Below are 57,299 nucleotides of genomic sequence, written 5' to 3' on the forward strand. Positions count from 1 at the left end.
GCCGCCGCCCAGGACAGCGGGTACGGCGTCATCACCAAGCGCATGAACCTGGCCCGGATAGCCGCTAAAAACGCGGGTGTGCCCGTGACCTGGGATTATTACCTGGGAGCCATCAAGAAGCTGCAAGACATGGAAGACGGCAACATGCCGGATGACGTGTAACCCTCTAAATACTATGAATCAAGATACCACGACACCACCGCAGAACCACCCGTGGGTGACTGCCTCAACGCCGAACAACCTGCGCGATCCGCAACTGCTACAGGACTTGTCGGAAATCGGCATGACCTGCCTGCTGGGCTGGCATGCCCTGATGGACACGCCCCACAGTTATGCCGCGGAGTCTGTGTGGTACGGCAAAGCAAAAACATGGGCGGAGGAATTGGAACGCCTGTATCTCACCTATACGCAAGGAGACGACTGGATGACCCAATTCCCGGCCCCCCAGCAACACATCATCAGCCAGGCGGATGCGGACATGTCCCGCGCCTATGGGATGCTCTTCTGGAACAATCCCATGCCGGATGGCAGCGACCCGAAAACAGCCATAACGCAACGGCTCTTGTCCGCCCATAACATCATCCGCCACCTTGTCAAAGGCGAAGGCGGCCTGCCTTATGGCAGGCTGCCCAGGGTGGGGGAACCTGAATTCCTGGCTTATGACCCGGACGCGGAAAGATGGGTTGCCGGACGCGGCATTGAAGACCTGGAAGACGACAGATACCAAGACTAACAATCAACACCACCATCATGTACAGCACCAACACCAACCATCAACAGGACAGGGGGCAGCAAGCCCCCAATGTCAAGCCGGCCCCCAAAGGCGGCCACTTTGTCCTCCACATCGAAGACGTTGCCACGGACAACGACAAACTTGGACTGGCTGTTTACTGGAACACCGTGCGGGCAACCGCCTACGAAACGCCAGCCTTCCGCGTCTTTGCGACACTCAAAGAAGTGATTAACCGAAACGCTGACGCCATCGGTGAAATCATGGCCGATGCCATCAATCGCAACCGGGAGGACAAACAATGATGCAGAACACATTTTATTGGGAGGCCGCCCGGTACATATCCGTGGCGATCATACCCGGTGCGGGGGCAAGGTATTTCACTTACGCCAACGAATCTGACGCACGCCGCCATGAAACCAGCATGAGGGAGTGGCACGGCTCCCAGGGAAGTTTCACATATTACACCATCCGAGACGCCGGGAACATCCTGCGGGCGGCGGAACATTGGACCATGTGCCGGGATTGTAAACGATGCCGACCCTCCCGGCCCCATCTCCGCCAACCGGGGAAGCAGCATGAATGCGACCTCCTGGGAACGGATGGGCACTGGTACGTGGACCCGGAGAAGGACGGCTGCACCTGGGGAACCAGAAGGGAGGAAGAACACAAACCGGAAACCAACATCCATGAATAACATCGAACAGGAAACAATCTGCTTTCAGATTAACTTGGAACTAGGACGGTTCCCGGGGAATCATGACTACCACGTGACCTATGACCCGCGCTGCCGGGAAATCGGGGTGCAACTGGGAGAACTGGGCGTCCAGTGGGTGCCCGTGGACGCCGAGAAATTTTACTCCTGGCTTCACAATACCCCCGGACTGAAATGGACGGACGTGGTGGCCATGCTGGTCCGCAAGCTCCGCCAGACGAAACAACTCAACAAACAACATAACAATGGGAAAGATACGCACAACCACTAAAGCAACCGACCAGCAGGTTATTAAGGACAAGGCTGAATTTTGTCAGACCCTGGACGACATCGCCCGCAAGGGCGTCGAGCTGGATACCTTGCAGGCCGCCAAGGAGGCCGCCATGCAGCAAGTGCTCACGGATCACGACCCCAAAATCAGCGAGCTGACCAGGGAGATTGACCGGCTCACCAAACTGGCCGAGCAATGGGCATCCCCCCGCAGGGACGAGCTGTTTTCCAAGGGCCGCAAATCCGGCACCACTGCTCTGACCACCTATGGTTATCGTCTGGGGCAGCCCTCCCTCAAGCCCGCCAAGGGCTGGACGTGGGACAAGATTGTCGCCCTGCTCAAGACTACGCGCCGCAAGGCGTACCTGGTCACCAAGGTGACTCCTGACAAGGATGCAATCCGCCAGCATGTCAAGCCTCACAAGCTCGCCAAGCTGGGTTTGGAGATCAAACAGGTGGAGACTTTTTACGTAGAGAGGAGTACCAGGGATGACTAAGATTGAGGTTAAAGACTATGGATTCCAGACCCTGCTGGCTATCTGGACGGGCACTGATAGAGGAGGAGCAACAGCCACTCTTGTCTATCTGACGCCCAAGCAGCGGCAACAACTGATCAAGGCTCTACAAAATCCCGAACAACAATCTGATAATGAGCAATAAGCCACTCACTAAACGCCAAAAGGCCGTTTTGGCCCAGCTGGCCGTCCGAGCTTACAAACAGCTGCAAGCATACGGCTGCCCGGTGCCGTCCCTGGAAGAATGGCGGCACGACGAGACCTGGAAAGCCACCGGACACACGGATTCTTTCACCCGCGCAACACAAAAGGATTATACGCTGATTTACAATCGTTTTGCCGCTTATCTGGGGAAAGCAGCTATCAGGGACAACACCTACACGGAAATGGACAAGGAATTGCACCTGCTCCGGGACAGCATGCAACGGTTTGAAACCGGGCCGGACTATCTGGCGGAAGTGGTGAGGGACCAGCTGCATCTGCCCTGCACGGGAAAGAATGTCTATGACCAGCTACAGAGACATGCCAAGCCTGAACACATCCGCCATCTGAATTATACGGTGATCAACCGGGGCCGGGCCGCCGCCCGAAAGCTGGCGGAAGAAACAGGATTGGAAACCTATGAACCGCACGCAATCCCGGGGACGATTCCCCCGGGAGGGCTGGCGGATCATGTGGGAGCCGTCCCGGTATCCAGGCCCATCCAGGCCACCGCCCGAAGGGTTGTCACCCCGGAACCCGAACCGAAGACGGCCAGGGGATGAAGTGACACGGTATCATTTGAAGACGAATTCCCCCTGTAACTTTTCGCATCCCTGCGGATGCGCGGATTGAAACCAAACCGAAGCGGAACAACTGGTCAGACGGTCCAAAAGGCTTGCAGTATCAGACTTTCCCGGCAAAGCCCCATGCTGAAAATCCAGCATGGGGCTTTTTGCGTCCCTGCTCCTGAAAAACCGTTAAGCGTGTGGTAATATGGACACATGGACGAAAATTTGCGCCGCTGGGCTAATGGGCCGGAATGTAGCGTTGCCGAAGCTGCCCGCATATTAAAGGTAAGCCGGGAAACAGTGCGGCGCATGATATTGAGGGGGGACTTGTACGCCTGGCCTGCCGTGCCCGGAGGCGTAAAAAAGCTATTGTGGGAGGGGCAAGTGCGGGATATGGCGGCGGCAGCGCGGGCAGAAGCCATCCAGCGCGGGAAGATGATGCAATCCACCTTCAACTTTTTTTAGCACATTTGCCACAAACGCCACATTTGCCACAAATGCCACATAAAGAATGCGGAGCCTGGGCTAGAGTGCCCGCATGACTAACAAGCAAGATTTTGGCGGAACAAAAAACGGAGATGAACTGAATCGTGGTAATCATGGGAATGAAGCCCTCGCGTCGGGAGACGCCGGGGCAACTACGCCCCAGCAAACGAAAAAGACGACCACGCCCTGGTACTTGTCCCGGACGTTTTGGATCAACCTTGCCGCCCTCCTGTCCCTGCTCCTGCCGTCCGTCCGCGAGTGGCTGGAAAACAACCCTGTGGACTTTGTGACCGCCCTGGGCGGCGTGAATGTCCTGCTGCGGTTTGTAACTTACGGGAAGCATCAAATTTCATCCGACAGCGATGATAGCGATACCGCCTCCGGCGATGGAGGCGGAAATGAATTGGAGTTCCGGCCCCTGGTGCCAGGCGAGAACGACCTGGCAAATTCGTCCATAGCCGGGGCCGGGACATCCAATCCGGCCAAGCCCGGAACCATCAAGCGCAACGTGCTGCTGACCATCGGCGCGCTGATGGTGCTGCTGGGCGGCTCCTGTAGCAGCGAGGCCCCCGCATCCACCAGCGTGAGCCTGTCCGAAGGGCAGGCGGTGATTGTCCGCGGCGGTTCCTCCCTGGTGATTGACCGGGGGAAAGAAAGCTGCTGTGGAATCAGAGCGTGCCGGAAGTGGTGATCGCCCCGCCCGTGGTGCAGAAAGGAAAATAGTTAATAAGTAACAGTGAAGAAAGGAAAGCATCATGAAGTACGCCGAATTGAAAATGAACACGCTGTCCTGGCAGCGAGCACTGAAGTTTGCCGGGTTTTACCGTGGGGCCTTAGATGGTATGACTGGCCCGTTGACCCGTGAAGCCGCTACGCAGTGGGAAACCAGCCACAGCCAGCTGCAAGCCAGATACGGCCAGGTGGACAGCCGCTCCGAGTCTTACCTATGGACCTTGCAGCCACTGGCCGCCATGCGGGTGCGCCAGGTGATCGTAGCCATGCGGCAGCAGGCCGATTGGAAAATCATTTGCGGCGTCCGGACCTACGACGAACAGGACGCGCTATATAACAAGCGCCCCCGCGTCACCCGGGCCAGGGGCGGCCAGAGCATGCACAATTTTGGACTGGCCGCGGACTTTTGCCTGTTTGAAGACGGACAGGACATCTGGTCCCCCAGCGAAGGCCCAAAATCCATTTACGCGCCGCTTGCCGAAGCGACCCGCCAGGCGGGCCTGGTATGGGGCGGAGACTTCCGCACCATCTACGACCCCGGCCATATCCAGCTGGGAGAAATCGCCACAACCGCCCTGCATCGTGCCTATACCCAGGGCACGTCCACCCTTGCCGAATTATTGAAATGATGATGCAGCTATTGGCGGAAGCGAGCACGATAGATGCCGGAGCGGTTGGCCAGATAATAAGCACCCTTGTGGGGGCTGGCGCTATTGGCGGGGGTGGCTACGTGATGGGTAAGGCTCGCAAAATATCCTTGTCCAATGATCCCCTCAATGTCCGCAAGGCCAACGAATACGCCACCAAAGAGGATATTGCCCGGCTGGAACGAGAAATCCGAGACATAAAAAATGACCGGAAAGAAGACCTGGGAGACATATATGACCGCCTCAACGAACAAGGCAGAGACCTGCATGAAATCATCGGCATGCTGAAAACCCTGACCCCACCGAACAAGAAATGAACCGAACCGCCGAAATCAGACTGGCCATCCTGCGGGACCTGGCCCATGTCCCCGCCGGACTGCTGCGCCGTGAAGATGACATACGCTGCCGGGTGCAGCTGCAAGTGGTGCCGTCCCCGTCCCGCGCGGAAATTGAAACCGAACTGAAGGAACTGGACGCGCTGCGCCTGATCACGGGCATCTCCAACAAGATCACGGGAGAAATGCGCTGGCGCATTACGGATGCCGGACAAGCTGAACTTAGCAACCAGTAACCCCCCTACACCCATGCGCAAGCCCAGGCCGGACAGCACTATCCACAACTTGCCGGAGGAATTGCGGCAAGCCGTGGACGACGCCCTTGCCGCCAACGCCACCCTGAAGGATGTACAGGCCATTCTGGCGGAGGGAGGCGTGCGGCTGTCCCTGCAAAGCATCAGCGAGTACTACAAGCTGCACCTGCTGCCCCGGATATGGGCGGCGGAAGACCACAATGCCGCCCAGCTTGCCAAAATCAAGCGGGGCAACGTCACGAAGGCCACCCATGCCGCCGTACTGCAAACCTGCTACGAAGTCATTACGCGCCCGGGCAAAAAATCCGCCGCGGATTTGCAACGCCTTTACGGCATGGTGCTGGCCGGACAAAAGGCCCAAATGGAAGCCCAGCGGCTGAAACTGGACATTGACAAATGGCAAATGCTGGCCGCCCAGGCGCTGCTGGACAAGGCCACCAGTCCGGAAGTCCAGGCGATTGTCGGCAGCAACGAAACCAACGAAAGCAAACTGGCCAGGCTGCGCGCCCTGCTGTTTGGCCAGCGGAAAACAGTCACCCCCGAATTTGTAGATGCCCCATCATCCTGACAATTTCCGGGCAGTCAACCTGCTGGCCTTTCAGGACGCCGCGTTCTGCGTGGCTTTCCGCATCTGCTTTTTCATGTGGCGGCGGCAGGGCGGCAAGTCCTACACGATTGCCAGCAAGGCCATCGACCGCATGATTGAAAAGCCCTGGCGGAATTGCTTTTTTGTGAGCGCATCCATTGCGACCGGAAAGGAAATCGTGGAGAAGGAGGCAACCATCTGGCACGACGCCCTGGGCGCCCTGAAGGCTTGCCAGGACAGGCTGGGCAAGCAGCTGGGCGGCAACGTCATCGACACGGGCACCAAAGAACTCTTGAATGTGGATGATCTGGCGGAACTGATGGACAAGCAGGCGGCCCAGGTCAGGATTTACCACACGCGGACGGCGTACAGCCGCACGAAGATCCTCGCTCCCAATCCCGACACGGCCCGGGGCTGGACGGGTGACGTGTTCGGAGATGAAATCGGCTTCTGGCCGGACTTCAAAGGCGTATGGGACGCGGTGGAACCGATCATCTCACGCAACCCGGAATTCCTGTTCTGGCTGTTCAGCACGCCGCCCGCGGACGATACGCATTACACCTACGACCTGCTGAACCCGGGCCTGCGGACATTTGAACCGAACGCCGCCGGGAACTGGTACAAGACGGAACAGGGCTACCCGGTCCACCGTGTGGACGCTCTGGACGCCGAACTGGCCGGGCTGCCGCTCTATGATCCGCTGTCCGGCAAGGTGGTGCCCTACGAAGAATTCAGGGCGCACAGCCTGGACCGCGCGTCGGTGGATCGCAACTATGGCCTGAAGTTTATTCAGGGCGGCACGGCAGCCATCCCGCTGGGCTGGCTGAACCGGGCGCAAAACATGGGCCTGGGCCATTGCACGGGCCTGGACCTGGCCGGGGAGGAGGTGTGCGCATGATCGCGATCCGTGAAGCCATCTCCCCGAACTGGGCGGAATCCCTGTGCGCCGGAAAAGTGTGTTTCGGGCTGGACGTAGCCAGCACGGAGGGCAAGAAGTCCAACCCGTCCAGCCTGACGGCCACGGAATACTGGGACCGCATATATTGGCAGCGGCTGGTGGTCAGGTGGAAGACGGAGCACTACGCCGTCATGCTGGGCATCCTGGAACTGGTCATTGGGGCCGTGCCTCGCGAGCAGCGTGGCGTGCTGGTGGTGGACACCAGCAATGAAAAATTCCTGGCGCGGGAACTGGCTAAAGACCTGTCCGGCCTAGTCCGGGTGGTGGGGTTTTACGGGCAGCAGGTTGTCCGCTACTGCGGCGAAAAATCCGACGCCAAGACGGCAATGGGGGCCGCGTATTGCTCCGCCCTGGAAGACGCTCTCATTGCCATGCCTCCGGGCAAATGGCTGGAAACGGACCACCGCCTGGTGACGCGCAACGGCGCACGGTTCGAGGCCGATGTGGACGCGCAGGGCAACCACGCGGACACATTTGACAGCGGCAAGCTTTCCTACTGGGGCCACGTCGGGACCGGGCTGGAATCATGCAGCCCGTCATCCTGGCGGCACAAGTCCCGCCAGGGCAAGAGCAGGAAGAGCAGTAACCGGGCCTCCGGCACCCGCCGCTGGGGCGGCATCAGGACCAGGAGATTTTAACACGATGAACATTTTACCGCAATTTGTGAACAGGATGATTGGCAGGCCAGGGAATTTCCGGACTGGCATGATCAGGCTGATCGGCTTTTTGTCCCGACGCTCTCAAAAGGAAGGCCGGAACCCGCTGCCATTCCTGACGCCGCAGGAAGCCCGCGCCCTCTATGAATTGTACCGGAAAGGCCAGTATGCCGACGTGATGCTGTGCTGGGCCGCCCTGGAAGAAACGGACGACATGCTGGGCACGGTCCTGGACCGCCGCGCCTCCGCCCTGGCGGAAATGACTGACGACGTGAAGGTGGATGCCAAAGCCATCGGCAACAACCCGGACTTGCAAACGCTGGCCGACGAGCAGCAGCAATGCCTGGCGGAATATTACGGCAAGATCGACAACTTGAGGGATGCGGTGCGGTTCATGGGATCGGCTACCTTCCGCGGGTACGCGCACCTGGAACCCGTGGCCGGAGGCGGCAGAATCAGGATGGAACCCGTGGACCAGTGGCTGATGGCCCGGCCTGTCAAGGGCGGGGCCTGGTATTACAACGAATCCGCCGACAGGTCATGCGCCAAGCTGGAAGCCGTGGATGAAAGCCGCCTGATCATCCGTGAATGCCTCCGGCCCGTGGACCTGCCCGCCATGTTCGCCATCTGCGCCAAGGCCCATGCCCTGGACGGGTGGGACGGATTCATTGACGTGTTCGGCAACCCGGCCATCTTCTTCAAATACCCGCCAAACACTTCTGACGAACAGGCACGGGAATATGACCGCATCGCCGAAGAGATGATCGGGGACGGGCGCGGCGGCTACCCGGACGGAGGGGACATCAAGACTGTGGAAACGACGGCCCGCGGAGGGGACACCTTCAAACAGCGCTGCGAGTGGTGCGACAAGCAGATTGTGCGCCGCGGCACGGGCGGCGAGCTGACCGTGCTGGCGGAATCCGGCAGCGGGACGCTGGCGGGCAACGCCCACCAGGAAACATTCCGCATGTTGGCGGCGGGCGAAGGCGCGGAAATCTCCGAAAGCTTCAACCGCCAAATGAGCCGCCGCCTGCTGGACCGCCATTTCCCGGGAAGGCCGCATCTGGCCTACTGGACGCTGGAATACGAAGAAGCCGAAGACGTAGGCAAGCAGGTGGACAACATCACGAAATTGGCCGCCGCGGGATATATTGCCGACGAGGAAGAAGTAAGCGAGGCGTCCGGCTATACGGTCACGTACCGGGCGCCGCAGCCGTCCCAGGAACAACCCTCCTTCCCCCTGCTGGCCAACAGCCGCGGAAACTGGCAACACATCCCCGCACAGATTGAGCAGACCAGGAACAACGCCCCCCTGACGGCCCAGGAACTTGCCCTGCTGGAAAAGCTGCTCAACGCACAGCCGAACCCGGCCATGATCCGGAATGATGCCCGGAAGCTGGAAACGGCCATGAAACGCGCCGCAGGGCTGGAAGTGGGCAATGACCCGGAAAAGCAGGAAAGCACCCCGGCAGCCCCCCGGCAAAACGCAAATACGCCCCAAAACGAAGACCAGGGAAACCTGCTGGCCAACTACGGCACCAGCGAAGGGGCCAAGAAGGGCTGGGACAAGCGGGGGCGCGGGCAGCATGAGGCCATCGGCCAAACCGGAACGGCCAAAAGCCTGGGACTGGAAAAATTGTCCGCCCTGACCCCCGACCCGGCCAGCAGCCACAGCCACCCGGGAAGAGCGCGGAAAGCCCTGACGCGTGGATTTATGGCCCGGTCCATCGACGGGCAGGACGTGCATTTCAGCAAGGGCGTCCTGGATCACTGGGAAAGCACCCAGCCCCCCAAAACGCCCGAGGAACAGAACCGGAGATTGCGGCGTTTATCTGAAGCTGTCCGGGCCGTGAAAAACCCGCACGAAGTGTGGGAATCCCACAACGGCCAGAAGACCTACCTGCGCGTGTACAAGGATGACGCCGGGAAATTTGCCATGAGCGGATTTATCACGGGCAAGGATGGCCAGGTGAGAAGCTTTTTCCACAGCCGCCGACTGAATGGAGCCGAAAAGATGAGAAAGGGAACCCTGAAATACAAGAGATAAAAGAAGTACGGACGGGAGGGCCATCTCCCCGCACGGGCTAACGCGGCCTTAACGGATGGCCCCCAGGCCGCGCATCACCGTAACAACACCATAACCAACGCACGCAGAATGTCAACAAAGATGAAGACCATTACCTTAGAGGATTTGCAGCCCTGGGAAAACCCGGGGGACGGCTGGTACAACATCGAACGCTGGGGGGAACATCCCCAGCAGACAGCGGACGGGAAAAAATATATCCAGGTCATCGACGATGAGGCCGTGCGGGCCATCGTGGAAGCAGGCGTCCCGGAAGAAGGGCTGCTGACCGACGTGGAACATGTGTCCGTTGCCGTCACCGGGCCGCGGGATAGCCGGGCTTACGGCTGGGTGCGCGAGCTTGCCGCCCTGCCAACGGCGGAAGGGCTGCAACTGTGCGCCCGTATCGAATGGACGCCGCTGGGCCTCCCCCTGGTCCGGGACCGCATCTACAAACATTTTTCGACCGTGTACAGCGTGGAGCTGTGCGCGGACCTGGGCGGCGGACGCCTCCGCCCCCTGCAACTCGTCGGGCTGGCCCTAACCAACCAGCCCAACAACCCCGGCCAGCGCCCGATCACCAACAGTCAGGCCGCGCCGCTCAACGACAACACAAACCAACAAGACAACAACATGGAAGAATTGAAAAAAATCGCCGCCAAGCTGGGACTGCCGGAAGACGCCGGGCTGGACCAGATACTGGCAACACTCGACGCCCTGATGGCCGCCGAACAGGAAGCCGCGGAAGCGGAAGCGGAAACGCTGCTCAACAGCGAAGAACTGAAGGACCTGCCCGATGAGGCACGGAAAGACCTGAAGGACGAACTGCTGACCAATCGCGACCTGGGTATTAAGATGATCAATCTGCTGATCAACCGCAAGGGCGGCGGTGCACCTCCCGCCACTGCTCCGAGATATGCCCGCCCCGGATTCCGTCCGGCGACGAAGGCTACCAAGGGAACCGTGAGCATGGATGCGGAACGCGGCAGGTTGCTGACCAACACGGCTAAAGAAATCCAGGCACAGGAACGCAACGCCGGGCGCACCTGCTCGTTTTGGAAGGCGAAAAACATGGCTAAATCCCGCCTGAGGCAGAAGTAAGCCGCACCAGCTATTAACTTTTAACCAGTAAACAACATGGCAATTATCCATCAACAAGCCGTCATGAGGGCGGAAAGCGGCGTGGACCTCCGCAAATGCGAAGGCTGCTTCGTGAAGAAAGACACATCGGGCAAGTTGGTCTTGTGCGATAAATCCGACATCCCCCTGGGCGTGGTCCACGTCGGCGGAGACGAAGGAGAAGACACGGATTACCTCCTGCCCGCCCATCAGGGGATCGTGGGGGTGCGGTTGAGCGAATCCCCCGGCAGCGTGGAAGAGGGAACCAGGCTTGTCCTGGACGACGGAGGCACCGCCAAGGCCGGAGATACCGGAACCCTGGTGGCCGTGGCCTGCGAGCCGGGAACCGGGGGGCAGCTCCTGGAATCCTACTTGACCCTCCCGACCGTGCTGGCGTCTTCTGCCGGGGACTGACGCACTCAACAACCAACAATAAGCAATAGATACTAACATTATATGTTTCAGAACGCTGCAAGCTACAACGGTTATTTGACCGAGCTGTGCCAGGCCGCTTATGCGGACGAGGCGGACAGCATCAGCCGCAAATTGTTCCCAACCGTGGGGGTGAAAACCGCCGTGGGGAGTTACAAGAAGCGGGACATCGACAACGCGTTCCGCGTTTATAAAACGGCCCTGTCCAGGGGGAATTCTCCTACGCGGATAGACACCAACGCCACGGACGATTTTTACAACTGCAAGCCCCACGCATTGGAGGTCGGCAGTTGGAAATTCGACATGGAACAGGACGGCGGAGGGGATGATGAACGGGAAAGCAACCTTCAGGATTTGATCAGCTCCCAGCTGGTCACGAGGGAAGTTGAAGCCGTCACCATCTGGAAAGCCGGGGTGCCAGTCACGGCTGGAAGCGGCAACTGGACGAGTACCGCCGGGCAGAAAGCCAACATCATCCAGGAACTGGATAACCTGGCCCTGACGATCCAGGCGGCCATCGGGCGCAAGCCGACGCATTTGATCCTGGGGCTGAAAGCCTGGGTGGTCATGAAGAATCATCCGTTCTTCCTTAATCGCCTTCAGGGGTTGGAACTGACTGCCAGCCTGGACACCCTGAAGAACATGCTGGTGTTCCCGGACATTGACGTGTCCCTGGCATCCATGCCCTACCAGCCCGCAGCACGCGGGAAGTCCGGCAAGATGCAGGGCATTATGGGATCGGACATTTTCATGTTCTACTCCCAGGACGCGCCGACGCGCAACGACATGTCAGCAGCCAAGGATTTCACGCTGGAACCTTCCGGCCCGGAAATCCTGTCCGAAGAACGGACGCTGGAAGTGGTGGACATGATGTACTGGTCCACTCACCGGAAAGTGACCAATCCGGCAGCCGCCGCACGCATCGAAGTATCGTAACCAGGAATGACCGATTGACGAGGACTGTTCCGGGGGCGCAACGCCGCCCCCGGAACTTACAACCAGAAGAAAAACCATGTGGACGCCCCTAACTGAAACCATCCTGAACCAGGTACTGAACGCCGGGGAACTGGCCAGCGTAACGCGCGACCGCGCCCAGGTGCAGCCCGATCCCATTCCCGGCATCCTGGCCGAGACGGCGGCCACCATCCGCAGCCGCATTGCCTCCGGAGGCCGCACCAGGTTACAGGGAAGCCCTGACTGCATCCCCGCGGAACTGATGGCGGAAGCCGGGGCCATTGTCCGTTACCGCGTCCTGGTCCGGTTTGCCCTGGCCATGACGGACGAGCGGAAAGCGGAGTGGCAGCACGCCAATGACGTGCTGAAGGAATTATCCTCCGGCAGCTACGTGATCACCGATGACGCCAGCGACAAGACCCCCAGCCCGCACTATTCCGGAAGGCCGATCCGGTGGGGCATGAGCCGCCACGGCGGGGTGATGTAAGGCCCGCGCATGCGGGCAGTGAACAGTTAAAAGCGAATAGTTAATAGGATGCCAAGCGCCGAAGAAATACTGATGGGAAAGCGGCTGATGCCGACCAACTTGAATTCCGCCCAGCTGGAACAAATGGGCCGGGAATTCACGCAGCGTGCTGTTTTTTCGGCTGGCTGCAACCATCTTCAGACGGTTCAGGCAATCCGGGACGGATCCCGGAAAATTTTGAACGGCGAATGGCTGAATGCTTCCGCCCGCGAGTTTTTGCAGGCGGTACTTAAATTTTACAATTATGAGGCCCCGGAGGATGCTGAGGGGACGATCCGGGACATGACGACACCCGGACGCCAGAATTTGATTTTTGACCAGACAGTGGCCCAGGCGCGGAACTATGCCTGGAAAGAAAACCTGCTGGCCGACGACAGGCCCCACGCCTGGCAGCTGGTCCGGGTGGGAACCAGGAAAGAACCGCGGGACTGGGACACGCGCTGGAAAGATGCGTATGCGCAGCTTTCCCCCGCGGAACGGCTGGGCGTGGATGCCGAAGGAAAGCGCGCCCTGGTGAATAGCCGGATTTGGCAGCTGCTGTCCCGGTGGGGGACGGGCTACCCGCCTTTTGACTTTAATAGCGGGATGGGTGTGAAGTCCGTATCGGCGGACGGGTTGCAGGATGCGGCGGCAGCCGGGCAGGAAGATTTCAGCAGCGCCGAAGCGAGCATGAAAGGAGTGGATCAGGATTTGCGCGACTGGATCAGCCGCAACCTGGATGTGCAAGTGAGCATCCGCGGGGACAAGGCAATCATGGAAGGAGGCCGGGCATGATTAGTCTGCAAGTGAACCTGGATATGTCCGTTGCCCTGGCCAGGATGGTCACGCCGGAGGATTTGCAGGCCATGACCCGGCACGCCGGGGACGATTTGCGCGACCTGCTGAAGAATCATTTTATCGACCGATCCCAGCAGACCGGATCGCGGAACTACTGGGCCGGGGCGGCGGAAGCCACGGAAAGCCACATGGAGGGCCGCACGGCCCGCGTGACGGTAAGCCATACGGGGGTGCGCCTGCACCTGCTGGGCGGCACGGTCCGGGCGACTGGCCGCATCTCCCCCGTGACGGGCCGCCCCACCAAAAGCCTGCTTGTCCCAGGGCCGGATTCCCCTTTGCGCAAGCGGCGGATCACGCTGGCCGAGGCCGGAATTCCCCAGGAGGAAATCATGGTCTTGTACAACGTCAAAAGCCGCATGCCCTACCTGGCCCGCGTCCAGGAACGCAAGCGCATGTACAAGGGCTGGAAGCAGAAAATAACGCCGCTGGGGCTGCTCCTTAAATCCGTGACGCACGACCCCGACCGCACCGTTCTGCCGTCGGATCAGGAACTGACCGACACCGTGAAATCCTCCGCCGTGGACACCCTGGCAACTAGAATTTCCAACCGAACGAAACGATGAACAACGAACTACCGGACGGCCCCGAATACGTGTTTGCCCAGGCGGTGATCGACCGCCTGGCCGGAAAAAAAGAACTGGCCAATTACGTGATGCCCGCCCCGTTTGACGCCAGCGACCAAGTGAACAACCTTGCCCTGGCCGTGGCGCAGTATGATGCGGCCATCGCGGTCATGCCCCAGGCACCCCAGCCGCCGCCCTGGAAGGGTGTGGACATGCCGGACCCCGGCGTGATTGTCGCCACGGCAGCCATCCTGGTCATGACGACCGGGCAAGTGGGGGCTGACCCCACGATCCGCCGCTTGTCCGCCCTGACCGCCGCCGTGCTGCGGCGGCTGCGCAAATGGTCCCCGCACAACGACGAGCTGGCCGGGACAGCCCCCTGGGTGGCGGAAATTACAGAACTAAGCACGGAACAAGTGCCGGACCTGAAGAACGTGGACGGCAGAGTGATTTTCCTCTCGATCCGAGAAACCCTGAACCCATAGCAACAACATGGCAAAGACAGAAAAAGAACAGACGGCCCCGGCATCCGCCGCGGGGGAAGCAGGCGTCAGCAGCCAGGCCAAGCCGCAACTGGTGAAAGTGCGCGTGACCAGGACGGGCACCAACATCAGCGGCATGACCTACCTGGCCGGAGTGGTGGTGAACGTCACGCCCGACCAGGCTGCGGCGCTCGAACAGGCAAAAGCCGGCTGCCGGGTATTTTAACGGACCGGAGCCGGAACGACGAACCATTAACAATTAACTATTAACCAAACCAAGCACATGGCATACGAAAAAAGATTTGTCGATAATTTGATCGGAGGCATGATCATCCGCATTGCAAAATTCGGGGAAACCGTCACCGCAGGAAACACGGTGGGAGAAGGGGCCAAGCCCGACGCTCCCACCCCGGAAAAGCCCGGACCGTGGCTGACCCTGGGTAAGATCAAGACGGCTACCAGCGAACGCCAGAAGAAGACGGCGACGGTGGAAGGCGTGAACGACGCGGGATTTTATGAAATGCGCGATTTGTCGATCGCCCAGCAGTCCAAGCTGAAGTTCACGACGCAGGAGGTGACGCCTGAAGCGATCCAGCTGGCGTTCGGCGTGGCGGGCTGCCTGGAAGATGACCAGGAAGCCGCGCCGTTTTCATCCTCCGGCAACATCCGTTGCTGGGTGTATGGAGAACTGCGCAACTCCGGCAATAACGCCGAAAAGCTGGCCCATTTCTGCGTGATGGGGGATTTATCCCTCACCAACAGCCCGAATTTCGCGTCCGATCCGGTGACGTGCGAGTTTGAGCTATCCATCAAGAATTCCCCCCTGGCTACGTTCACGAGCCTGGCGCTGGCCAAGCTGGCGGCGGATTAACCCTGCGCCCATCCAGGAGCCGTCCGGCTGGGGCGGCTCCGCTTTCCCCCTTCCATCTTTCCAATCATGATTATATACATAGATGCTAACACGCTGGCCCTGACGACGGCGGGCCAGGTGCCGCTGACTGACATGGCCCTGGTGCGGGGCGACAAGATGCCGCTGCGCATCGTCCTGACGGACGGCCCCGGCAACCCCTCGAATTCTGACGAGGTGCCCGTGCTGGCCGTGAAAAAATCCCTGGGGGACGATTCCCTGGTGCTGGCCGCCACCAATCTGGAGCCGGTCGATGATGCCCTGGGGCCGGCTTATGTCGGGAGCCTGTCGGTCAACACGACCCAGTTGATTGCGGCAATGAACAGCGCCGCGAGCATCGACCTGATCGGTGAGGTGGTCCTCATAGCCGGTGATGGTTCCCAGCGCACCTCCTCCCTGATCAGGGTAACCGTGCGCCAAGACATCTTGCCGGCGGATGTTATCCCTCCGGAGGATGTGCTGGCCGACTGGTCCGAACTGGTAGCCGACGCCCTGGCCGCACAACTGCCGGCCGCGCTCAAGGATGCGGGCGTGGAATTGGAAGCGGTGACCGGGCAATCCACCTTGTCCAGCGGAGATGCCGCCGACACCTGGACCATCGTCGGAGGCTACGCATTCACTTGGGGAGACGAGATACTGGCGGGGCATCTGCCCGACAGCTGCCGCCTGACGAGTATTTCCACCGTGTATTTTTTCACCGACCCCGCCCTGAATCAGTATTGCCTGCGGATTTGGCGGCTGACGGACGGCGCTTACAGCCTGATTGGGACCTCCGCCTATGTGTCCAACCTGTCCAGCGGCCAGACGGCCACGTGGGTATTTACGCCGGGCGTTACATTGCAGCGCGGAGACAAAATCATCATCCAGGTGTGCGAGGGGACGGAGATGACGCCCTACGCGCTGGGCATGCACGCTGTCCTGACCCCTTCCGTCCCCGGACGCGGTTTGATCACGGAGGTGTCCAACCCGCCCGCCGTGAATGGTACGATGGCTCCCTTGATGACCGTGGTGGTGGACTATGACGACGGCATCACCCTGGGAGGAATAGAGCTGGCCACCGCGCGACAACTGGACAGCCTGGGGCGGGATGTGCGCCAATCATCCGCGACCGCCGAGGCTGCGGCGCGGACGGCAGGCCAGTCCGCCGCTGCCGCGTCCACGTCTGCCTCCGATGCCGCAACCTCCGCCACCAATGCGGCCAACTCTGCAACAGCGGCGGCTAATGCTCTGGCGGCCATACCGCAGGTGGATGATGCAGGCAACATGACGCTGGCCGGCAATATCACTGCTGCGGGAGGCACGTTTGACGGGGCCGTCAACGCCAACGGCGGCGTCAACATCCCTCTTGCTGTGGGGGCGCCGACCGATACGGGCGCAGTCAACCGCCTGCATGCCGCAGGCTTGGCCGGAGTGACGGACATTTTTTCCCAGCACGCCTACCTCAACACGGGCAGCATTACGGCGACAGGGACGGCGGCAATTACCGTTCTCATTCCCGGCCAGTATGCGCAGGTTAGAGTGCCTGCCGGGACTCACAGCACGATTGTCTTTCCCTTCACAGGGCCTAACGGTCAACATAATTATTCCAACTTTGCGGGATTCTCCATTCCGTGGCGCATACCCGGCGCAGGCAAAATTACCATAGGCATCGGACGAGGCAGCAAAACGACAAGATCTGATTTAACCCAGGGATCGTACAGTATTATCCCTGGCAATAATCTGGCCCACAACAGCGGCGAAATTCTGGACATCACATTTGATAATGTACGGGATGCGACCCGCGGGGGCTACGTGGTCAAGGTGCGTGAGATTTACGCTCTTTCCGAGGCGGCAGGGTGGAGGGTGAAAACTACTACAAGTTTTGTGCCCGCGACGCATAACGAGCCTATACCTTCAATCGTTAATAAAATTATCTATCATCAACGAACCCAGTACAAATTCGAGAGCGAATATATTTCGTACGGCAGCCTCTATTTGCTGACGGGCGGAGGGCAGACGGTGCAGCTGCATAAAATCGCGGTGGTGCGCGGCGTTAATGCCTTTGAAACGGGCTTAGGGATTAGTTCGATAGTTACTGATTTGCCGGGGAGCGCGAGCGGGGATGTGTACATGCAGGTGGGGTCTGCGGTGCGCACCCTCTACCAGCCCGGCAACATCAATCCCGTTTATTACGCGCTGGAAGCATTGGCAAGAAACGATATTGAAGCCGAAGAAACGGCTGATTTTGTGGACATTAACATACCTCTCTAATAATGAACGACGCAGAAATACAAATTCAGTTTCCGAAGCCTGGAACATGGCAGGAATTCACTCTGACGGCCATTTACCCGGACAAGGAAGGGTACACCCGGACAGCCCGCTACGCCCCTAATGAAATTCCAGCGGATCAGGCCCCGGCCATGGCCGCCGTCGTTGCCGCACTGGTGGGGCTGGGCGAGGATTGGCAGGCGTCCCAGGTGTGGGCGCGGCGCAACTGGGTATTACGGTTTTCGCGTGGTGATGCCGGATCTTACCAGACCAAGGAAGTAGTAATCCTTACAGTCGAAGCCATTAACGCCCAGGGTGGCCGAAAATTATTCACGGCGATTGAATACCCCTCCTTTGTCCTCACGGACCCCGCCGCCGTGGCGTTTTTCCGCTATTTCACTCAATCCTGATTCCTGATGATGGCCTATGAATCCACAGACACGGTGATTTATCGTCCGGACGGCCTGGATGCGGTCACGCTCTGCAAACAGGGGGATCTTATGGCGGCTCCGGTGGACGTTACGGCCTCCGTCCAGGTGCAGCGGGACGGCGTGCTGGGCAGTTCCTGGATGCTTCAGCGGGCGCGGGGCAACGCCCTGATGCAGCTGTCTTTCACAGTGGCCCATCCGTTCCCGACAGCGGCGGCGGCCCGTGCCTGGGGCCTGGACGTCCAGGAATTGTTCACGCTGCACCCGCTGGGGCGCGTCACCTGGCTGACCTGCTATTACCAGGGCCGCCCCCAGCGCGTGAGGAAATACGCCGCCACCGTGGACCCTCCCCGCCCGTACCCCCTGACCAGTGAACACTGGTACGGGGTGGACTTGCGCGGGGCAGCCTGGCAGGCCGTAGAATTCAAATTTGCCCTGACCGGAGAAATCAACTGATGAACAACAATATTGACATATCCCTGACGCTTGGCACCCGGGCGGACATGAGCGGGATTAACCAGGTGCGCAAGGGGGTGGACGATCTTTCCACGGCAGCCAGGGGGCTGCCGCGGGAACTTATTTCCGGAGGGGTGGGAACCGTGGCGGATGCCCGGGCATTCTCCGGGGCATCCGCCCCTGGCAAGATGACCATACAGGTGGAGGGACTGGACCGTCTGGCCGGAACGATCGCCCGCGCGGAAGGAGTGGCGGCCAGCGGAACGTCCGCCCAGGGACGGACGGACAAGGCCCTGGAAGAAATGCAGTCCGGAATTGCCCGGGTGTCCAAAGCCGTGGAAGAGGTGGCCCGCGGGGCTGCTGCCCCGGATCATTCCCCCCTTCCTGTCCCCTCCGCCCGGGAAGGCGGGAATGAATGGATGATGGCGCGGCTGGACCAGATTGCCGCGCTGCTGGCCAGGATGGACGCCACGCTGGCCAAGAGCCTGGCCGCATCTACCAAGCCGGAGGGGACGCTGGACCAGGTACGCAAGGGCATGGATGAATTGTCCCGGGCGGTCAAGTCTGTTCCGGCGCTTCCATCCGGAGGCGTGGGGGGGCAGACGGGGGCCGTGCCTGCTTATCCGGAGACACAGGCGGCAACGCCTAATGACTGGACTGTGAGGATTGACGGACTGGACGCGCTGGGCGCAACGGTCCAGGGCGCGGACAAAACGGTGGGCCATGCTGCGGATGCCGTCAAGCAGCAGTCCGGATGGCTACAGCGCAGCATTGACGCCTTATCCAAATTTCCCGGACAGGTTCAAACCTGGGCGGGTGATAAAATGCAGGAATGGCGCAAGTTCAAAGGCGGCCTGCAAAACGCCACCAATGTCCTCAACCTGGGCAAGGAAGCCTGGGGGCTGGGCCGGGCTGCCGGAAATGCCCTGAATGATGCGTTTGGCCTGGGCGCTAAAAAAGTTTCCGCGCAACTTGCGGACGTGCTGGCGAAGGGGAAAGCGAAGGTGGAAGCCTGGCAGGCGGGCATGAGCGCCGAACTGGGGAGGTTGAACCAGGAACAGGCGCTGAAGAAGGAACATGACCTGGTCAAGCAGATCAATGACGCTTACGACGCCCGCAAAAGGACGATCGAAGCCCTGGACGAAAAGGCGAGCCGGAACCTGGAAATGCAGGCCCAGCTGCTGGCCATCGAAAACGAGAAGAACCGCAGCATCATCAGGCAAAAACAGATCCGCGGGGAAATGACCGAAAGCCAGGCCCGGGACGCCCTGGCGGCCATCGACGCCAAAGACGCCGGAGAACGCCGGGCTATCGAACGGAAGCAGGCGGAAAATGCCGTGAAAAAAGCCGAAGCGCTGGCCGAAGCCAAGGCGGAACAGATCAGGCGCATGCAGGAGCTTACCCAATCCAGCCCGGCAGCGGCAGGCGTGCGAGACCTGAAGACGGAGGATTTTTACAAGCAGGCGAACGCTTTCAAGAATGCGGAAGCGGCCCTGAAACAATGGCAGGAACTGGCAGCCAAAAAGAAGAAGCTGGAAAAGGAAATTGCAGACGCGCCGAAAGAAATGGCTAAAGCGGCCATGCTGGGCGGCGTGGGCATCCCACTGGTGGCCGGATTACAGCAGAAAAAGAATCAGGATGAAGAAACCCTGAAGCATGTACAGGCCTTAATGGATGGCATGCGGAAAGATGCCAGCATGCCATCCGCCACCAATGGAGAAATGATGGCCCGGCTGATTGCAGAAAAACAGCAGCAGGAAGCCGCCTTGAACAATATGATGGAAGGCATCAAAAATACGGGGTTGCTGGGCGACGTGCGCGGAAAGTCCGGGGATGCCTTGTATATGTCTTATGCGGATAGTTTGAAAATTGCTAAAGATGTAATAGATAATAGATCAAAAGCATTATCAGAACTAATAAAAGACCAGGAAGCTCTGGATGAATCTGTAAAGGTTGCCAAAGAACGGCTGAATAATGTTCTGACTGTGCAGGGCGTCCAGGCAAAGGCTGATTCCGACGTGCAAACGGAAACGAGAAAGACGGATGCCTGGCAGGATAACCAGCGGCGGGATGCTACAATTTCCCGGACGGCGGCGGAAGCTCTATCCAAAGCCGCGGAAGCGCGTAAGAAAGAACTGGACGCTACCAAAACGGCCATGAACACGGCTGTGGAAACACTGGAAGCAAGCCTAGATTCCTTCTCTGGATTTGCGGACAAGTATGCGGAGGGTAATAAAAAGGCCCAGGAGAACGCCACCAGGTTCCGGGACACGATTGGCCGCTTGCGCAACAAGGACCGGAAGTTATGGGACAAGCGGGACGAGAGTGACTCCAACTGGACGGAAGAATTCTTAAAAGCCCTGAAAGAAAAATTCGGCAATGCTTACAATTCCGACGCCGACCGGGGCATGGTGAAAGCCGCGGAACAAGCCTGGAAGTCCATGAATGACATCCTGACCGCTAAAAAGACACAGGAAAACCAGGAACAGAAAATCAAGGGCCTGGAAGAAGCCGCCCGGAAAGTAACCGCCCTGCCTGAAGACATCCAGGCCAAAAGCATGGCAGCAATGGAACTGACGGAATGGATGCGGAAATACCGGGAGGGGGCTGTTCAGAAAGCGGGGGATCTGGCCGGAAGTTCCGACTATGAAATCCTTTACCAGGTGGAGGACGTTGTGCGCAAAACATTACAGGACGGACAGGTGGACAAGGGCGAGCGTGCCCAGCTGGCCAGCCAGCTGAAAATGCTTCTTGGCAACGACCGCGGCCAGGACGAAACGCCCGCGATTCACGGCATGGTGGAGCTGGTGCGGGAGATACTAGGCAGGTATTCCAGGAGCCAGGAAACGGCGCAAAAGCTGAACGCGGAAGTGGCGGAGCTGAAAAGCCGCCTGAACAAGATTGATTCACAGCGGGGGTATGGACATTAGAACAGTAGAATTGACGGGACTGGCCAGCCAGTCATGCAGCTGGCAATGGAGGAATTTTACGGCGGCCCAGGTGTCTTTCCAGCTGGGCCGGGAAATGATGGATGCCGCCCCCTTCTCTTATAAAGAGCGCGTGCGGGTGGCGTGGGACGGCGTGACGGTGCTGGACGGCACCGTGCGCAAGTGTGATGCCGCCTTGTCCGCGTCCGGCTACGTGTGGCAGGTGGAAATTTGCGACCACTGGAAGCCGATGGAGGGCACGACGTTTTTCGGCTCCGGCATCGGGGCGGGCAGGATTGCTTTCTCGTTTGCGGCGTTTTCCGGCCTATCCTCCGGGGCGTCGGTCAAACGGCGCATCAAGATCGCGGCGGCCCTCCGGACGGTGCTGGACAACGCCCGCACCCACGGGGCGCTGGTGACGGATTATGTGCTGGATGTGGATGATTCCGCCTGGATATGGGACACGGATGTCGCCTGTGACAAGCACGCCTCCCTGCTGCGCAAATTCCTAAGTTCCCGGCCCGGCATGGTGGCCTGGTTTGATTATTCCGGAGCCAGCCCCGTGCTGCACATTGCGGACGGGGACCGCCTGGACCCGGTGACGCTGGACCGGATCACGCACAGATTGTCAAAAATCCAGCTGACGGAACGGGTGGACCTGGTGCCCCCCGCGGTGGGGGTGGTGATGACGCGGGGCAAGTACGCCACGTCCACGGTTGTTCACCCAGCCGGGGCGGACTTGCACCAGGAAGGCTGCACGATCGTGCAACTGTCCGACCCGCGAACGGGGGATGACCCGGACGACACCGACGAGGATGGCGTGGATGGCCCCCAATACAATTTTGCCAAGCCGGAAATGATGGTTCTGGGCGAAAAGATGCCGACCGGGCCGGAGGACGCCCGGGAATGGTGGACAAAAAAGATTCCGGAACTGGCGAAGGTTCCCGGGGCACAGTTCGGGACGATCCAGCGGGAGACGCCCGCCGTGGAAGGGCAGGATGCCAGGAACTACAGCACGACCGCCACCAGATACGAACTTGTTTCCGGCTCTTTAAGCGAAGCCTGCACAACCATCAAATGGTGTGAGGTGATTTTCAAGCAATACGTTTACATAGATTCCCCTCCAAAAAAAGGTTTTGAGCTGCTCTTTCCGCGTAAAAAAACCGTGACGATTAACGGGGACAAGGTGACGAGGTATTACAACTGGCTGACCTGGCGCGGCGTTACCACCAACACCCGGAAACGGCATTACAAGGTGGACCGCCAGGGGACAATCGGCCCGGAGGACGGTTCTGCATTCCCGCCTCCGTCCGGAGGCAGCGGGAGCGGCGAAGCGGACTGGCCAAATTACAGGCCCGTCCTGGCCGCCTATTACCAAATGACCCGCGTGGCACCCTGGGCCGGAAGCGTGGACGCCCTGGCGGCCATCCGTCCGGACCTGCTGCTGGGGCGGCGCTTGTCGATTGCAGGGGCCAACCCGGCCTGGCTGGACATGCGGACGGTCATTCAGGGCGTCACGGTGGATTTATCCGCAGGCAACACGTATATATCCACGGGAGTTCCCGACCATTTGAGCCTGCAAAGCATGATTGACCGACAGCAGCAGCTTTACAGCAACCAGGCCGCTATGGATGACCGGGACAACCAGGATCAGGTGCAGGACAATCCCGCCCTGTCCCTGACTTACGATTCCAACGCCCGCATCAGCCCCAAGGCCCCGACCGTCAGCCCCCGCGGAGAGGTTATCTGGTCATCCGCGACGCCGGAGCCGAATGACTACGGATTCCGCGTTCAGCTGGAATACGATGAAGACGGCCAGAAGACGGGAGCCACCATCACGCCCGGGAAAATCATGCTGAATGGCCGCGTGCTGGGAGATGCCCCGGCAAGCAAGGATTTGCCGATGATGGAAGGGGAAGTCTGGCTGAATTTGATTCTGAATGAAAACGAGGAAATCACGGGCATGGCCGTCATTTCCTCCGCGGGGACGGTGGACCCCTTCATGCTTACATCCATAGACGGAGCAAGGCCGTCCCGGCTGTTTTATTATTCCTTCCCTCTGGCCGTCATTAAAGGCGACGAGGTAATCCAGTACGCCCTGGGCACCATTCAGCTTCCCGTAGGGGGCGGCACGTATTATCCGTGGGGACCGTAGTTTTTTATGATCAGAATTCACATATTCACGTATAAGGAAGACGCCCCGGAAGCCGTAGCGGCGGCCAGGTGCGCCCGGATGGCCTGCCCGTCTGCCCTGGTGCGGGTGCTGGATGATTGCCACGCCCCAGTGGATGCCGGGACGGTGGAGGCCCTGGAAAAGCTGGGAGCCGTCTATGACCAGACATCCTGGATGCGCGGCGGGAATTTGCGAGGTCCTGGCGCCATTGTGGGGGTTCTGCGTTCTATGGCGGTGAATGCCTCCCCTGACGACATCTTGGTCAAGCTGGATTCCGACACGGCGCTTTTAGATGGGGACTGGCTGCAATGGATGGCAGCCCATCCGGAATGCCTGTGGTACTCTTCCGGGGACGATCGGCATTTAACCTATGGATGCTGCTATGCCGTGCGCGCCCATGTGGCCGTCCATTTGGCCGACGTTCTTCAGGAGCGCCATTTACCGGATTCAGCCCCGGAGGATTTAACGTATGCCCAGACCATGATTGAAGAATACGGACGGGAGGCATGCCGGATTGAAGCGCCCTGGCGGCGCGGGGAATCGGAGAATTCCCGCTGGTCCTGCTGGTGCTGGCACAGCGCCGAGGCTTCCCCTGATTTATACGCCCGGATGTTCCGGATGGTGACGACAGGCAACCCCCGGCCTTATGGAGTGCCGCGTGAGCGCAGGGCGGAAATTATGCACTCCCTTTGCAACGCCAAAATAAAGCTGATGGCAGCGGCGGCAATAGCCCCGGGTGATGGTACGGATTCACCTTCCTTGCGGTGAGTTTTTTATAGCAAATTCGGGGGTAAAAGTCACGCGAATTCACCCGTTTTCAGGCGTTTTTTTCACCTCTTTTCAGGCTTCCGGAAAGGGGCTTTTCCTAGCCGCAAGTGGCGAAATATCGCAACAACCTGTCCCGCATATCGCAACTATCTTGCGCCGTTACAACGGTTGAAAAAAGGATGGTTGGAAAACATCAGAAAGCTGATGGTCTGGTTGGGATAAGCTTGTCTCCATGTCTTTGGAAACAACACGCCTGAACAGGTTCTGTTGCGCTTTGAGGCGGCTGATAGCCTCCTGTTGGAATTCCTTGTTTGATTAAAAAGGAGAAAAAATACGGTGAAAATCATTGACTCTTTCCGGGGAAGTGCTATGCAAGCTGTAGCGGCTTGTGGGAAGCAGGCCGTTTTATTCCGGCTGTCATGTTCCCTTCTTCTAGCGGTCAGGAAGGCCGTCTCTCCAACGGCAAAGGCTCGGTTCAACTCCGGCAGGGAATGCCAGCGGCAGGCATGTTTTTTGTTTTTCCGTGAAGAGACGGCAAATTGCATCAGAAGAAGCAAGGCGCTGGGTTATGATGGGAACACGCTTTCAATGATTTTCCCCGCCCATTCCGGTAGTGGCTTTCCTCCGAATAAATGAAGAATCATGGGAGCGGTATTGGTGGTGCTGTTCGGTTCGGTGATCAGAAAATCCCTCTTAATGCCCGGGCCTGAAATTCCCCATGGAACTATCATTTCCGCTGCGCTCGTACCCCCGTGGCCTTTTCCGATTCCCCCATGATCCGTCAAAAATAAAAAATGCGTATCGTTGAATAAGTCTTCCTGCCTCAATTTCTGAAAAAAGATTCCAATTTGCTGATCCGCCTCTTCAATAGATTGAAGATATTCATTGGACATCCATCCGTACTTGTGTCCCGCATGATCTGTATGAACGGAATAGAGGAAAACCACAGTGGGGATGTAGCGGTGTTTCATGATGAATTGAAAAGCCTGGTTGTAATTGGGGATATAGGCATCGTCTTTCAGATACTTGATTTCATCCAGATATTTTTCGTTGAACGGATAGGCGAGAGGTTTCCAATTATAATAAAAAGCTGTTTTACAGGAAGGCTGGCATTTTTTCATGGCCTGAAATACGGAGGGATAATATCCGTCTTCGTCTTTCCGTACGGCGGGGTAGGAGGAATTCGCCAGCGTCCAGTTATTATTGAAGACACCGTGCTGTTCCGGGCCGCTTCCGGTTAAGTGACTGGTCCAGTTAGGCAAAGTGACGGAGGGCATCACAACCCTCGTATCCAGAGAGAAAGCTCCCTGTGACATCATTCCTTTTAAGGAGGGAGCATGCGCCTTTTGAAAACCTTCCAGACAAATCCCGTCCAGGGAAATCATGATCACTCTTTTGGCGGAATTGTCGGGAGTAATATCCGGTACGGAATTTTTAGGAATGCCGGAACCATATTGTGTGGCGGAAAGGGCTGTATCGCCCGTCGCCATTCCTGCCGCCGCCAGACCTAATTGATTCAGGAAATTCCTGCGAGTTGTTTGATGAGAGGAGTTTTCCATATAAAATACATACTGTCGGCTTGGAATATTTTTATCAACTCTTGCCAGCATACCGGACAGGAGCGTGGGCTCAATCAGGACGTTTTACACAGGATGACATTTTCCGTGAGCGGGAGCAGATTTTCAGGGAAGTGGTGTTCTGTGCCTCCGTTATTGAAATCAACCGATTAGCGTAATCATACCATGAGAGAGATACAAATACAGTTTTCCAAGCCCGGCAACTGGCGGGAATTCACGCTGACAGCCATCTACCAGGATTCGGATGGATATACCCGTATAGACCGCTATAAACAGAATGACATACCGGCCAACCAGGCCCCGGCTTTGGGCGCGGCTGTAGCCGTCATTGAGGACATGGAAGAGGACTGGCAAGCTGTCCAAGTATGGGCAAGGCTGGGAAATACCTCTGTGCTGAATCATTCCGCAGGAGATGATGAGGCCGTTGAGTTTGGTGAAGCTGTTCTGCTGACGATTGAGGCTGTCAATAGCCTTGGAGGCCGCCGTATTTTTACCCCTGTTAATTATGCACAGTTCATGCTGGTGGATTTTGCCTCCATATCATTCTTCAAGTATTTTACCATCAGAAAATAATAAGGATATCAGCAAATAAGGTAGGACTGACTGCATGATGGCGGCTGGCTGGGGGATATGTGATGCAGCGGATTTAGAGCATGGCAATGTAAGAGGGGGTGAATAGATGAAATAGCTTGTTCCTTATCAAGGATGCTTCCTCCACATCCTTTTCCGCCTACTGACTGGGAGAAAGGAGTATTCCTGCGTACAAATTACAGCACATTGTTTCTAAAAGCCGTTATCATGTACTGCAGTTTATCTTGCAGTTTTATAAAAACAAAAACCGCAAGCGTTATTTTTCAAACGCTTGCGGTTGTTTTGAAATGGTGGAGGCGACGGGAGTCGAACCCGTGTCCTGAAGGCCATTGATGACGGCATCTCCATGTTCAGACGCATATTGCTGCTTTCGCGGCTGCTTCGCCATGCGTCAACTAGGCAAGCTCGCTAGTTGCCTGTGGAAGTCTCGTGCGTTGCGCGGCAACCCCGCATTGCACCAGCCTGCTGTCTCTTCGTCGTCCCCTCTAGCAGGCGTTGAGGTTCTGACGCGGCTGAACTAATTAAGCAGCCAGAGCAAGGTCGTTAGACTCTGCATTTATTTTTTTAATCGGCTTTTTAGAAGGCCAGCCGATTAACCTTCACATGCAGCCAGCACCGCAGACTTCCAGTCGAAACCATGGCGCCCCCATATGTATTTACCAGCAGAGACAAAAAATCCCGCCGTGATGTTCAGGCAGGAATCATTTTATTTGCTGGTAGTGATGCAAGTGGCACGCCCGTAGGGATTCGAACCCCAAACCTTCTGATCCGTAGTCAGACGCTCTATCCAATTGAGCTACGGGCGCTTTGACTTGCGTCGTTTACCGCATAAGCGGTGAGAGAAATATAGATTTTTCTTCGGGAAAGTCAAGATGTTTGTAAGATGATTTGAGAAAAAAATTCATTTTTCTCTTTTCGGGAAAATAAATTTTCAGAAAAGGAACCGTTGACTGCGGGATGGAGAAAGAGGGGAAAGGCGTTGCGTCATGGAATGGCCTGTGGCACACTAAACGGAGGAAATGAGCGAGTTCAAGGTGATCAGGTCGCCGATGGAGGCATTGAAGAAGTTCTTCGGCTTTTCCGTCTTGAGAGAGGGCCAGGATCAAGTAGTGGCTTCCATTATGGAAGGCCGCAATGTATTGGTAGTGATGCCCACGGGAGGAGGAAAATCCCTGTGTTACCAGCTTCCTTCCTTGTGCCGGGACGGGGTTTGCCTGGTTGTCAGCCCTCTAATCTCTTTAATGAAAGATCAGGTGGATGCTCTTGCCGCCAGGGGGATTCCCGCCACCATGATTAACAGTTCCCTGAGTTTTCCTGAGCAAAAGGAACGTTTGGACGGAATGAGGAAGGGAGCGTTCAAGCTGGTGTATGTGGCTCCGGAACGTTTTGGTCATGAAGGGTTCATGCATGCTCTGGCGGAGGTGGATGTAAATATGGTGGCTGTGGATGAAGCGCATTGCCTGAGCCAGTGGGGGCACGATTTCCGCCCGGATTATCTGAAGCTGGGAAGAGCTGTTGAGATGCTGGGGCGGCCTCAGGTGGCTGCGCTGACCGCCACGGCTACGCCGCGGGTGCGGGAAGATATTCTGAAACATCTGGGGCTGGATGACCCGGTGACGATTGTGCGCGGATTTGCGCGGGAAAATCTGCATTTCCGCATTACTGCGTGCGATACACACAAAGACAAATACAAGAGGTTGTATGAATTGGTGAAGCGTCACAAGACGGGCATTATTTATTGCTCCACCCGCAAAAAAGTGGAGCAGGTATATGAGGCTCTATCCGATCTTGGATTGAGCGTGACTGCCTATCACGCCGGCATGACGGATGAGCAGAGGGAGGAGGCCCAGAACGCTTTCATGAACCGTCATGCGGATATTGTTATTGCCACAAATGCGTTTGGCATGGGCATTGACCGGGCGGACGTCAGGTTTGTGGCTCATTTTGAAATTCCCGGCAGCGTGGAGGCCTATTATCAGGAGGCTGGCCGAGCCGGACGAGACGGGAATGAAGCGTATTGCGAACTTTTGTTCAACCATGCGGATTTGCGGACCCAGGAATTTTTTATTGAAGGAGTCAATCCGGGAATTCCATTGATTGTGGAGCTGTACGAGTTGCTCAGGAAGCATTGCAGTGCGGAAACCCACGATGTCATGTGGTCTCTGGAGGAAATGGCGGAGCGTCTCAAATGCCGTAATGCCATGCAGGTGGGGGCAGCTTTATCCGTGCTTATACGCAATGGAGCGATTAGCCGTCATGATGTTCCGGGGCAACGCGTGAAGCTTACCAGAGTAACGGATCCTTCCATAAGCGGTTTGAAAATTCCTCTGGATGGAGACGCCCTGAGGGAAAAGGAAGTGAGGGACCGGGAGAAACTGAAGGCAATGACGGAATTCGCTTATTCCTCCGGATGCCGGCAGCAATGGATTTTGAATTATTTCGGGGAGGAAGATGGGGTTCCGTGCGGCCGCTGTGATCAGTGTCTGACGCTGGGCGTTGAGGAAGGTCAATCTCTGGGAGAGGAAGAGACCTTGGTGGTGCGGCAGGCATTGAGCGGGATTGCGCGCGCGTCCGTGCGTCTGGCTGATGGTTCATGGCAGGGAAGATGGGGCAAGACGAAGATTATTCAGATGCTCAAAGGGGCGAAAACCCAGGAGTTGTTAAGAACATCCCTGGTCCGGCTGAGTACCTATGGCATCCTTTCCCGATGGAGCGAGGACGATATCCGCCAGTTGTTCCGTGCCATGCAGATGGCGGGATTGACCAAAATGAGCGGAGAGGCGGACCGTCCCCTGATTACCCTGAGTCCGAAAGGCAATGAAGTGATGATGGGGCGCAAGAAGGCATCTTTGGTTTGGCCTTTTGCCCGCCGGGGAAAAATATCCGTATCTATGGAGCAGGCCAGAGTTCGGGCTACAGGAAATTTGGCTGCCCTGGGAGAGTTTGACGAGGATTTGTTTTTGAAGTTGAAGGAACTGAGGAATGAACTGGCTCGGGAGGCCGGGATTCCGGCTTATGCCGTGTTTCACAATTCTACGCTGGAAGGTCTGGCCAGGTTGAAACCTACCACCCGCCGTGGCGCTATGAATGTTCACGGCATTGGAGAGCAGAAAGTTGCTCGTTACCTGGATGATTTCCTGGAAGTCATTGCCGAGCATTGCGGGGTTTGAATTGGTCTTTCCTATTATTTTTCCAATCAGGTGTGCGCCGTTTCCGGAAAATGGCGTTCATGCTATGCTGAATATATTTTCCGGAAAAAACGGATATTTATTTCAATAATATATTTATTGATATGGAGTTATGTGTATTTTTTTCTCTTTCAAGGAGATTGTTTTTTTGCCCGAATGGAACAATCAAATGAATAGCTGTCTATCCCAATCCAGTAGAATCAAAAGGATTGCTTGATCGATATTTTTGACTGTATTATTTATGTATTGACTTCATTTTGGGAAGCGTGTAGTTTCTTCTCCACACATTACCCAAGACGGAGCGGTGGCTGAGAGGCTGAAAGCACTCCTTTGCTAAAGGAACGTACTGGCAAAACCGGTACCGAGGGTTCGAATCCCTCCCGCTCCGCCAAAACCTTTCTTTTTTGAAGAGCCTGCATCTCCATGGTGCAGGCTTTTTTCTTTGCAAATCAGGGGGATTAAATGGTGGGGAATTATTCGCTGATCTGACTGTCTTATTTTATATTTATCAAATTTGAATAACTTGGGACCAAAACGCCGGTTAGAATGCCTAGCCAGCATTTGGAGAGTACAAAAATCAAACCCGCCGCATGTGTGGTCTGAACCAGTTTAATGATCTCCCTGAAGCTTTGAAAGAAAGAGGGTGGGAGATTCTAGCATTCATGGAAAAGTCCGGCTTGCGGCTGGCTGTTTCCGAGGAAGGAAGCGGAAAGTTTTTCAGATATTTTTATCCCGTGGATTGAATGTCCCTACGGGAAAGTTGGCGACCGTTTGTGGGTGCAGGAGGCTATTATTCACATGCCGCGTTGGGCTTCCCGGATTTTATTGGAAGTTGTGGAAATCAGAGTTGAGCGGCTTTTGGATATTACGCCGAACGGAGGCACGGATGGAAGGCATGGAATGCTGTCTGGCACGATGAAGAAACCAATGCCTGTTTATGAAGGGGTGACACGGAGAAATCCGCGGGGTTGGCTTTTGCCCGGTTATCTTTCTTTCCCTTATGGGGAAAAATGAAGAGGAGCGGTTCCGCCGAACTGAATCCGCGGATGTGGGTTATTCAGTTCAATTTATTAATTATCAACAGAAAGATCAAATAAAAGAATATTTCGGTTACAGAGGTTTCGACCTGCTGGGCGGAGGGAATTGCCTCTGTTGCTATTCAGACAAAATCCGCTTATGTAATCAACTCCGTTTTACTATAAAAAAGCGCCTTCCGGCAAAGGAAGGCGCTGGATATGAAAAGGTGAAAGAGAGGGGATTACATCCCCTTGTTTTTCATGGCTTCCGCCAGGGCGGCGCCCATTTGAGCCGGGGTTTTGGCAACCACAATACCGGCGTTCTTCAGGGCTTCCTGCTTGGCGGCGGCAGTACCTTTGCCTCCGGCAACAATGGCTCCTGCATGACCCATGCGGCGGCCCTTGGGAGCCGTGGCTCCAGCGATGAACGCAGCAACAGGTTTTTTGCAGTTGTTCTTGATCCATTCAGCGGCTTCTTCTTCTTCGGAACCGCCGATTTCGCCAATCATGATGAAGGCGTCTGTGTTCGGGTCTTCCGTGAAGAATTGCACGGCCTGCTGCTGGGTCATGCCGTGGACGGGGTCGCCGCCGATGCCGATGCACATGCTCTGGCCCAAGCCCATGTTGGTTACCTGCCAGACGGCTTCATAAGTAAGCGTGCCGGAACGGGAGACAATGCCGATTCTGCCGGGTTTGAAGATGTAGGCCGGCATGATGCCGATCTTGCAGTTAGCGGAGGGATTGACGATTCCGGGGCAGTTCGGGCCGATGAGAGTTACGTCCTTGTCCTTCAGGAAAGTTTTCACCTTCTGCATGTCCTGCACCGGGATGCCTTCCGTGATGCAGACGATGAGCTTCACGCCCGCGTCCGCGGCTTCCATGATGGCGTCCGCAGCGAAGGGCGGGGGAACGAAGATCATGGAGGCGTTGCAGTCCGTGGCCTTTTTGGCTTCCGCTACAGTATCGAAGACGGGGACCTTGCCTTCAAAGAGCTGGCCGCCCTTGCCGGGGGTCACGCCGGCGACGACGTTGGTGCCGAAGTCCATGCAGTTTTTGGCGTGGAATGCGCCGGCGCTGCCGGTGATGCCTTGCACGACCAGACGGGTGTTTTTGTCAATGAGAGATGTCATTGTCGTAATAAATAGTGAGGGTTATTTGACTGCTGCCACCGCTTTCTGGGCGGCTTCGTCCAGGTTGTCGGCAGGGATGATGGCGATGCCGCTGTCTGCGAGGATTTTCTTGCCGATTTCCACGTTGGTGCCTTCCAGGCGGACGACGAGCGGGATTTTCATGTCGATGTTTTTCGCCGCGGCCACAATGCCCTGGGCGATGACGTCACAGCGCATGATGCCGCCGAAGATATTGACCAGAAGGGCCTTCACATTTTTATCGCTGGTGAGGATGCGGAACGCGTTGGTTACCATTTCCTCCGTGGCGGAACCGCCCACGTCCAGGAAGTTGGCGGGTTCTCCACCGTAGTATTTGATGATGTCCATCGTGGCCATGGCCAGGCCGGCGCCGTTCACCATGCAGCCGATGTTGCCGTCCAGGCCGATGTAGTTCAGATCGTACTTGCCGGCTTCCACTTCACGGGGGTCTTCTTCCGTTTCATCCCGCATTTCCATGATTTCCGGGTGGCGGTACAGGGCGTTGTCGTCAAAATTGAATTTGGCGTCCAGGGCGCACACGCGGTCATCCGTGGTGACTACCAGGGGGTTGATTTCCACCAGGGAGCAGTCCAGAGCGGTGAAAAGCTTGTAAACGTTGGTGATAAGCTTGGTGGCCTGGCGGAGCAGGGGGCCGGTCAGTCCCAGCGCCACGGCGATTTTGAGAGCCTGGAAAGGCAGGATGCCCAGCGCCGGGTTAATGTGTTCGCGGATAATGGCTTCCGGGCGGGTGGCGGCCACTTCTTCAATGTCCATGCCGCCTTCCGTACTGGCCACGATAACGGGGCATTCCCGGGCGCGGTCCTGAAGAATGGCGAAGTAGCATTCCTTTTTGAGATCTACGGCTTCCGCCACCATGATTTTGCTGACCAGCTTGCCGGCTTCCCCGGTTTGCTTGGTGACCAGAACCTGGTTGAGCATTTTGCCGGCAACTTCTTCCACTTCCTCCACGGACTTGACGACGTGGACGCCTCCCTTAAAGCCGTTCTTGAAGGTGCCTTTACCACGGCCGCCAGCGTGTACCTGTGCCTTAACTACGTATTGGGAGAGGCCCATGTTCCGGGCCGTTTGTGCTGCTTCCTGAGCTGTGGAGGCGGCAATGCCCTTGGGGGTTGCCACGCCAAAACGCTCAAAGAGTTGTTTTGCTTGATATTCGTGAATGTTCATGACAGTGGGCCGTTTGGCCAAATGTTTGCGGAAGAAAGGCTAGGCCTATTTTTGGTGTCGGTCAAGGGAGAATGGTTTGGTCTTTTGATTTTTTGTCCGGAGGCGCCGTGAAGTTCCGTCGGAAATCAAAGAGGACAGAAGGCTTGACTGCGTGCTTAAAGATTGTGAAACTCCCTTCCCGTTTTTCTGTAGAGACCTTTTATGAAAATTTACCGTCCTTCCGATACCTGCTTTGACGAGATGAAGCGCCGGATGAACCGCCGCGCACTCCCGGAGGATTCCGTAAGGGATACCGTGAACGCTATTATCCGGGATGTTTCCGCGCGCGGAGATGAAGCCCTGTTTGATTATGCCGCCAGATTTGACAAAGCGCATCTGGATTCTTCCTCCCTGTTCGTAACGGAGGCAGAACTGGCGGAAGCGGAGGCCATGGTGGAGAAGTCTGTGAAGGAGGCCATTGCCGTTTCTCTGGCAAACATCCATTATTTTTCAGACCGCAGCCGCAGGCGGGACTGGTCCGGCGTGAATGCGCAGGGCGTGGAGGTAGCGGAGCGGTTCCTTCCGTACGACCGAGTGGGCATTTATATCCCCGGAGGTAAAGCACCTCTGGTGTCCACTTCCATCATGACGGGCGGTTTTGCTCAGGCCGCCGGCGTGCGGGAGATTGTGGCCGCCACGCCCTGCGGGCCGGACGGCCGGGTGAATCCCGCGCTTTTGTATGCGCTGAAAGCCTCCGGCGCAACGGAGATTGTCAAGATAGGGGGCGCCCAGGCGATAGCCGCCCTTGCGCTGGGGACGGAGAGCGTGCAACCGGTGGAGAAGATTTTTGGCCCCGGCAACCGTTTTGTAGTGGAGGCCAAGCGTCAGTTGGTGGGGGCTGTTGCCATTGATTTGCTGCCCGGCCCCAGTGAAGTAATGGTGCTGGCGGATGATACTGCGGATGCGGAGTTCCTTGCTGCCGACCTGCTGGCGCAGGGCGAGCATGGCCCGGACAGCGTAGTTGTTTTTGTCACCACATCGGAAGCGTTATTGGAGCAGGTGGAGGCGGAAGTGGAACGCCAGGCTGCCCTGCTGAGCCGCGGGTCCATCATCCGGGAGGTGCTGGACAAGCATGCCTACGGTTTTCTGGTTTCTTCCATTCAGGAAGGGGTGGAACTGGTTAATGCCTTTGCGCCGGAGCATTTGGTGCTCGTCACGCGGGATGAAGAAGCCGTGCTGGATGGCATCAGGACGGCGGGAGCCATTTACGCTGGCTCCCTTTCTACTGTAGCCTGCGGGGATTTTTTGGCGGGCCCCAGCCATACGCTGCCTACCGGCGGCGCCGGCAAGTCTTTTTCCGGCTTGCGGGCGGATCAGTTCCAGCGCCGCACCAGCGTGGTGCGCATGGACCGGAATGCCGTGCTGAACTCCGCCCCGTATGTGGCAGAGTTCGCCCGGGTGGAGGGGCTGGACGCCCATAACCACTCCATTCAGGTGCGCGCCGCCCGTGTGGACCGGTAATCCCGGATTTTTTTCAATTCTCTCCATGATGCAACAGCGGGGAATCAGGGAACGGTTGCCAATTGCAGCAGGTCTCCTTGTTGCCGGATATGGCGGTAGGGGCGTTTCCCGGCATCATGGGGGTGGAGTGGCGCCGGCTGTTGAGAGCATGATAGCCGGCTTGCCGATTTGTTGGCGAGATTCGTTGGGATGGAGCGTCCGCGGGAGGGGCGGATTCATCCATTTGCTCGGAAATCCCGCGTAATCGTTTCACCGCATTCCGCATGTTCAAGTCCCTCATCCGCACATTTGCCATTGTGGCGGCCTTCATCGCGGGGTACATGATGCCCGGTCTGCATGTGTACAGCTGGACGTTCAAGTGGATGCTGATTGTGATGCTGTTCGTAACCTTTCTGGGCATCCGCTTCAAACGCATGAAGCCGGAACGGGCTCACTGGCTCCTGACGGGGGCTAATCTCATGGTCGCCCTGGCGGCATGGGGTGTGTGCCGCCTTGTTTTTGGGGATGGGTATCTGGCTCAGGCCGCTTTTTTCGTAGGCATCATGCCTACAGCCACGGCGGCTCCCGTGGTGATGGGGCTGCTGGGCGGCAGCGTGGAGTTTATGCTGACCGCCCTTTTGCTGATTAACGGTATTATCTGCGCCCTGCTGCCTTTCATCCTGCCGGCGGTTGTGGGGCGGGGCGGTTTTGAGATTTACCTGAACGTGGCCCAGAATATTTCCCTGGTCATGTTGCTTCCCCTGGCCCTGGCGCTGGCGGCGCGGCGTTTTTATCCGCGCGCGATTGCCTGGCCCAGGAAGTTGAAAGACGTCACCTTTGGCATTTGGGTGGTGATTCTGGTTTTGATAGCCGCAAACGCTTCTTATGATATTTCCTCCCGTGAGGGCATTTCGGAACGTGTTTTGGAACAGATCGGCGTGATTGCCCTGCTGGTTTGCGGGCTCAATTTCGGGCTGGGGCATTTGCTGGGGGGGCGCACGCGCGCTGCGGAGTGCAGCCAGGCGCTGGGCCAGAAGAATACCACCCTGTCCATTTATCTGGCTTTGACGTATGCCAGCCCCATTGCCGCTCTTGGCCCCACGTTTTATGTACTGTGGCATAATTTATGGAATGCCTGGCAGTTGTACCGGGCGTCCGAACGAAAGCGCAGGGATGGATAAGGGATGAGCCAACCGGTCCGGCGGAGGCGTCCGGCAGAGTTATAGGGGTGTCCATAGCCGGAAAGAACGGGTGGGAGGGGCTTTTGATACGGTTCCCAATGACGGCCGGCAGACTGTTGATGGTTCTTTTTTATCCACGGTCAGAAACGGCAGAGGATTGCTCCCCGTGCAAAAAGCTTGAAATTCGGGGAACGCCCGGTAACGTTATGCACCTGTTATGCAGGCATCTTCTCCTTTGCCCCCTCTGTCTCCGCGTACCAAGTGGCTGATTGCCCTGTGCCTGTGCGTTCTCGTGATGCTGCTGGAGTTTCTGACGTACCATATGGCGTACCGCATCGGCTATGATGAAGGGATGTTGACCACTCCGCCGGTGGTGGTGCAGAAAAGCGATGAAAAGGCCATGCAGAATTTGTCCCGCTTTATGGCGGATGTCTTTGCCTCGCGCGAGAGCCTGGCCGGCATTCTGGACAACCGGGAGGAACGCCTGGCATGGATCAGGGATCCGGAACTGCGGACAGAAACGGCCTGGGGCCTTACCCGCGAGTTGATTAGCCGGGGCGGCGCCATTCTTGCTCTTCCTGCGGCCAGGGAATTAATTGACGCGGGATACGCCGCCGGACGCTGTCAGGTATGGGCCCCGCGCGCGGATGCCGTGGCAAAAGCCCTGTTGGCGGAGCACCAGTACACTTCCGCCTACGATTATTTGAAAACCGCAGAGGAGGGATATGAGAAGGAAGGAATGACCGAACCGCTGGTGCGGACCCTTCAGACCATGAGTTCCATTGACCAGATGCTGAACAGGAATGAGCAGGCAAATATGTTGCTCCAGCGTGCGGTGGATGCCGCCGCGCATCTGGGGCCGGATGCCCTCCCTGTCAGGTCCAGGCTTTTGGCCGCCCAGGGAAGGCTGGCGCGCACTACGGGACGCATTCCGGAATCGCGCGAGTATTTCAAGAAAGCTCTGGCCCTGTGTTCCCAGCCGGACAAGACCACCGGAGACCTGGCCCTGGCCAGCATCAGCATGGGGGAGGCCATGTTGGAAGCCGGCAGGAAGGAGGAGGCCCGGGAACTGTTTTTAAAGGGACTTTCCGGCTCGGAAAATGCCTCTTACCTGTTGAATGACTGCCTCAATGCCCTGCGCGGTCTGGCCCGTATTTCTACGGAGCAGGGGAATTATGAGGAAGCCCTGGCTTATCTTTACCAGGCGGAAGGAGCTGCCCGCGGCGTATTGCCGGCAGACCATGCTTTTTGGACCGGGTTATATGATCAAAGGGGATGGGTCAACATCTTGCGCAAGGCCGCTCCGGAAGCCCGGGCGGATTTTTTAAAGGCCATTTCCAACAGCTCGGCTTCTCCCATCATTTCCGCACAGTCACGCGAAGGACTGGGCAAGGCATGGCTGGATGCCGGGGAGGGGAGTAAGGCCAGGGAGAATCTGGAAAAGGCTCTTCAGTTGCGGAAGTCCCATTTCGGCTCGGATCTTCTGTCCCTGGGCCGCGTATATTATTCCCTGGGGCTTGCCTGCGATATGGCAGGGGACAGGGAAGGCGCCCTGATAGCTTATGCCGGAGCGGTGGATTCCCTGTTGAAATGCGTGGAGGGGGCGGAACGCAGAGATTTGCTGGTGCAGTCTTATCTGTGCAAAGCGTACGCCCTGTGCGACGGAGAACAATGGAAGGAGGCCGCAGAGGCTTTTGAGGCGGTTCTTCCCATGCTGGAAGGGGAGCAGCGGTCGGAAAATTACAAACAGCTTGGACGCTGTTACGACGAACTGGGCATGAAGGAGAAAGCGGATGACTGCTGGAAGGAATCCGGTTTTCCCCGAGTGCGCATGGCGTCCCCCAGACGCAGAACCTCCGTGAAGTCCAGATCTTCACGGAGATAGGATGCGGGGGCTTCGTAAGACGTTGCGAGGCGTTTATTTTGCTTGATTTGTGCCGTCTTTTTGGCTCAATGCCTGCATGAGTTCCGAGCGCCATTTTTCCAGTAAGCCCTACCGTCCCGCACGCAAGAAAAAGTCTTATTGGAAACCGGTCCTCTTTCTGGTCCTCCTGGGAGGGCTCTGGTTTGGCTACATCCAGTGCTGGCCTACGATAGAAGGGTGGTTCAAGCCAACCATCCATGAGGTGCACAGCCAGACGCAGGCCATGGGGCATTTGCAGGATATGCTGGCTTCCTGGAACGGCTCCGATGCAGAGCTGGCGCAGATGGCATCCTCCGTGGACAAGCAGGTGGAATGGATGAATTCTCCCGAAGCCAGAGATTCCTTTGCATGGCTTTTGGCGGTGGAAATGGACCGGCGCGGCATGTTGAAAGAATCCGAACCTATGCTGGCTGCGCTCCTGGAAAAAAAGCTCGCCGCTTCTTCCTCTATGGAGGCGGAGGACAAAATCCGCCTCCTGGGCGTCAGCCTGAACTGGGCGCAGGAATTCGCCCGCCGCAAGCATGATGCCGTGGCGGAAAAGCTTTATGAAGTGATTTTGAAAAATACGCCGGAGGACCAGGTTTCCATCCATTTAGCTTGCCTGGAGCCATTAATCCGTTATGCGTATGACCAGGCCAGGTTTGAGCGTTTTTCCGCGTTGTGCAAACAGGCTGTTTCTCCTGTCATGAGGAGCATGCTTGACAAGCCGGAGGATGTGAAGAGCATGGTAAAAATCCTGTTGCTTCAGGATACCCTGCCTGACAAGGCTACCGGGTTGCCCAGCGGCACAGGAAGCGCGATTGCCCGGGAGCTTCTTACTAAATTCCGCCTGACCGCCAATCCTGATATGGGCCGCATTATCCTGAATGAACTGAAGATGCCGCTTAATGCGCGCCGGAAGTATTCCCAGGAAGAATTGAAGGCCATGGCCGACCAGCTGGAAGCAGCCCTGATCTGCTTCCGTGCGGCTGAAACGGAGATGGACTGCACGCCGGAGACAATGCTTGCCCTGGCGCGGGTAAGGATGCAGATGGGGAATTTGAGGGAGGCCTCCCGCCTGTTGTCCCGTGCGGAAGGTGCCGCCATGACGCTTGGCGTGGATGCTCCCCGTATTTTGAGCGGCTCCAGCCTGAGCCAGGATATTGCGTCCATGCGTTCCCAACTTGAAAAATACAGCCAGGCAGAGGCTTTGGTGAAACGGGCTTATGAAGATGTGAATATCGCCGCGGCTTTCCTGAAGGCGCGGGATTACGATCAGGCTGTGAAGTATCTGGAGCAGGCAATGAAAGTGGCCCGTGAAAATACCACGTTTGTTCAGGCGCTTCAGCCGGTCATTCTGAATCTTCAGGCGGAGATAAGCGCCGGCAGGGAACAGTGGGCTTTGTCGGAGGCCCAATATGGAAAGTTGATTGATGAGTGGGATGCGTTGACTCCGGAAGATAAGGAGAAACTCCGGAACAATCTGGCCTCTATTCAGTTGGGAGAGCTTTACCATGAAATTCACCGCAACTGGGCTGGCGTGTGTCTCAAGCAAAAGCGAACCACGGAGGCCCGCAGGGTGCTGGGAAAAATAGGGGAAGTTCCGGCAGAAGAGCCGGAGAGGCGCGCCTCGCGCCGCCGCCGCAGATAGTCGCCCCTGCTCTCAGCCAGGCTTTCCTTTTTTGGAAAAGGCAAAGTTCTCAATTGGCATACCGGAGGGACGCAAAGTTTCCTGGAGGCTCCGGTTGGGGGCTTGAATGCCTGCGGGCGGTTGCGTGATTGCTGAAGGGGCTTTTTACGCGAAATGCCGCTTTAATCCTCCCATGGCATCATCAAAGAACTTTGGGCAGGTTCCGTTTCCCTGTATTGACGGGTATTCCGCATTCTAAAGGGGAATACGGATTCCACACCTGTCAACAAATTATATGCCTCTTTTTGCAAATGTAACGTTTCCGGTATGATTCATACCCTCAGCCAGAACTGAAAAACAGCTTCCGCAGAATCTTTAGTTGCGGACTTTGGCTTTCTGCCTCACATGGCTGAGAGCCCTTTTCCCATGAACCATTTTTTCACGGCGGTCAGCTGCGGACTGACGGCGAGAGCGCACAGTATATTTTGCGAAAATTTGGCTAACCGTAAGGTTGCCCTGTTCGAAAAGTTTGAAAATATTATCTCTCACCCTCATGGCTTCCTGAAGCGCCGCATCAGCGCCCCCGTATTGAGAATCGGAGAAATAACGGGTGAATAAACGCTTGTTCTTACAGATCGCCAACCGGTAGCCTTGAAAGGCCGTTGTTTCGTAAGTGTAACGGGTGATGTTTTTACAAGGCATATAAACAGGAGTTGTGGGACCGGGTAATAGAAGCAGTGGTAAGCTTCTATTAGGATAGGTTCCATTTCCTGCAAAATCTAGAAAAAACACAATTTGTTAGATTGAGTGCAAAAAATGCACCTCTAGATGTTTGTAGACAGTTTATTGCGGTGTGTCATCCCTGACATAAAAACAACCGTCGGAAACGCGGATTTTCAATTTTTCTCCTGCCTTCACCTGGTTTGTTTGCCGGATAAGCTGCTTATCCTGGTTTTCCACCAGGGCATATCCGCGGCGAAGGGTCTGTTCCGGGCTGTGAGCTTCAAGACGCGTCTGAATCAGAGTAAGTTGTGAAGATAAATCCGCCATGCGGGCGGCGACTGCATGAGATAAGCCGGCCTGAAGGGAAGCCAGAAGCTGCGTGCGCTCCCGATTCCTGTGGGCCGGGTGGCGCATTTGTAGATGGTGTTCCAATTTATTGATATTCAGTGTACTCTGAAAAATTCGCGTGGCTGCGGCATTTTGCAGGGTTTCTTGCATATCGTCCAGGCGCTGGGAATAAGGGGAGAGCAGGGAATACGCATCCAACAGTTTCCCCCGCAGGTAAACATCCAGTTTCAGCTTGGAACGCAATAGGGAATGCTGTGCGGAGGCCTGAAGAGCCTGTTCCATTCTGGACAGTTTGCGGAGCCATTCAGGTCCGTCCGGCGTGGCCAGCTCCGCAGCTGCGGTGGGGGTGGGCGCGCGCAGGTCCGCTGCGAAATCCGCAATGGTGAAGTCCGTGTCATGACCCACTGCGGAAATCACGGGAACGGTGCATTCGTAAATGGCTCGCGCCACCGTTTCTTCATTGAAATTCCACAAATCCTCAATGGAGCCGCCGCCGCGGCCTACAATGAGCACATCCACGGGGGAAGGCCGTTGGAGGGAGCTCCGGACCAGGCGCGCACGGCAGCCGCTATTTCGTGCTCCGCTCCCGTCCCCTGCACGCGTACGGGCAGCAGATAAGCCTTCACCCACGGAGCACGGCGTTCCAATACGTGCCGTATGTCCTGGATGACGGCGCCAGTAGGGGAGGTGACGATGCCGATGGCGCGGGGGAACGTGGGAATCTTCTTTTTATGTTCCGCGTCAAACAGCCCCTCGCGCTGGAGCTTTGCTTTCAACTCCAGAAAGCGAGCCTGCAAATCTCCCTGTCCCGCGGCTTTTACCTGCCTGATGACCAGCTGGAGCTGTCCCCGGTCCGGGTACACGGTGGCGCTGCCCAGGACATGGACTTTCATCCCTTCCTGGAGCCGTATGGGACATTTGGATGCCGCTGCCTTGAAAAAGGCGCAGAAAATTTCCGCTCCCTGCTCCTTCAGGGTGAAATAAACGTGGCCGCTGGTGTGATGCCTGACGTTGCTCAGTTCTCCCACCACCCACTGGGTACCCACGGCGATGCTGACTGTGTCCCTCAGGCGGTAAACGAGCTGTTTGACCGTGATGGGGTTGGGCACGGCGGGCGTTTCCTCCGGGAATTCCATAAATTATGGTTCAAAGGGAATGTTCAGAGCTTCATACGCCAGCATCCTGCATTGCTTGATATCCAGTTTGCCGGATGGGAGCATCGGAATGCGCTCTACGGGAATAATTTCCTTGGGGCACCAGAGGGCCGGCAGTCCCTGGTCAATCAGGCCATGCCTGATGAGGGTCCGAGCCTGGTGTACGTAATCCGTCACCAGGGTGGTGAGCAGGGCTACGGCTTCCCCTTTTACGGGATCCGGAATGGTGACGACGGCTATCCGTCGTTCTTCGTCCGCCGGATCCAGATTCCAAATGTTCATAATGGCGGCTTCCAGGGCTTCATGAGGCACCATTTCCCCGCCTATTTTGGAGAAGCGGGAAATGCGTCCTTCAATCTTCAGGAAGCCGAATTCGTCTGCGGAACCTATGTCTCCGGTTTTTAGCCAGCCGTCCACGAAAATGTCCCGGTCGATTTCCGGGCCGCCCAGATAGCCGGGAAAGATATTCGGCCCTTTCAGCCAGATCATGCCGGGAGTAGTGATGGGGACCACGCGTCCCGTGTGGGGGCTGGTGATGCGTATGGCGAGTCCGGGAAGGAGGGCTCCTACGGAACTCTTCTTCATGCCGGGAATGAAGTCTCCGGCGGCATTGGATGGCGCCGGATCAATGAAGTTGACGGAACAGACGGGAGATGCTTCCGTCAGGCCGTAGCCCTCGCAGGGAATGACGCCGAATTTTTCCCGGAAAGCAGTAGCAAGGTCTTCCGGCAATTTTTCCGCGCCAACGATTAGATAGCGGACGGTTTGAAAGGTGTCCGTTTCGCAACGTTTCATAAAACCGCGCAGGAAAGTGGGCGTAGTGACTACTAGACTGATTCCGTACTGCTTGATAAGGGCTCCCAGCCGTTTAGCCTCAAGAGGGGACGGGTAGGTGACCATGTCATACCCGCCGATCATCGGATACCAGAGTCCGATGGTGATGCCGAAGCAGTGGAATACAGGCAGGCTTCCCAGAAACCTGCTTTGCGGTTCCAGCGTAATGCGGGAAGAACATTGAGAGATGTTGGAAAGAAGATTGTGATGGGTCAGAGGCACGCCTTTAGGCTCTCCGGAAGAGCCGGAAGTGAACATCAGCACGGCTTCGTCTGCTCCTGTAGGAGCATCCAGCCCCAGCTTCTTAATAATGAAACCCGCTGTCAGGAATTTGATGGCGAGGCCCCAGCGTTTGGCGGAACCTTTAAGCAGGGGAAGTTCCCGCTCCATGAGGATCAGATCCCGCTGGGGGGGCCACGGGAAATTCTGGAGCTTTCGCATGAAGGTATCCGCAGTGATGAACCAGTCCACGCCGGACTGCTTTACAGAGCTGGCGAAGGCTCCTTCCGAGGCGGAATAATTGAAATTCACCGGCGTTTTCCCGGCGAACAGGCAGCCCAGATTGGCTATGGCCGCTCCCTTGCCCGGCGGAAGAATGATGCCGACCCGGCGGTTCGAGGTAATTTTTTTCAACCGCTTGGCAAAGGCTACGGAAATGGCCAGCAGCTGGCCGTAAGTCAGCGTCGTGTCGTCAATGCCGTCGATGACCCGGCAGTCGGAATGAAGTTTGAGGCTGCGGAAAAGGAGGGCGGACAGGGAACCGTGGAGCTGGGGCAGCGTGGCGTATGCCTGGGCGGAGCATTCCAGCCACGCGGAAGTAAGGCGCGCCGCCATCTCGGCCCCAGGAGCCAGTTTGGGGAGAATATGTATCTGGATATCCGCCTGGGCGTCCGTATCGGCCTCCGCGTCCAGCACGGAGTTCGTATAAAAGCCGGTATAGACCGGTACGGGGGAAATGTGCAGGGCTTCCAGAGCCTTGATGACCCGCGCCGGAATTTGGCTGATGGAGCCTTTCACATGGGAGACGGGGCCGGGCAGGAATACTACTCTTTTGCCTGCGTTAAGGCGTTCCATGATGGCGGAACGCAGCGCAATAGGGTCGCTGCCCCCGGCCTGGAACAGGATGCCGTCCGCTTTAGTGGATTCCAGATGGGAGGCGGTGGCTGTATCCGGAGGGAGGCCTTCTTCCACCAGGTAGGTCATGCGGTCCCTGCCCAGTTCTTTTTCGAACATCAGCAGGGTTTTATAAGATACTTTGTTGAAAATCAACAGATCACCTGATTCGGATAAATTGGAGGAACCAAAAATGGCCATGGGAAAAAGATAAAAACTTGCTTGAGGCATTTTAGCAAGTTGCAGGGCCGGGAGCAAGGAGGAAAGATATGACCCCGGTTGCTTTTCCTTTAGTCATGCCTGTTATTGAAAACCTTTCCCTGCTTGGTGCGCTTTTATGAAAAAATGTTGTTTTTCGTGGCATGGTCTGGATTCTGCGTTTTTCTCCTGCGGAGGCGTTTCCGTGAATCAGTTTGTTCCGATATTTCACTTGCTGATTGATGGAGCTGGCAGGCAGCAACATCTTCGGACGAGAAGCGCTGGGGGAAATCCGGGTCAACGCGGCGCAGGACCTGGGAGACCGGAGGGGAGAAACAAACGTCTCCCTGCTGGGCAACCCCGGCTTCACGCAAAGCGTGAGAGGGGCGAAAGCGGGAACGACGGCGCTGCAGCTCGGAGCGGGGCTGAGCGTGCCGGTGGGGACGAAAGGAACCGTCTTCGTCAACGGCAATGCGGACATCCGTGACGGGGCCGGCTCTGCTGTTCGGAGATCAGTTTTTATAATATATTGGAATAATTTATGTTAAAATTGTTTTTTGCGTCAAAATCGCTTGGATTCATAAAGCGGATTAAAAATTCGCCGTGCGATGGGAACCGGGCCAATATACCAGAGTTGGCCCGATTGTTTGTTTATACTGATAAGGATAGAGTGATGGATATCCTTGGCTCCAGACCAGATAAAGGATGAAAGGTCTCTTCTGAAAGATGCACAACACCTACGGAATCAACGTTTAAGCTTGTAGGTGGATTTTTAATCCGCTAATGATGATAAAAAGCCTCCTGTCAGGTTCGGGAGGAAGTTTCCGTACATCTTTTAAAAATCATGAAGCTGCACCTTCCTTTAAGTCTTTTGTCCTCCCTGCTTGCCTGCATAGCCGCTGTTTCCTCACCACGTGCCGCTGCGGAAACCTATACATGGCTGGGAGGGACGGTGGATGTTCATTTGAATACTAACTGGACTCCGGATTACGGCAGCGGCAACTGGTCGGCAACATGGGCCGGTACGGCGACGAACAGCATGCGTTTTGATGCGGGAAGCATGACGGGGCAGCTCAAGGCTCTTCAAGCTTCTTTCAATACGCTTTCGCTTGGGGGCATAACTGTTACGGATAATTCTGACGGATTCAGCGTTTCCAAGAGCAATGGCTCCAACCGCACCATTAATTTGCGTGATGGAGGAGAAGGATATACGCTGTTTGATATAGGCGGGGATTTTTCTCTGGGTGTTGCCAACCAGGTATGGAATGGAGTTGTTTTCAATTCCGGCGCCCTGTTTAAAATTGCGGCCGGCAAGACCATGAATATTTACGGTGGTCTTGGAACGGCCGGGACGGGAGCCAAGACAATGACGGTGGGGGCTGACGGTTTTTCAGGTATCCTTGTTCTGAATACGGCGGCCCAGTCCTCCATGACGGCTGATTGGGTGATTTCCCATGGAGCGACCGTTCAATTGAACAATGCCGCGGCTCTGGGTTCCGGCTCAGTCAGCTTAAACGGCGGCAATGTGACGGCCCAGCATAATGCCGTCTATAATAATGCCCTGACCGTGAGCGGTTCCTCCGGCATGACCGTGAATGCTGCCACTCAGTTCGCCAATGTCAGCCTTTCCAATGCCTCGGCCCTGAATATGAACGGAGGAACGCTCGGCATTGCGAACGCCGGTGTTTTGACGTTGGGCTCTTCAGGAACCATTACAGGGAATTTGACGCTGGGAAACGCGTCTCTTCTGAATTTTTCCGCTCTTCCGGCGTCCGGAGCATACTTGCTTAATGTAACAGGAACGCTGACCGTGAACAGCGAACTGCTTCTGGGGCAGGGAACGATGGAAGGCGTGGCCTGGGCGGAGGGTTCGTACAGCCTGATTCATGCGGGTTCCGTGACAGGAGTCCCTGCCAGTTCCTTTGTTCTGGGCGACAATCTTCTGGGTTCCTGGAGCACGGAGAACAATAATCTTACCCTGGTGGTGGAGCAGGTTGCTTTGCTTGAATGGAAAGGCGGCGACGGGATATGGTCTGTAACTGCTCCGGCTTCTTCACCGTGGAAAAATGACGGCGTGTATCATAATGGTTCCGGAGTGGTCATGGGAGATATTGACGGGAATTCCCTGCAAACAGTAACCATTGATGGCGTTGTCTCTCCCACAATCATGATGGTTCAGGCGGATACGACGGATTATGTATGGAATGCCGCAGAGGTAGGAGGAGCTCTGGAAGGCAGCGGAAATCTGGAGAAGACCGGCAATGCCAAGCTAACCATTAATATGGATAATGCTGGTTATGCCGGAAAGGTTATTCTGGAGGGTGGAACGCTTGAAATGGGGAATGACGCTGCTTTAGGCACAGGGGATTTGGCGTTTGACGGCGGTACCCTCCGGTATGGAACAGGAGTAACGGCGGATATTTCCGGTCAGATTTCCTCCATGAGCAAGAGTTCCGTGAAAGTGGATACCAACGGCAATAACGTAAGCTGGGCTTCCGCAGATCGTTACAAGACGCTGAACCTGGAAAAGTCCGGCGACGGCGTGTTGGCTCTTGGCGGCGCCGTGTATACGGGGGCCCTGACGGTGGATGAAGGGGGCGTGTCCATTGCTTCCGGCAGTGTTCAAACGAAGTTTTCCGCGGGAGTTACGGTGAATGCAGGCGGGACGCTTGCCATTTCCAGCGCCATTAACGGAATATCTGCCGGAGACAATGCCAATATCGTCATCAACGGCATGAGCGGAGCGGGGCGGATTGAGCTGGACAACCAGGCTGCCAGGTCCCGTTTCTATATTTCCGGAGATAATTCTTCCTTTACCGGGGAATTGGTGGCGGCCGGGCTGAACAATAATCCGGGAAATTCGAATGATGCCCGCGACCTTCAGTTTGCCACCGCCGCCAGTATGGGGCGGGGAACGGTCACCTTGAATGGACGCGGTTTCTGGCTGGGAACCGTCAACACGGCGGATACCGCTGTTATGGCGACAATCAATATTCTGGAAAAAGGTTCCTATCTGAACGGGGGAAGCGGAAATTCCTATTACTTCGGCGGGGCGTTTACCGGGTCTGGCTCCATGACCACAGCTCTGGGCAATGCGTTCGCTTATTTGACGGGAGATATGACTGGGTTCCTGGGAGCATTTTCCCACACAGGCGATTCCCTGTTTACATGGGTGTTCGGCAACAATACGGATGCAGTTCTGAATGATGGAAAGCTTTTCGGGGATGGCGTGGTGTTGAAGGCTGACGGAGGGACAAGCCTGTTTAAATTTTCCTACACCAATGATATTATCCTGATGAACGCCACTGTAGGAGCGGCAGGGGCCTTGAACGCCAGGGTGGAACAGGCCGGAGCCGGAACGCTGGTGCTGACGCAGGATAATAGCGCGACGGGAACGCTCGCCATTACCGGCGGCACGGTTCAGCTGGGCAATGGAGAGGCTTCCGGTTCCTGGGCTGGGCAGATTACCGGAGCAGGGGCGCTGGTGGTGGACAGGGCTGCCGGTTCCGCGGCCCTGGAACTGAACTCCACCAACAATTATCAGGGAGGAACTACGCTGAATGGCGGTACAGTGAAAGCTCTGGGCGCCGGGTCTCTGGGCGCCGGAGATGTTTCCGTCAACGGCGGCGCCATTCTGGATATGAACGGCCAGGAGATTGCCAACAATGTCACTATTACCAAAGGAGGGCTGCAACATGCCGTCTCTTATGTTACGCCAGGCGGCGTAACCGTAAACGCGGAGGCCGATTCCGGGGATATTGATTTGGGCGGGCTGTCCGGCGACAAAGTGGGCAGCATCAACACCGCTACGGCGGGAACGTCCATTACCGGGCTGACAGGGAATCTGACGCTGACGGGAAGCAATTCCCTGCATGTGGGAGTGGAAAATACCATGTATGCCGCTGCCGGGGACCAGAGTAGTCTGATTCAGTTTAATGATACGGCTACGGGGACTGTTTCTTTCGGCGGAGATTCTTCCGATCTCACGCTGCACATGGATATTGATACGGATATCCTGATTGCCATGCGCGAACAGGAATCTGTCGGTATTCTGCTGACAGACGGGACGATTACCGGATTGCCGGACAGCGGCCTGGTGGCATGGCTCAACCGGCATCTTACGTTTAATGCTACGCTGGAAAGCCTGGGCTTTGGCATCCAGGGAGTGGATGGCGGCAGCATTATCATTTCCGGAAGAACGGATCAGATTTATATCGCTTCCGCAGACGGTTCCTCTGTAACGGAAATTCCGGCCCTGAATTCCTATGCACAGGTGATTGTGGACACGAATCTCACCCTGAATTTTGACGTACCCGCAGCCAATACGGAGAAGACTGTTATCCGGCATCTTTCCTCCGGCACCAGCAGCACGGGTAACCTGATGGTGAATGCCGCCGGAGACGGTTCCCTGGAAATCGAACTTGCGAACGATCTGAACGACTCTGTGTTCAACGGCAATCTTACCGTGAACGGTGACGGCACGGACCTGATCAAGACGGGAGAAAAGACCCTGGCGCTGAATGGCAATGTCAATACCCCCAATGCGGTTGTTGTTAAAGAAGGCACGCTGGAACTGAACGGAAGCGCCAACAATGTCGGCACGCTGACTCTGGCCTCCGCTTCTGCAGATGCAATGGCGCGCACCGTGATTGGAGGGACTGTCACAGCCACTCTGTCGGATGAAGATGAAGGCGGTTCCCTGGAAATTGCTGCGGGGGGAATACTCAGAACCGCTGGGGATTCCGTCCTGGATCAGGAGACTTCCATTTCCGGAGCGGGGAGTTTGAATATTCAGGAAGGTTCCTCCCTCTCCCTGACGGGGGAAGCCGGCCTGTCCGGAACTTCCGTGACGCTGAACGGAACGCTGAGCCTGTCCGGGACGGGGGAAAAATCTATCCAGTCCCTCTCCGGTTCCGGAATGCTGGCGTTGAACGGCGGCGCCCTGTCTGTCACTTCCGCTTCCGCCAGAAACGGTTCTTTCTCCGGTACGTTGGATGGTGAGGGGCGCATTGACGTATCCGGCAGCGTGACCCAGGTAATGCAGACGGGAAGCTCTACGTATGACCTGGGCGTTCATGGAGGGGGGACGCTGGTATTGAAAGGGACCTCTGCCGCTTCCTCGCTTGATTACCGGAATGTTGCAGTAGGTTCTGCCGGCGCCCTGCGTATTGAAGCCATTGGACATGAAGCCGGAGACTCCAATACCTCCTTAAACGTCGGCAGCATTGATTTCCAAAGCGGTTCTACGACGGAATTCGTTTATAATCTAAGCGCGGCGGATCCTTTCGGCTCCGCTATGCTGACGGCGGATTCCATCACCATCGGGAATGGGGCGGGGTTCTCGCTTGCCAATATGGAAGGCAACACGGGGCTGGGAACGTATGACAGCCTGGACGGCGTGGTTCTGATGACAGCGGACACGATTGACGGCATGGCGGAGGGAGAATCTATATCCGTGGGAACTTCCGGCCTGTTTGCCGTTTATTACAAGGATGCGGCCATGAGCCGGGAGGGCAATCATATTGTGCTGAATGCCACGGTGCAGCAGGACAATATTTTTACGCCTGCGGTGAACTCCCATAATTCCGGAGCAGGTTCCGACCTTCTGTGGGAGGCCAAGAATAATCTGGATGCCACTTCCCAGCTTGGGCAGGTGATGCATTCCATCAGCACCATGGTTACGGGAGATCATTCCGACCTGGCGGGAGCATCCAGGGCTTTGGCAGCGGTGGCGGGAAGCACAGTCAACGCGCTGGGTACGGCGCAGCGGGACGCCCTGCGCGACCAGATGGGCTGGATCCGCAACCGGACCACCCTCATGGGCGTCAACCCCGCCTACGTCAACGACGACCTCCCCCGCTTCCACATGTGGATGGAAGGCACGGGCTCCTACGCCCAGCTCGACACCCGGGGGGATGAAAGCGGCTACCGGCTCACCACCTGGGGAGGCACTGTGGGCATGGACGCGGACCTCAGCGACCGCGTCACCGTGGGAGCGGCCTTCACGGCCAGCTACGGAGACCTGACGGCCAGCGCGGCGGACAGCGCCGACGGCCACCTGGACAGCTACTACGCCAGTCTCTTCGGGCGCTACCAGAACAAACGCTGGGCGCACACGCTCATCCTGACGGGAGGATGGAACGACGCGAAACTCAACCGCACGGTCAACTACGGGGAAGGAAGCTACAGCACGCAGGGCAGCACCAGCGGGTGGGGCCTTGGAGCCATGTACGAACTCACCTACGACATCTACCTTGACGAAAACCGCAGCAGCGTGCTGCAGCCGCTCGTCAACGCCTCGGTGGTGACGACGCGGATGGACGGCTATGAAGAAACGGGCGCGGGCAACGCGGGCCTGAACGTCGGCCGGCAGGACTGGACGACGGGAACAGTGGCGCTGGGCGGCCGTTGGATGGGTCTGATAGGCAGCAACATCTTCGGACGTGAAGCGCTGGGGGAAATCCGGGTCAACGCGGCGCAGGACCTGGGAGACCGGAGGGGAGAAACAAACGTCTCCCTGTTGGGCAACCCCGGCTTCGCGCAAAGCGTGAGAGGGGCGAAAGCGGGAACGACGGCGCTGCAGCTCGGAGCGGGGCTGAGCGTGCCGGTGGGGACGAAAGGAACCGTCTTCGTCAACGGCAACGCGGACATCCGGGACGGGTCCAGCTCGGTGAACGGAAGCGTCGGCTACCGTTACGACTTCTAACAGGAAGAAACGGGAAAGGAGGCTCGCTGGAGCCTCCTTCCTCCGGGCCCTCCAGAGCCGTTCCGGAACAACTCCGGAACGGCTCTGTTGCCCAGGGAAAACCCGCCAGTGCCCCAAGAGGGGCAAAAATGAGGTAAAAACGCGCCAAATGTTCCCGGCCCCCTCTTCCGCTATTCGGAGCCGGAAAAAAACGGAACGCGAGTAACAGGGCCTTTTTTATGCGATTTCAGCGGTTTTCCATTCCAATACCACTTCCACCCGCAATTCATCTCCGTGCATGAGCTGGTGGGAAGTGAGGGAGTCACGGAAGAACAGCAGGGATTTCATGGAATCTCCCGCATGGGTTTCTTTTCTGAAATGCAGGTGAATTCCCGTCAGCTGATGGTTCTCTAGCCAGGAGTCCGGCAGGGAGTCCAGGGCCCAGGACAGGTAGGCGGCATTGTTGATGTGGCGGTTGAAATCCGTATCGCGGCGTTCCGCCGTCCATTCCCTGATAACTGGCAGAAGTCCCGAAATATCCATGGATACCGGAGTTACCGTTTCGTTGCATGGGGTATCCGGGAAAGAGCTGATGTGCCTGTTTAATGGCACCGGACGCCTGCGGCGTATATCAATGACAGCCCACAGGCAGCTTGCCGCAACAATGCAGTTGCCCTGGGCATCCCTGATTTCCATGTTGCGGCGCGCCAGCAGAGGCGTTTCCTGGGCCGTCCAGGTGCGGAGTTCCACCGTTTCCTTCCACCGGGGAAGGCGGCTGACGGCCGCATCCAGGCGCACTTCCACCCAGGCCAGGCTGCGGGACGTTACAAAATCATAGCCGAACCCCAGGCAGGAGGCATGGGTTTCCGCTATTTCCTGAAACCAAAGCAGAACCGTTTCCGGTTTCATCAGGCCATCCGCTCCGCTTTCGTAAGTGCGGACGGTTGCCTGAACGGAATAGATTTCCTTGGCGCTGGCATGTTCCATAACATCTTATGTTAGTAAAACCATTTTTTCAAAGCCAGTCAAAAACGGGTAATATCCGGCTGTTGGGTATGCCGCACCTCCGGTATGTGTATGGCTTCCCGTAATTTCCGGGCAGCCCGCCAGGGGGGCGGCATGCAATGGAAATTTTTCCAGCATCCGCTGAGGTTGACGGTATTCCCAAATTTCTAGAGGATGCTCCGGAAATAGGCGATAGTTTTTTCCAACCCTTTTTCCAGTGAAATATGAGGCTTCCACCCCAGTTTTTCTTCCGCAAGCCGAATATCCGGCTTGCGCTGGGTCGGGTCGTCCAGGGGCAGAGGACGGAAGACTGTTTTGGAAGAAGAACCTGTCATTTCAATGACTTTTTCCGCCAGTTCCAGCATGGTGAATTCCCCTGGATTACCCAGGTTGACAGGGCCGGAAAAACCTTCCGTATCCATCATGCGCACCATTCCCTCCACCAGGTCGTCCACGTACTGGAAACTCCGGGTCTGTTTGCCCGTTCCGTAAATGGTGATGTCTTCCCCCTTCAGCGCCTGAACGATGAAGTTGGAGACTACTCTGCCGTCGTTCGGGTTCATTCGCGGTCCGTAGGTGTTGAAGATGCGGATGATGCGAACGTCCACTCCGTTCATGCGGCGGTAATCCATGAACAGGGTCTCCGCGCATCTTTTACCTTCATCGTAGCAGGAGCGGACACCTACGGGGTTGACGTTTCCCCAGTAGGTTTCCGGCTGGGGATGAACCATGGGATCTCCGTATACTTCGCTGGTGGAGGCCTGGAGGATTCTGGCTTTGCACCGTTTGGCGAGGCCCAGCATATTCAGCGCGCCCAGCACGGAGGTTTTCATTGTGTGGATGGGGTCAAACTGATAATGGGGAGGGGAGGCGGGACAGGCCAGATTGTAGATTTGATCAACCTCCATGACATAGGGAACGGTAACGTCATGGCGTATTAATTCAAATCCGGGATAATCCTTCAGGTGGAGGACGTTTTGTTTGCTGCCCGTAAAGAAGTTATCCATGCAGATGACTTTATGGCCTTCCCTGAGGAGTCGTTCGCTGAGGTGGGAGCCGATGAAGCCGGCGCCTCCGGTAATCAAAATCCTTTTGCTCATGATGGCATGTCCTGTGTTTGTGCGTTCCGCCGCGCCGGAAGGGAGGCAAGCGGAAAGTTTTCACCCTGCCGTGCGTTGCTGGTCAATGTCACATATCCGTCAAGGGAAGGCAAGCGCATAGCATGTTGGACGGAATATTTTATGGAATGTCCGGGAAGGGTTCTTTCGTGCGGGCCGGGAGGCAAATTCCGGTTTTTGCCGGCAGGTTCAGGATTTGGGAATCGTCAGCAGAAAGCTGGCTCCCCCCAGGGTGCCGAATTCCAGTTTCAGGTCTCCCCCCAGGGAACGGGCCGTGTCCCTTGCCAGCGCCAGACCCAGGCCTACGCCGGGTTTCCTGCTGTTGGTGGCGTCTTGTGTGCGCCGGAAAGGCTTGAAGACAAGCTTGCGGTTTTTCGGGGAAATGCCGGGGCCGTTGTCGCGGAAGCGGATGACGATGTTGTGGCGGTCCGCCTGGACGGTGAGCTGGACCTTGGCGTTTTCTCCCTTGGCGTATTTAATGGCGTTGGAAGTCAGGTTGTCCATAATCTGCTCTACGGAAACGGCGTCCGTGTGGATGGGAAGAATGCGGATGGGCTGGGCCAGGGCAAAAGAGAAACTGATGCCCGCCTCCCGGAGGCGGCGTTCTATTTTTTCCGCAATGGGTTCAAAAAGCTCCTGGCAGGTGAGCGTGTCCCGCGCGCGGCGGATGGCGTTCCGCTGAAGCCGGGAGTAGGAGAGCACGTTTTCAATCAGATGTTCCAGACGGCGGCATTCCCGCTGCATGTTGGCGTAGTATTCCGGCTTTTTCTGTTCCGGCACCATGCCGTCTTCCAGCATTTCCGTGTACAGGGAGAAGGAGGTGAGAGGCGTCCGGAGTTCATGGGTGACGGCGGAGACGAAGTCCCCGCGGCGCTGTTCCAGGCGGAAGGTGCCCAGCATGAGCCAGATGACCCCGGCCGCACCCAGGAGCATCATGCTCCAGATGAGGGTGAGCGTCCAGGCCAGCATTTTTTTGTGGTCCTGAAGGGGGACGGCTCCGGTGTCTCCCGGAAGAAAAACCAGGGGGGCGTTGGCAAAGGGGAGTGCGCCCGCCTGCCGGTCTTCCTCCGGGGGCGGGGATGAAGGGTCGAAAGTTGCCAGGCGGCTGTAGGGGAGCAGCGTCTTTACACGGCCGGGCAGGCGCCTGTTCAGGTTGTCCATGTTCATCAGGGCCCCCTGTAAATAAATGCCGCGGCTGGTGCGCACCTGGCGCAGGATGTAAAGATTCCCTCCGTCTTCCACGGGAACGAAGGATGTGACGGTTTCCACTTGCGCCGGGGCTCCGGATGCCGTTGGTTCCGGTTCCGGAGATTCATGCAGAATTTCATTCCGGATATCCGCCCAGAGGTTACCGCTGGACGGCACGGAGGTCAGGGAGGAGACCTTGCCGTTCAGCCGTTGGTAAAGATCCTTCTGTTCATTCAGCCTACCGGCAAGCTCCGGAGGCAGAGCGGGGCCAGTTACGCGCCCGGCAGGGGAAATCTGAATGTAGGCTGTAACGTAGTCCGGCAAATAGGCGGCAAGGTTGGAGCTGCGGGTTGCTTCTCCGGGGACTGGGGAGTCCATCCTCAGGTCATAGGGACGCTTGTAGGCGTAAACGGGCTGGTATTCAAAATAGCCGCGGGCCTGTTCGAACGTGATGAAGGAGGTCAGCAGGCGGTCCATTTCCAGTCTGGCTTCATGAGCCAGGGCTTCCACCCTGATACGCTGTTCCGAATGGCCCGTTTCTTCCGCCTGCACCAGCAGAACATGGGTGAGCCATCCGAGCATGCCGATGACCAGAAGCAGGCTAATTGCCAGAAGGATGATGCGTATGCGCCGGTTCACGGGTCAGGAAACGAAGGATGAATTCCAGCGGTAGCCCTGGCTTCTGAGCGTCTCCAGGGGGGAGGCGGAAATGGCCCCGAGCTTGTCCCGGAGGCGCATGACGGTCATTTCCACGGAGCGCGTATCCGTCAGGCGCGGGTCCACGTCCCATACGCGCCGGAGCAGTTCGTCCCTTGTGATAACGCGGTTGGGGTGGGTGGCCATGTAAGTGAGGAATTCGAATTCCCGCGCGGTCAGGGAGGTTTCCCTCCCGTCCTTAAAGGTGATCAGGCGGTTGGCGCTGTCCAGGGTGGCGCCGGGGATACTGATTTCCCGGAGCTGGCGCGGCCGTTCTGGAGACCTGCGCAGCACGGCCTCAATGCGGGCGAGCAATTCCCGGATGCTGAACGGCTTGACAATGTAGTCATCCGCTCCCAGCTTGAGCCCCTGCACGCGGTCTTCCTCCTCTCCGCGGGCCGTAAGCATGATGACAGGCGTTCCGGGGCGTTCCTTGGACATGACCTGCAGCACGTGGAAGCCGTCCGCGCCCGGCATGGCCACGTCCAGCAGGGCGAGGTCGAAATTGCGTTCCCGCACGGCATGGATGGCGGCCAGTCCTTCTTCCAGCGCCAGCACCTCGTAGCCGGATGCGGTCAGAACATCCGTCAGGGCATGCCTGATGCTGTCGTCGTCCTCCGCAATCAGAATGGTATAGGCTGAATCACTCATCGTTTGATTTTATAAAACCACAATGTTTCCCCCGTTGTATAGAGAAACCTGCGCCCTTTCAGTAACAATGCCATAACAGGACGGCCGCCGGGAGCGTTTCAGTTATGCCGGAGTTCCCGGAAGGGGGGAGGAAGGCTGCCGGAGGGAATTTCAATGGCCTCCATGGGGCCGGGGACGATTCCTTCAAAGAACGGCGTGCCTTTGTAGGAAAGGATGATTTTGGAATGCACCATGCCACCCGTAGTCTGGCGCAGGAAATCCGCGTCCCGGAAGACCAGGAGCGTTTTTCCGTTTTCCCCGGCTACAGGACGGCACTGGAAGTCGCCAAGCGGTGTTCCGTCAGCCGCCGTCATTTGGACGGGCAGTATATAGGCTTCCGAAAAGGAAGGCGCGTAAACTCCCCAGAAGGAAGTGAGCGCCATAACGACGACGATCACGACGCCGACAATGATTTTTGTGGAGGTAGACATGCGGAGGGAGGTATTCTGGGCCGTACGTCCACCTCCTGTTCGGTGGCCGCGCGGCGTCAGCGTTGTTGAAGCCATTCGGCGGCCTGGGGGGCGTAATACGTAAGGATCATATCAGCCCCGGCGCGCCGGATGGAGATTAGAGTCTCCAGAACGGTTTCCCGTTCATCCAGCCAGCCGGAGGCTGCGGCGGACTTGATCATCAGGTACTCCCCGCTGACATGGTAGGCGGCTATGGGGAGGGTCACATGCTTCCGCATGGCGGCCATGACATCTAGATACAATGTGGCGGGTTTCACCATCAGGATGTCCGCCCCCTCCGCTTCATCCAGCTGCGCTTCCCTCAGGGCTTCCCGGATGTTGCCGGGATCCATCTGGTAGGTTTTTTTATCCCCTTCCTTGGGCGCGCTTTCCAGAGCTCCGCGGAACGGCCCGTACAGCGCGCTGGCGTACTTGGCGGTATAAGCCATGATGGAAACGTCGTCCAGGGCCTCGGAATCCAGAGTGGCTCGGATGGCGGCCACGCGGCCGTCCATCATGTCGCTGGGGGAGACGATGTCCGCCCCGGCATCCGCGTGGCACAATGCCTGACGGCAGAGAACCTCCACGGAGTCGTCGTTGAGGATTTCCATCGTTCCGTCGGAACGGAATTCCACCAGGCCGTCATGGCCGTCGGAATTGTAGGGGTCCAGGGCTACGTCCGTCATGACAGTGATGCCTGGCACTTCGCTTTTAAGCGCGTAAATGGTGCGCGGGATGAGGCCGTCAGGGTTGCAGGCTTCGCAGGCGTCCGGCGTTTTTTTCTCATCCGGAATGGCCGGGAAAAGATCCAGCGTCCGGATGCCCAGATCCATCAGGCGCTTGGCTTCCTCCACCAGTCCCTTGACGCTCCAGCGCGTGCACCCCGGCAGGGAGGGGATAGGCTGGTTTCCGGTTCCTTCATGAACGAAAACCGGGTAAATGAGGTGTTCCGGGGCGAGGGAGGTTTCCCGGATGAGGCCCCGGATGTTGGCGGATTTTCTGTTGCGGCGAGGCCGTATCGGTAGATTCATCATGGTGTGGTAATGAAAAGGACTTTTCCAGGAAGGCATGGCGTTCCGGAGCGGATGTCGTCAGGAAGCTTTTGGTTCCTCCAGTTCCAGCGGATGTTCCGCATCAGCTCCGGCGATCATCCAGCCGCCATCCGTTTTGATAAAATACAGATTGTTGACGAAGATGCTGTTGGCGAAGAAACCGTTCCCGGAGGCCGGATGCACGCCGATGGTGGCTTTGATCCCGGGACTGCCGTCTCTGGCGGCGGAAACATACGCCGCGTTGACTTTGGGAACGTCTTTTTCCTTTACCCCGATGTACGGGGCGGGAATCCTGCTCATGGCTGTTTTCAACTGGGAAAGCGCGTCTTCAAATTTCTCCACGGAGGCGAAGTGGGCCGGGGCTAGCATGCGCATCATGGTCAGGCTGTCCCTGTTCGCCAGGGCGCGTCCGGCGGCGGTTACGGCCTCTTCCGGAGAGGGAAAGGCCAGCGGGGGATACGTCCGGTGGAAATCCGCCATGATGCGGGAGGTGGTGGATTCGTCCGGTTTCAGGTTCCAGGAAGTGAAAGCGTCCGTCAGGTTCATCTTGAAGACGGGCAGCCCGTCTGTGGGATCCGTGGTTTTTTCCAGCGCGTAGCGGTAAATGAGAGCG

General features: G+C 57.2%; 55 protein-coding genes, 2 tRNA genes and 1 other RNA gene (2 of these 58 running past the window's edge). 41 read left to right on the forward strand and 17 right to left on the reverse strand.

What is annotated here, in order from left to right; all coding sequences use genetic code 11:
- From O4G22_RS08725 to O4G22_RS08880, 32 genes are all read left to right on the forward strand, one after another.
- Positions 1-162, forward strand: the 3' portion of a protein-coding gene (locus O4G22_RS08725; RefSeq protein WP_249851701.1) for an ATP-binding protein. The gene continues 876 nt to the left of window position 1, outside the view; the window shows 162 of its 1,038 coding nt (coding positions 877-1,038); its start codon lies beyond the left edge, outside the window; it ends in the stop codon at positions 160-162.
- Between the two features lie 13 nt (positions 163-175).
- The gene (locus O4G22_RS08730; RefSeq protein WP_249851702.1) at positions 176-733 is read left to right on the forward strand and encodes a hypothetical protein; all 558 of its coding nucleotides are present in this window, start codon (positions 176-178) and stop codon (positions 731-733) included.
- Positions 734-750: 17 nt separating this feature from the next.
- Complete coding sequence (locus O4G22_RS08735; protein WP_249851703.1) at positions 751-1,035, forward strand: hypothetical protein; 285 nt, start codon at positions 751-753, stop codon at positions 1,033-1,035.
- Positions 1,032-1,427 carry a hypothetical protein gene (locus O4G22_RS08740; RefSeq protein ID WP_215834030.1) on the forward strand — a complete coding sequence of 132 codons (396 nt, stop codon included), beginning with the start codon at positions 1,032-1,034 and terminating at the stop codon, positions 1,425-1,427. Before O4G22_RS08735 ends, O4G22_RS08740 begins: the two co-directional genes overlap by 4 nt.
- On the forward strand, positions 1,420-1,716 hold the full coding sequence (locus O4G22_RS08745) for a hypothetical protein (RefSeq protein ID WP_094136121.1): 297 nt from the start codon (positions 1,420-1,422) through the stop codon (positions 1,714-1,716). The genes O4G22_RS08740 and O4G22_RS08745 overlap by 8 nt, the downstream gene beginning before the upstream one ends.
- On the forward strand, positions 1,691-2,212 hold the full coding sequence (locus O4G22_RS08750) for a host-nuclease inhibitor Gam family protein (RefSeq protein WP_102758465.1): 522 nt from the start codon (positions 1,691-1,693) through the stop codon (positions 2,210-2,212). The genes O4G22_RS08745 and O4G22_RS08750 overlap by 26 nt, the downstream gene beginning before the upstream one ends.
- Complete coding sequence (locus O4G22_RS08755) at positions 2,205-2,375, forward strand: hypothetical protein (RefSeq protein ID WP_249851704.1); 171 nt, start codon at positions 2,205-2,207, stop codon at positions 2,373-2,375. Before O4G22_RS08750 ends, O4G22_RS08755 begins: the two co-directional genes overlap by 8 nt.
- Positions 2,365-2,994 (forward strand): hypothetical protein, encoded by a 630-nt coding sequence (locus O4G22_RS08760; RefSeq protein ID WP_249851705.1) that lies wholly within the window; start codon positions 2,365-2,367, stop codon positions 2,992-2,994. The genes O4G22_RS08755 and O4G22_RS08760 overlap by 11 nt, the downstream gene beginning before the upstream one ends.
- A gap of 219 nt (positions 2,995-3,213) precedes the next feature.
- A complete protein-coding gene (locus O4G22_RS08765) occupies positions 3,214-3,465 on the forward strand; it encodes a helix-turn-helix domain-containing protein (RefSeq protein ID WP_094136117.1) in 252 nt (83 codons plus the stop codon).
- Positions 3,466-3,538: 73 nt separating this feature from the next.
- Positions 3,539-4,177 carry a hypothetical protein gene (locus tag O4G22_RS08770; RefSeq protein ID WP_306713865.1) on the forward strand — a complete coding sequence of 213 codons (639 nt, stop codon included), beginning with the start codon at positions 3,539-3,541 and terminating at the stop codon, positions 4,175-4,177.
- Positions 4,178-4,328: 151 nt separating this feature from the next.
- Positions 4,329-4,847 carry a M15 family metallopeptidase gene (locus O4G22_RS08775; RefSeq protein WP_207306338.1) on the forward strand — a complete coding sequence of 173 codons (519 nt, stop codon included), beginning with the start codon at positions 4,329-4,331 and terminating at the stop codon, positions 4,845-4,847.
- Positions 4,844-5,182, forward strand: a complete 339-nt coding sequence (locus O4G22_RS08780) for a hypothetical protein (protein ID WP_143246896.1) — start codon at positions 4,844-4,846, stop codon at positions 5,180-5,182. The genes O4G22_RS08775 and O4G22_RS08780 overlap by 4 nt, the downstream gene beginning before the upstream one ends.
- Complete coding sequence (locus tag O4G22_RS08785; RefSeq protein ID WP_094136113.1) at positions 5,179-5,436, forward strand: hypothetical protein; 258 nt, start codon at positions 5,179-5,181, stop codon at positions 5,434-5,436. Before O4G22_RS08780 ends, O4G22_RS08785 begins: the two co-directional genes overlap by 4 nt.
- Before the next feature lie 13 nt (positions 5,437-5,449).
- Positions 5,450-6,022, forward strand: coding sequence for a hypothetical protein (locus O4G22_RS08790; protein ID WP_094136112.1), 573 nt, complete (start codon positions 5,450-5,452; stop codon positions 6,020-6,022).
- On the forward strand, positions 6,006-6,938 hold the full coding sequence (locus O4G22_RS08795) for a terminase large subunit domain-containing protein (protein WP_249851706.1): 933 nt from the start codon (positions 6,006-6,008) through the stop codon (positions 6,936-6,938). Before O4G22_RS08790 ends, O4G22_RS08795 begins: the two co-directional genes overlap by 17 nt.
- Entirely contained in the window at positions 6,935-7,636 is a 702-nt protein-coding gene (locus O4G22_RS08800; RefSeq protein WP_165477134.1) for a hypothetical protein, read from the forward strand. The genes O4G22_RS08795 and O4G22_RS08800 overlap by 4 nt, the downstream gene beginning before the upstream one ends.
- Before the next feature lie 67 nt (positions 7,637-7,703).
- Positions 7,704-9,701: a phage portal protein family protein gene (locus O4G22_RS08805; RefSeq protein ID WP_165477133.1), complete on the forward strand. Its 1,998-nt coding sequence runs from the start codon at positions 7,704-7,706 to the stop codon at positions 9,699-9,701.
- Positions 9,702-9,821: 120 nt separating this feature from the next.
- Positions 9,822-10,817 carry a phage protease gene (locus O4G22_RS08810; protein ID WP_249851707.1) on the forward strand — a complete coding sequence of 332 codons (996 nt, stop codon included), beginning with the start codon at positions 9,822-9,824 and terminating at the stop codon, positions 10,815-10,817.
- 36 nt (positions 10,818-10,853) lie between these two features.
- Positions 10,854-11,249, forward strand: coding sequence for a hypothetical protein (locus O4G22_RS08815; protein ID WP_249851708.1), 396 nt, complete (start codon positions 10,854-10,856; stop codon positions 11,247-11,249).
- Between the two features lie 42 nt (positions 11,250-11,291).
- A complete protein-coding gene (locus O4G22_RS08820; protein WP_249851709.1) occupies positions 11,292-12,203 on the forward strand; it encodes a hypothetical protein in 912 nt (303 codons plus the stop codon).
- 76 nt (positions 12,204-12,279) lie between these two features.
- Positions 12,280-12,708, forward strand: coding sequence for a hypothetical protein (locus tag O4G22_RS08825; protein WP_205573679.1), 429 nt, complete (start codon positions 12,280-12,282; stop codon positions 12,706-12,708).
- A 48-nt stretch (positions 12,709-12,756) separates the two neighbouring features.
- Entirely contained in the window at positions 12,757-13,521 is a 765-nt protein-coding gene (locus tag O4G22_RS08830) for a hypothetical protein (protein ID WP_249851710.1), read from the forward strand.
- Positions 13,518-14,147: a hypothetical protein gene (locus tag O4G22_RS08835; RefSeq protein ID WP_249851711.1), complete on the forward strand. Its 630-nt coding sequence runs from the start codon at positions 13,518-13,520 to the stop codon at positions 14,145-14,147. The genes O4G22_RS08830 and O4G22_RS08835 overlap by 4 nt, the downstream gene beginning before the upstream one ends.
- Positions 14,144-14,632 (forward strand): hypothetical protein, encoded by a 489-nt coding sequence (locus tag O4G22_RS08840; RefSeq protein WP_249851712.1) that lies wholly within the window; start codon positions 14,144-14,146, stop codon positions 14,630-14,632. The genes O4G22_RS08835 and O4G22_RS08840 overlap by 4 nt, the downstream gene beginning before the upstream one ends.
- Positions 14,633-14,639: 7 nt before the next feature.
- Positions 14,640-14,855, forward strand: a complete 216-nt coding sequence (locus O4G22_RS08845; protein ID WP_094136102.1) for a hypothetical protein — start codon at positions 14,640-14,642, stop codon at positions 14,853-14,855.
- A gap of 57 nt (positions 14,856-14,912) precedes the next feature.
- Positions 14,913-15,500, forward strand: a complete 588-nt coding sequence (locus O4G22_RS08850; RefSeq protein ID WP_249851713.1) for a hypothetical protein — start codon at positions 14,913-14,915, stop codon at positions 15,498-15,500.
- Between the two features lie 66 nt (positions 15,501-15,566).
- The gene (locus tag O4G22_RS08855; protein WP_249851714.1) at positions 15,567-17,786 is read left to right on the forward strand and encodes a hypothetical protein; all 2,220 of its coding nucleotides are present in this window, start codon (positions 15,567-15,569) and stop codon (positions 17,784-17,786) included.
- A 2-nt stretch (positions 17,787-17,788) separates the two neighbouring features.
- Complete coding sequence (locus tag O4G22_RS08860; RefSeq protein ID WP_249851715.1) at positions 17,789-18,193, forward strand: hypothetical protein; 405 nt, start codon at positions 17,789-17,791, stop codon at positions 18,191-18,193.
- 6 nt (positions 18,194-18,199) lie between these two features.
- Positions 18,200-18,667, forward strand: a complete 468-nt coding sequence (locus O4G22_RS08865; protein WP_249851716.1) for a hypothetical protein — start codon at positions 18,200-18,202, stop codon at positions 18,665-18,667.
- On the forward strand, positions 18,667-21,597 hold the full coding sequence (locus O4G22_RS08870; RefSeq protein ID WP_249851717.1) for a hypothetical protein: 2,931 nt from the start codon (positions 18,667-18,669) through the stop codon (positions 21,595-21,597). Before O4G22_RS08865 ends, O4G22_RS08870 begins: the two co-directional genes overlap by 1 nt.
- Entirely contained in the window at positions 21,587-23,749 is a 2,163-nt protein-coding gene (locus O4G22_RS08875; RefSeq protein WP_249851718.1) for a hypothetical protein, read from the forward strand. Before O4G22_RS08870 ends, O4G22_RS08875 begins: the two co-directional genes overlap by 11 nt.
- A 6-nt stretch (positions 23,750-23,755) precedes the next feature.
- A complete protein-coding gene (locus O4G22_RS08880) occupies positions 23,756-24,535 on the forward strand; it encodes a hypothetical protein (protein WP_249851719.1) in 780 nt (259 codons plus the stop codon).
- Positions 24,536-24,681: 146 nt separating this feature from the next.
- On the opposite strand, the gene O4G22_RS08885 is transcribed toward O4G22_RS08880, so the two are convergent.
- Both O4G22_RS08885 and O4G22_RS08890 read right to left on the reverse strand, forming a co-directional pair.
- Complete coding sequence (locus O4G22_RS08885) at positions 24,682-25,092, reverse strand: hypothetical protein (protein WP_306701586.1); 411 nt, start codon at positions 25,090-25,092, stop codon at positions 24,682-24,684.
- Between the two features lie 9 nt (positions 25,093-25,101).
- A complete protein-coding gene (locus O4G22_RS08890) occupies positions 25,102-26,094 on the reverse strand; it encodes an alkaline phosphatase family protein (RefSeq protein ID WP_306701587.1) in 993 nt (330 codons plus the stop codon).
- Between the two features lie 183 nt (positions 26,095-26,277).
- Here O4G22_RS08890 and O4G22_RS08895 point away from each other — a divergent pair, with 183 nt between their 5' ends.
- Complete coding sequence (locus tag O4G22_RS08895; RefSeq protein ID WP_306701588.1) at positions 26,278-26,685, forward strand: hypothetical protein; 408 nt, start codon at positions 26,278-26,280, stop codon at positions 26,683-26,685.
- A gap of 306 nt (positions 26,686-26,991) precedes the next feature.
- Here the strand turns inward: O4G22_RS08895 and ssrA are convergent.
- Positions 26,992-27,351: a transfer-messenger RNA gene (gene ssrA, locus O4G22_RS08900) on the reverse strand.
- An 81-nt stretch (positions 27,352-27,432) separates the two neighbouring features.
- A tRNA-Arg gene (locus O4G22_RS08905) sits at positions 27,433-27,509 on the reverse strand.
- 213 nt (positions 27,510-27,722) lie between these two features.
- Here O4G22_RS08905 and O4G22_RS08910 point away from each other — a divergent pair.
- On the forward strand, positions 27,723-29,873 hold the full coding sequence (locus tag O4G22_RS08910; RefSeq protein WP_306701589.1) for a RecQ family ATP-dependent DNA helicase: 2,151 nt from the start codon (positions 27,723-27,725) through the stop codon (positions 29,871-29,873).
- A gap of 316 nt (positions 29,874-30,189) precedes the next feature.
- Positions 30,190-30,282 (forward strand) — tRNA-Ser (locus tag O4G22_RS08915).
- An 867-nt stretch (positions 30,283-31,149) separates the two neighbouring features.
- Here the strand turns inward: O4G22_RS08915 and sucD are convergent.
- Both sucD and sucC read right to left on the reverse strand, forming a co-directional pair.
- On the reverse strand, positions 31,150-32,037 hold the full coding sequence (gene sucD / locus O4G22_RS08920; protein ID WP_012420745.1) for a succinate--CoA ligase subunit alpha: 888 nt from the start codon (positions 32,035-32,037) through the stop codon (positions 31,150-31,152).
- 21 nt (positions 32,038-32,058) lie between these two features.
- Complete coding sequence (gene sucC / locus O4G22_RS08925) at positions 32,059-33,240, reverse strand: ADP-forming succinate--CoA ligase subunit beta (protein ID WP_128155113.1); 1,182 nt, start codon at positions 33,238-33,240, stop codon at positions 32,059-32,061.
- 201 nt (positions 33,241-33,441) lie between these two features.
- Between sucC and hisD the strand changes: the two genes are divergently transcribed.
- From hisD to O4G22_RS08945, 4 genes are all read left to right on the forward strand, one after another.
- Positions 33,442-34,740 carry a histidinol dehydrogenase gene (hisD, locus tag O4G22_RS08930; protein ID WP_094135412.1) on the forward strand — a complete coding sequence of 433 codons (1,299 nt, stop codon included), beginning with the start codon at positions 33,442-33,444 and terminating at the stop codon, positions 34,738-34,740.
- A 263-nt stretch (positions 34,741-35,003) separates the two neighbouring features.
- Positions 35,004-35,900: a bile acid:sodium symporter family protein gene (locus tag O4G22_RS08935; protein ID WP_094135413.1), complete on the forward strand. Its 897-nt coding sequence runs from the start codon at positions 35,004-35,006 to the stop codon at positions 35,898-35,900.
- 217 nt (positions 35,901-36,117) lie between these two features.
- Positions 36,118-37,785: a tetratricopeptide repeat protein gene (locus O4G22_RS08940; protein ID WP_306701590.1), complete on the forward strand. Its 1,668-nt coding sequence runs from the start codon at positions 36,118-36,120 to the stop codon at positions 37,783-37,785.
- A 76-nt stretch (positions 37,786-37,861) separates the two neighbouring features.
- Positions 37,862-39,454: a tetratricopeptide repeat protein gene (locus tag O4G22_RS08945; protein ID WP_306701591.1), complete on the forward strand. Its 1,593-nt coding sequence runs from the start codon at positions 37,862-37,864 to the stop codon at positions 39,452-39,454.
- 354 nt (positions 39,455-39,808) lie between these two features.
- On the opposite strand, the gene O4G22_RS08950 is transcribed toward O4G22_RS08945, so the two are convergent.
- The 4 genes from O4G22_RS08950 to O4G22_RS08965 are packed head-to-tail and all read right to left on the reverse strand — an operon-like array spanning position 39,809 to position 43,806.
- A complete protein-coding gene (locus tag O4G22_RS08950) occupies positions 39,809-40,225 on the reverse strand; it encodes a hypothetical protein (RefSeq protein ID WP_306701592.1) in 417 nt (138 codons plus the stop codon).
- Positions 40,226-40,276: 51 nt separating this feature from the next.
- Positions 40,277-41,023, reverse strand: coding sequence for an exodeoxyribonuclease VII large subunit (locus O4G22_RS08955; protein WP_306713866.1), 747 nt, complete (start codon positions 41,021-41,023; stop codon positions 40,277-40,279).
- Positions 41,005-41,640: an exodeoxyribonuclease VII large subunit gene (xseA, locus tag O4G22_RS08960; protein WP_306713867.1), complete on the reverse strand. Its 636-nt coding sequence runs from the start codon at positions 41,638-41,640 to the stop codon at positions 41,005-41,007. The genes O4G22_RS08955 and xseA overlap by 19 nt, the downstream gene beginning before the upstream one ends.
- A gap of 3 nt (positions 41,641-41,643) precedes the next feature.
- Positions 41,644-43,806 (reverse strand): AMP-binding protein, encoded by a 2,163-nt coding sequence (locus tag O4G22_RS08965; RefSeq protein WP_306701594.1) that lies wholly within the window; start codon positions 43,804-43,806, stop codon positions 41,644-41,646.
- A 239-nt stretch (positions 43,807-44,045) separates the two neighbouring features.
- Between O4G22_RS08965 and O4G22_RS08970 the strand changes: the two genes are divergently transcribed.
- Both O4G22_RS08970 and O4G22_RS08975 read left to right on the forward strand, forming a co-directional pair.
- The gene (locus O4G22_RS08970) at positions 44,046-44,351 is read left to right on the forward strand and encodes an autotransporter domain-containing protein (protein ID WP_306701595.1); all 306 of its coding nucleotides are present in this window, start codon (positions 44,046-44,048) and stop codon (positions 44,349-44,351) included.
- A 296-nt stretch (positions 44,352-44,647) separates the two neighbouring features.
- Complete coding sequence (locus O4G22_RS08975) at positions 44,648-50,509, forward strand: autotransporter domain-containing protein (RefSeq protein WP_306701596.1); 5,862 nt, start codon at positions 44,648-44,650, stop codon at positions 50,507-50,509.
- Positions 50,510-50,725: 216 nt separating this feature from the next.
- Here the strand turns inward: O4G22_RS08975 and O4G22_RS08980 are convergent, their stop codons facing one another.
- The 7 genes from O4G22_RS08980 to O4G22_RS09010 form a co-directional block, all read right to left on the reverse strand.
- A complete protein-coding gene (locus O4G22_RS08980; protein ID WP_295979226.1) occupies positions 50,726-51,475 on the reverse strand; it encodes an acyl-[acyl-carrier-protein] thioesterase in 750 nt (249 codons plus the stop codon).
- Positions 51,476-51,660: 185 nt separating this feature from the next.
- Positions 51,661-52,593: a UDP-glucuronic acid decarboxylase family protein gene (locus O4G22_RS08985; RefSeq protein ID WP_306701598.1), complete on the reverse strand. Its 933-nt coding sequence runs from the start codon at positions 52,591-52,593 to the stop codon at positions 51,661-51,663.
- A gap of 207 nt (positions 52,594-52,800) precedes the next feature.
- Positions 52,801-54,438 carry a sensor histidine kinase gene (locus O4G22_RS08990; RefSeq protein WP_306701599.1) on the reverse strand — a complete coding sequence of 546 codons (1,638 nt, stop codon included), beginning with the start codon at positions 54,436-54,438 and terminating at the stop codon, positions 52,801-52,803.
- A gap of 3 nt (positions 54,439-54,441) precedes the next feature.
- Positions 54,442-55,146, reverse strand: a complete 705-nt coding sequence (locus O4G22_RS08995) for a response regulator transcription factor (protein WP_297405591.1) — start codon at positions 55,144-55,146, stop codon at positions 54,442-54,444.
- A gap of 98 nt (positions 55,147-55,244) precedes the next feature.
- Complete coding sequence (locus tag O4G22_RS09000; protein WP_300788670.1) at positions 55,245-55,691, reverse strand: hypothetical protein; 447 nt, start codon at positions 55,689-55,691, stop codon at positions 55,245-55,247.
- Complete coding sequence (gene hemB, locus O4G22_RS09005; RefSeq protein WP_343125182.1) at positions 55,673-56,665, reverse strand: porphobilinogen synthase; 993 nt, start codon at positions 56,663-56,665, stop codon at positions 55,673-55,675. The genes O4G22_RS09000 and hemB overlap by 19 nt, the downstream gene beginning before the upstream one ends.
- A gap of 60 nt (positions 56,666-56,725) precedes the next feature.
- Positions 56,726-57,299, reverse strand: the end of a protein-coding gene (locus O4G22_RS09010) for a hypothetical protein (protein WP_306701600.1). It continues 1,070 nt past the right edge of the window; only the last 574 of its 1,644 coding nucleotides appear in the window; its start codon lies off the right edge, out of view — the gene reads right to left on this strand; the stop codon is at positions 56,726-56,728.

Source organism: Akkermansia muciniphila, from assembly GCF_030848305.1.
Classification (GTDB): Bacteria; Verrucomicrobiota; Verrucomicrobiia; order Verrucomicrobiales; family Akkermansiaceae; genus Akkermansia; species Akkermansia muciniphila_A.

Bases quoted from the DNA above. Each gene is read 5' to 3' on its own strand.
- sucC (WP_128155113.1), bottom strand. From the start codon at position 33,240: ATGAACATTCACGAATATCAAGCAAAACAACTCTTTGAGCGTTTTGGC.
- O4G22_RS08785 (WP_094136113.1), top strand. From the start codon at position 5,179: ATGAACCGAACCGCCGAAATCAGACTGGCCATCCTGCGGGACCTGGCC.
- O4G22_RS08790 (WP_094136112.1), top strand. From the start codon at position 5,450: ATGCGCAAGCCCAGGCCGGACAGCACTATCCACAACTTGCCGGAGGAA.
- O4G22_RS08835 (WP_249851711.1), top strand. From the start codon at position 13,518: ATGATTAGTCTGCAAGTGAACCTGGATATGTCCGTTGCCCTGGCCAGG.
- O4G22_RS08765 (WP_094136117.1), top strand. From the start codon at position 3,214: ATGGACGAAAATTTGCGCCGCTGGGCTAATGGGCCGGAATGTAGCGTT.
- O4G22_RS08805 (WP_165477133.1), top strand. From the start codon at position 7,704: ATGATCAGGCTGATCGGCTTTTTGTCCCGACGCTCTCAAAAGGAAGGC.
- O4G22_RS08975 (WP_306701596.1), top strand. From the start codon at position 44,648: ATGAAGCTGCACCTTCCTTTAAGTCTTTTGTCCTCCCTGCTTGCCTGC.
- O4G22_RS08750 (WP_102758465.1), top strand. From the start codon at position 1,691: ATGGGAAAGATACGCACAACCACTAAAGCAACCGACCAGCAGGTTATT.
- O4G22_RS08850 (WP_249851713.1), top strand. From the start codon at position 14,913: ATGGCATACGAAAAAAGATTTGTCGATAATTTGATCGGAGGCATGATC.
- O4G22_RS08840 (WP_249851712.1), top strand. From the start codon at position 14,144: ATGAACAACGAACTACCGGACGGCCCCGAATACGTGTTTGCCCAGGCG.
- O4G22_RS08820 (WP_249851709.1), top strand. From the start codon at position 11,292: ATGTTTCAGAACGCTGCAAGCTACAACGGTTATTTGACCGAGCTGTGC.
- O4G22_RS08775 (WP_207306338.1), top strand. From the start codon at position 4,329: ATGACTGGCCCGTTGACCCGTGAAGCCGCTACGCAGTGGGAAACCAGC.
- O4G22_RS08870 (WP_249851717.1), top strand. From the start codon at position 18,667: ATGAACAACAATATTGACATATCCCTGACGCTTGGCACCCGGGCGGAC.
- O4G22_RS08945 (WP_306701591.1), top strand. From the start codon at position 37,862: ATGAGTTCCGAGCGCCATTTTTCCAGTAAGCCCTACCGTCCCGCACGC.
- O4G22_RS08935 (WP_094135413.1), top strand. From the start codon at position 35,004: ATGTTCAAGTCCCTCATCCGCACATTTGCCATTGTGGCGGCCTTCATC.
- hemB (WP_343125182.1), bottom strand. From the start codon at position 56,665: ATGAATCTACCGATACGGCCTCGCCGCAACAGAAAATCCGCCAACATC.
- O4G22_RS08795 (WP_249851706.1), top strand. From the start codon at position 6,006: ATGCCCCATCATCCTGACAATTTCCGGGCAGTCAACCTGCTGGCCTTT.
- O4G22_RS08880 (WP_249851719.1), top strand. From the start codon at position 23,756: ATGATCAGAATTCACATATTCACGTATAAGGAAGACGCCCCGGAAGCC.
- xseA (WP_306713867.1), bottom strand. From the start codon at position 41,640: ATGGAATTCCCGGAGGAAACGCCCGCCGTGCCCAACCCCATCACGGTC.
- O4G22_RS08940 (WP_306701590.1), top strand. From the start codon at position 36,118: ATGCAGGCATCTTCTCCTTTGCCCCCTCTGTCTCCGCGTACCAAGTGG.
- O4G22_RS08780 (WP_143246896.1), top strand. From the start codon at position 4,844: ATGATGATGCAGCTATTGGCGGAAGCGAGCACGATAGATGCCGGAGCG.
- O4G22_RS08740 (WP_215834030.1), top strand. From the start codon at position 1,032: ATGATGCAGAACACATTTTATTGGGAGGCCGCCCGGTACATATCCGTG.
- O4G22_RS08890 (WP_306701587.1), bottom strand. From the start codon at position 26,094: ATGGAAAACTCCTCTCATCAAACAACTCGCAGGAATTTCCTGAATCAA.
- O4G22_RS08965 (WP_306701594.1), bottom strand. From the start codon at position 43,806: ATGGCCATTTTTGGTTCCTCCAATTTATCCGAATCAGGTGATCTGTTG.
- O4G22_RS08855 (WP_249851714.1), top strand. From the start codon at position 15,567: ATGATTATATACATAGATGCTAACACGCTGGCCCTGACGACGGCGGGC.
- O4G22_RS08755 (WP_249851704.1), top strand. From the start codon at position 2,205: ATGACTAAGATTGAGGTTAAAGACTATGGATTCCAGACCCTGCTGGCT.
- O4G22_RS08985 (WP_306701598.1), bottom strand. From the start codon at position 52,593: ATGAGCAAAAGGATTTTGATTACCGGAGGCGCCGGCTTCATCGGCTCC.
- O4G22_RS08825 (WP_205573679.1), top strand. From the start codon at position 12,280: ATGTGGACGCCCCTAACTGAAACCATCCTGAACCAGGTACTGAACGCC.
- O4G22_RS08760 (WP_249851705.1), top strand. From the start codon at position 2,365: ATGAGCAATAAGCCACTCACTAAACGCCAAAAGGCCGTTTTGGCCCAG.
- O4G22_RS08845 (WP_094136102.1), top strand. From the start codon at position 14,640: ATGGCAAAGACAGAAAAAGAACAGACGGCCCCGGCATCCGCCGCGGGG.
- O4G22_RS08745 (WP_094136121.1), top strand. From the start codon at position 1,420: ATGAATAACATCGAACAGGAAACAATCTGCTTTCAGATTAACTTGGAA.
- sucD (WP_012420745.1), bottom strand. From the start codon at position 32,037: ATGACATCTCTCATTGACAAAAACACCCGTCTGGTCGTGCAAGGCATC.
- O4G22_RS08895 (WP_306701588.1), top strand. From the start codon at position 26,278: ATGAGAGAGATACAAATACAGTTTTCCAAGCCCGGCAACTGGCGGGAA.
- hisD (WP_094135412.1), top strand. From the start codon at position 33,442: ATGAAAATTTACCGTCCTTCCGATACCTGCTTTGACGAGATGAAGCGC.
- O4G22_RS08815 (WP_249851708.1), top strand. From the start codon at position 10,854: ATGGCAATTATCCATCAACAAGCCGTCATGAGGGCGGAAAGCGGCGTG.
- O4G22_RS08810 (WP_249851707.1), top strand. From the start codon at position 9,822: ATGAAGACCATTACCTTAGAGGATTTGCAGCCCTGGGAAAACCCGGGG.
- O4G22_RS08830 (WP_249851710.1), top strand. From the start codon at position 12,757: ATGCCAAGCGCCGAAGAAATACTGATGGGAAAGCGGCTGATGCCGACC.
- O4G22_RS08865 (WP_249851716.1), top strand. From the start codon at position 18,200: ATGATGGCCTATGAATCCACAGACACGGTGATTTATCGTCCGGACGGC.
- O4G22_RS08875 (WP_249851718.1), top strand. From the start codon at position 21,587: ATGGACATTAGAACAGTAGAATTGACGGGACTGGCCAGCCAGTCATGC.
- O4G22_RS08970 (WP_306701595.1), top strand. From the start codon at position 44,046: ATGGAGCTGGCAGGCAGCAACATCTTCGGACGAGAAGCGCTGGGGGAA.
- O4G22_RS08980 (WP_295979226.1), bottom strand. From the start codon at position 51,475: ATGGAACATGCCAGCGCCAAGGAAATCTATTCCGTTCAGGCAACCGTC.
- O4G22_RS08770 (WP_306713865.1), top strand. From the start codon at position 3,539: ATGACTAACAAGCAAGATTTTGGCGGAACAAAAAACGGAGATGAACTG.
- O4G22_RS08735 (WP_249851703.1), top strand. From the start codon at position 751: ATGTACAGCACCAACACCAACCATCAACAGGACAGGGGGCAGCAAGCC.
- O4G22_RS08800 (WP_165477134.1), top strand. From the start codon at position 6,935: ATGATCGCGATCCGTGAAGCCATCTCCCCGAACTGGGCGGAATCCCTG.
- O4G22_RS08860 (WP_249851715.1), top strand. From the start codon at position 17,789: ATGAACGACGCAGAAATACAAATTCAGTTTCCGAAGCCTGGAACATGG.
- O4G22_RS08995 (WP_297405591.1), bottom strand. From the start codon at position 55,146: ATGAGTGATTCAGCCTATACCATTCTGATTGCGGAGGACGACGACAGC.
- O4G22_RS08730 (WP_249851702.1), top strand. From the start codon at position 176: ATGAATCAAGATACCACGACACCACCGCAGAACCACCCGTGGGTGACT.
- O4G22_RS09000 (WP_300788670.1), bottom strand. From the start codon at position 55,691: ATGGCTTCAACAACGCTGACGCCGCGCGGCCACCGAACAGGAGGTGGA.
- O4G22_RS08910 (WP_306701589.1), top strand. From the start codon at position 27,723: ATGAGCGAGTTCAAGGTGATCAGGTCGCCGATGGAGGCATTGAAGAAG.